Annotated in this window: 45 protein-coding genes and 1 other RNA gene (1 of these 46 only partly in view); 37 read left to right on the forward strand and 9 right to left on the reverse strand. The window is 36.8% G+C overall.

Annotation, left to right across the window (positions count from 1 at the left end; all coding sequences use genetic code 11):
• The 3 genes in view from B7695_RS08305 to B7695_RS11530 are tightly spaced (at most 22 nt apart) and all read left to right on the forward strand, a layout consistent with a single transcriptional unit that may run on beyond the window.
• A protein-coding gene (locus B7695_RS08305) for a DNA adenine methylase (protein ID WP_084891034.1) crosses the window boundary here: on the forward strand, nt 1-278 show its end. 730 nt of this gene lie to the left of the window's left edge; only the last 278 of its 1,008 coding nucleotides appear in the window; its start codon lies off the left edge, out of view; it ends in the stop codon at nt 276-278.
• A 10-nt stretch (nt 279-288) separates the two neighbouring features.
• Nucleotides 289-1,428 carry an HNH endonuclease signature motif containing protein gene (locus B7695_RS08310; RefSeq protein WP_084891036.1) on the forward strand — a complete coding sequence of 380 codons (1,140 nt, stop codon included), beginning with the start codon at nt 289-291 and terminating at the stop codon, nt 1,426-1,428.
• 22 nt (nt 1,429-1,450) lie between these two features.
• A complete protein-coding gene (locus B7695_RS11530; protein ID WP_084891038.1) occupies nt 1,451-1,684 on the forward strand; it encodes a DUF5960 family protein in 234 nt (77 codons plus the stop codon).
• A 142-nt stretch (nt 1,685-1,826) separates the two neighbouring features.
• Here the strand turns inward: B7695_RS11530 and B7695_RS08320 are convergent, their stop codons facing one another.
• Genes B7695_RS08320 through B7695_RS08340 form a run of 5 tightly spaced genes read right to left on the reverse strand, consistent with a single transcriptional unit; the run spans nt 1,827 to nt 3,994 of the window.
• Nucleotides 1,827-2,303 (reverse strand): glutathione peroxidase, encoded by a 477-nt coding sequence (locus B7695_RS08320; protein ID WP_084891040.1) that lies wholly within the window; start codon nt 2,301-2,303, stop codon nt 1,827-1,829.
• Nucleotides 2,300-2,878 (reverse strand): DUF3278 domain-containing protein, encoded by a 579-nt coding sequence (locus B7695_RS08325; RefSeq protein WP_084891042.1) that lies wholly within the window; start codon nt 2,876-2,878, stop codon nt 2,300-2,302. The genes B7695_RS08320 and B7695_RS08325 overlap by 4 nt, the downstream gene beginning before the upstream one ends.
• A gap of 26 nt (nt 2,879-2,904) precedes the next feature.
• Nucleotides 2,905-3,231, reverse strand: coding sequence for a hypothetical protein (locus tag B7695_RS08330; protein ID WP_084891044.1), 327 nt, complete (start codon nt 3,229-3,231; stop codon nt 2,905-2,907).
• Nucleotides 3,232-3,241: 10 nt separating this feature from the next.
• Nucleotides 3,242-3,784, reverse strand: a complete 543-nt coding sequence (locus B7695_RS08335) for a DUF3278 domain-containing protein (RefSeq protein ID WP_084891046.1) — start codon at nt 3,782-3,784, stop codon at nt 3,242-3,244.
• A 15-nt stretch (nt 3,785-3,799) separates the two neighbouring features.
• The gene (locus tag B7695_RS08340; RefSeq protein ID WP_001082471.1) at nt 3,800-3,994 is read right to left on the reverse strand and encodes a helix-turn-helix transcriptional regulator; all 195 of its coding nucleotides are present in this window, start codon (nt 3,992-3,994) and stop codon (nt 3,800-3,802) included.
• A 164-nt stretch (nt 3,995-4,158) separates the two neighbouring features.
• Here B7695_RS08340 and rsmH point away from each other — a divergent pair, with 164 nt between their 5' ends.
• The 5 genes from rsmH to B7695_RS08370 all read left to right on the forward strand — a co-directional run bounded on the left by rsmH (nt 4,159) and on the right by B7695_RS08370 (nt 11,258).
• Complete coding sequence (gene rsmH, locus B7695_RS08345; protein WP_084891048.1) at nt 4,159-5,109, forward strand: 16S rRNA (cytosine(1402)-N(4))-methyltransferase RsmH; 951 nt, start codon at nt 4,159-4,161, stop codon at nt 5,107-5,109.
• A 9-nt stretch (nt 5,110-5,118) separates the two neighbouring features.
• On the forward strand, nt 5,119-5,436 hold the full coding sequence (gene ftsL / locus B7695_RS08350) for a cell division protein FtsL (protein ID WP_000227825.1): 318 nt from the start codon (nt 5,119-5,121) through the stop codon (nt 5,434-5,436).
• Nucleotides 5,437-5,439: 3 nt separating this feature from the next.
• A complete protein-coding gene (gene pbp2x / locus B7695_RS08355) occupies nt 5,440-7,692 on the forward strand; it encodes a penicillin-binding protein PBP2X (RefSeq protein ID WP_084891050.1) in 2,253 nt (750 codons plus the stop codon).
• Nucleotide 7,693: 1 nt separating this feature from the next.
• Complete coding sequence (gene mraY / locus B7695_RS08360) at nt 7,694-8,674, forward strand: phospho-N-acetylmuramoyl-pentapeptide-transferase (RefSeq protein WP_050209108.1); 981 nt, start codon at nt 7,694-7,696, stop codon at nt 8,672-8,674.
• A gap of 478 nt (nt 8,675-9,152) precedes the next feature.
• Nucleotides 9,153-11,258: an ATP-dependent Clp protease ATP-binding subunit gene (locus tag B7695_RS08370; RefSeq protein ID WP_084891054.1), complete on the forward strand. Its 2,106-nt coding sequence runs from the start codon at nt 9,153-9,155 to the stop codon at nt 11,256-11,258.
• A 166-nt stretch (nt 11,259-11,424) separates the two neighbouring features.
• Here the strand turns inward: B7695_RS08370 and B7695_RS08375 are convergent, their stop codons facing one another.
• Both B7695_RS08375 and B7695_RS08380 read right to left on the reverse strand, forming a co-directional pair.
• Complete coding sequence (locus tag B7695_RS08375) at nt 11,425-11,907, reverse strand: S-ribosylhomocysteine lyase (RefSeq protein ID WP_000032547.1); 483 nt, start codon at nt 11,905-11,907, stop codon at nt 11,425-11,427.
• Nucleotides 11,908-12,001: 94 nt separating this feature from the next.
• Nucleotides 12,002-13,486 carry a DUF1846 domain-containing protein gene (locus B7695_RS08380; RefSeq protein WP_084891055.1) on the reverse strand — a complete coding sequence of 495 codons (1,485 nt, stop codon included), beginning with the start codon at nt 13,484-13,486 and terminating at the stop codon, nt 12,002-12,004.
• 152 nt (nt 13,487-13,638) lie between these two features.
• On the opposite strand from B7695_RS08380, the gene B7695_RS08385 reads away from it, so the two are divergent.
• From B7695_RS08385 to B7695_RS08485, 21 genes are all read left to right on the forward strand, one after another.
• Nucleotides 13,639-15,246, forward strand: a complete 1,608-nt coding sequence (locus B7695_RS08385; RefSeq protein ID WP_084891057.1) for a glycoside hydrolase family 13 protein — start codon at nt 13,639-13,641, stop codon at nt 15,244-15,246.
• Between the two features lie 195 nt (nt 15,247-15,441).
• Nucleotides 15,442-17,400 (forward strand): peptide ABC transporter substrate-binding protein, encoded by a 1,959-nt coding sequence (locus B7695_RS08390; protein ID WP_084891059.1) that lies wholly within the window; start codon nt 15,442-15,444, stop codon nt 17,398-17,400.
• Between the two features lie 190 nt (nt 17,401-17,590).
• Nucleotides 17,591-19,039 (forward strand): LCP family glycopolymer transferase CpsA, encoded by a 1,449-nt coding sequence (gene cpsA / locus B7695_RS08395; RefSeq protein ID WP_084891061.1) that lies wholly within the window; start codon nt 17,591-17,593, stop codon nt 19,037-19,039.
• 6 nt (nt 19,040-19,045) lie between these two features.
• Nucleotides 19,046-19,777, forward strand: coding sequence for a capsular polysaccharide biosynthesis protein Cps4B (cps4B, locus tag B7695_RS08400; protein ID WP_084891063.1), 732 nt, complete (start codon nt 19,046-19,048; stop codon nt 19,775-19,777).
• Nucleotides 19,778-19,785: 8 nt separating this feature from the next.
• On the forward strand, nt 19,786-20,478 hold the full coding sequence (locus tag B7695_RS08405) for a CspC family polysaccharide chain length determinant protein (RefSeq protein WP_084891065.1): 693 nt from the start codon (nt 19,786-19,788) through the stop codon (nt 20,476-20,478).
• 10 nt (nt 20,479-20,488) lie between these two features.
• On the forward strand, nt 20,489-21,190 hold the full coding sequence (locus B7695_RS08410) for a tyrosine-protein kinase (RefSeq protein WP_084891067.1): 702 nt from the start codon (nt 20,489-20,491) through the stop codon (nt 21,188-21,190).
• Between the two features lie 16 nt (nt 21,191-21,206).
• Entirely contained in the window at nt 21,207-21,833 is a 627-nt protein-coding gene (locus B7695_RS08415) for a sugar transferase (protein WP_158086402.1), read from the forward strand.
• A gap of 1 nt (nt 21,834) precedes the next feature.
• A complete protein-coding gene (locus tag B7695_RS08420; RefSeq protein WP_084891070.1) occupies nt 21,835-22,626 on the forward strand; it encodes a DUF4422 domain-containing protein in 792 nt (263 codons plus the stop codon).
• Nucleotides 22,627-22,677: 51 nt separating this feature from the next.
• Nucleotides 22,678-23,514, forward strand: coding sequence for a LicD family protein (locus tag B7695_RS08425; RefSeq protein WP_084891072.1), 837 nt, complete (start codon nt 22,678-22,680; stop codon nt 23,512-23,514).
• The gene (locus tag B7695_RS08430) at nt 23,507-24,478 is read left to right on the forward strand and encodes a capsular polysaccharide synthesis protein (RefSeq protein WP_084891074.1); all 972 of its coding nucleotides are present in this window, start codon (nt 23,507-23,509) and stop codon (nt 24,476-24,478) included. The genes B7695_RS08425 and B7695_RS08430 overlap by 8 nt, the downstream gene beginning before the upstream one ends.
• Before the next feature lie 24 nt (nt 24,479-24,502).
• The gene (locus B7695_RS08435) at nt 24,503-25,594 is read left to right on the forward strand and encodes a glycosyltransferase family 4 protein (protein WP_239822278.1); all 1,092 of its coding nucleotides are present in this window, start codon (nt 24,503-24,505) and stop codon (nt 25,592-25,594) included.
• Nucleotides 25,584-26,708, forward strand: coding sequence for a glycosyltransferase (locus B7695_RS08440; RefSeq protein ID WP_084891078.1), 1,125 nt, complete (start codon nt 25,584-25,586; stop codon nt 26,706-26,708). Before B7695_RS08435 ends, B7695_RS08440 begins: the two co-directional genes overlap by 11 nt.
• Nucleotides 26,686-27,783: a hypothetical protein gene (locus tag B7695_RS11280; RefSeq protein ID WP_084891080.1), complete on the forward strand. Its 1,098-nt coding sequence runs from the start codon at nt 26,686-26,688 to the stop codon at nt 27,781-27,783. Before B7695_RS08440 ends, B7695_RS11280 begins: the two co-directional genes overlap by 23 nt.
• On the forward strand, nt 27,776-28,654 hold the full coding sequence (locus tag B7695_RS08450; RefSeq protein WP_084891082.1) for a glycosyltransferase family 2 protein: 879 nt from the start codon (nt 27,776-27,778) through the stop codon (nt 28,652-28,654). The genes B7695_RS11280 and B7695_RS08450 overlap by 8 nt, the downstream gene beginning before the upstream one ends.
• Nucleotides 28,647-29,693: a glycosyltransferase gene (locus B7695_RS08455; RefSeq protein ID WP_084891084.1), complete on the forward strand. Its 1,047-nt coding sequence runs from the start codon at nt 28,647-28,649 to the stop codon at nt 29,691-29,693. Before B7695_RS08450 ends, B7695_RS08455 begins: the two co-directional genes overlap by 8 nt.
• 23 nt (nt 29,694-29,716) lie before the next feature.
• Nucleotides 29,717-30,772: an acyltransferase family protein gene (locus tag B7695_RS08460; protein ID WP_084891086.1), complete on the forward strand. Its 1,056-nt coding sequence runs from the start codon at nt 29,717-29,719 to the stop codon at nt 30,770-30,772.
• A 28-nt stretch (nt 30,773-30,800) separates the two neighbouring features.
• Nucleotides 30,801-31,766: a hypothetical protein gene (locus B7695_RS08465; RefSeq protein WP_084891088.1), complete on the forward strand. Its 966-nt coding sequence runs from the start codon at nt 30,801-30,803 to the stop codon at nt 31,764-31,766.
• 12 nt (nt 31,767-31,778) lie between these two features.
• Nucleotides 31,779-33,236, forward strand: coding sequence for a flippase (locus B7695_RS08470; protein WP_084891090.1), 1,458 nt, complete (start codon nt 31,779-31,781; stop codon nt 33,234-33,236).
• A gap of 39 nt (nt 33,237-33,275) precedes the next feature.
• On the forward strand, nt 33,276-34,382 hold the full coding sequence (gene glf, locus B7695_RS08475) for a UDP-galactopyranose mutase (RefSeq protein WP_084891093.1): 1,107 nt from the start codon (nt 33,276-33,278) through the stop codon (nt 34,380-34,382).
• On the forward strand, nt 34,375-35,400 hold the full coding sequence (locus B7695_RS08480) for an acyltransferase family protein (protein ID WP_084891095.1): 1,026 nt from the start codon (nt 34,375-34,377) through the stop codon (nt 35,398-35,400). Before glf ends, B7695_RS08480 begins: the two co-directional genes overlap by 8 nt.
• Before the next feature lie 156 nt (nt 35,401-35,556).
• Nucleotides 35,557-37,536 (forward strand): peptide ABC transporter substrate-binding protein, encoded by a 1,980-nt coding sequence (locus B7695_RS08485; protein ID WP_084891097.1) that lies wholly within the window; start codon nt 35,557-35,559, stop codon nt 37,534-37,536.
• A 141-nt stretch (nt 37,537-37,677) separates the two neighbouring features.
• On the opposite strand, the gene pbp1a is transcribed toward B7695_RS08485, so the two are convergent.
• Nucleotides 37,678-39,858, reverse strand: coding sequence for a penicillin-binding protein PBP1A (gene pbp1a / locus B7695_RS08490; RefSeq protein ID WP_084891099.1), 2,181 nt, complete (start codon nt 39,856-39,858; stop codon nt 37,678-37,680).
• Nucleotides 39,855-40,451 carry a Holliday junction resolvase RecU gene (gene recU / locus B7695_RS08495; protein ID WP_081529550.1) on the reverse strand — a complete coding sequence of 199 codons (597 nt, stop codon included), beginning with the start codon at nt 40,449-40,451 and terminating at the stop codon, nt 39,855-39,857. The genes pbp1a and recU overlap by 4 nt, the downstream gene beginning before the upstream one ends.
• A 66-nt stretch (nt 40,452-40,517) precedes the next feature.
• Between recU and B7695_RS08500 the strand changes: the two genes are divergently transcribed.
• The 8 genes from B7695_RS08500 to B7695_RS11675 form a co-directional block, all read left to right on the forward strand.
• Nucleotides 40,518-41,045 (forward strand): SLOG family protein, encoded by a 528-nt coding sequence (locus B7695_RS08500; RefSeq protein ID WP_084891101.1) that lies wholly within the window; start codon nt 40,518-40,520, stop codon nt 41,043-41,045.
• A gap of 69 nt (nt 41,046-41,114) precedes the next feature.
• A complete protein-coding gene (gpsB, locus tag B7695_RS08505) occupies nt 41,115-41,456 on the forward strand; it encodes a cell division regulator GpsB (protein WP_000094897.1) in 342 nt (113 codons plus the stop codon).
• Nucleotides 41,457-41,476: 20 nt separating this feature from the next.
• Nucleotides 41,477-41,857: RNase P RNA component class B (rnpB, locus tag B7695_RS08510), an RNA gene on the forward strand.
• 84 nt (nt 41,858-41,941) lie between these two features.
• Entirely contained in the window at nt 41,942-43,099 is a 1,158-nt protein-coding gene (locus B7695_RS08515) for a THUMP domain-containing class I SAM-dependent RNA methyltransferase (protein ID WP_084891103.1), read from the forward strand.
• 12 nt (nt 43,100-43,111) lie between these two features.
• Entirely contained in the window at nt 43,112-44,506 is a 1,395-nt protein-coding gene (gene mapZ / locus B7695_RS08520; RefSeq protein ID WP_084891105.1) for a cell division site-positioning protein MapZ, read from the forward strand.
• A gap of 75 nt (nt 44,507-44,581) precedes the next feature.
• Nucleotides 44,582-46,006, forward strand: a complete 1,425-nt coding sequence (gndA, locus tag B7695_RS08525; RefSeq protein WP_000158778.1) for an NADP-dependent phosphogluconate dehydrogenase — start codon at nt 44,582-44,584, stop codon at nt 46,004-46,006.
• A gap of 11 nt (nt 46,007-46,017) precedes the next feature.
• Nucleotides 46,018-46,707, forward strand: a complete 690-nt coding sequence (locus tag B7695_RS08530) for a response regulator transcription factor (protein ID WP_084891107.1) — start codon at nt 46,018-46,020, stop codon at nt 46,705-46,707.
• 577 nt (nt 46,708-47,284) lie between these two features.
• Nucleotides 47,285-51,235, forward strand: a 3,951-nt coding sequence (locus B7695_RS11675; RefSeq protein ID WP_275655694.1) for a Rib/alpha-like domain-containing protein, incomplete at its 3' end; no start/stop codon positions are given.

The raw sequence follows: 51,235 nt of genomic DNA on the forward strand, positions 1-51,235 counted from the left end.
GACTATTTGGTAAGGAAATTAGTTATATAGATTTAACTAAGAGAGAAACATTTTTAGAATCAATCCTAAAGATAGTCTCTTCTTTCAAAAATAAAACTAAATATTTAGTCCTGAGTCTCAATTCTAATTCTACACCTAGTATCTCTGAAATTTCTCAAGCTTTTAGTGATTTCGGAAACGTAGAAGTAATTGAAAGAAAACATAATTACCAGGTAAGTGGAAAGAAGAATAAAAACAATAACTTTGAACAGATGCTAATTTTAAAATTTGATAATTAGGAGATTGTATATGAAAATAGGTCATTCTAAGAAAGCGGCTCAAAATCAACAGTATGAAGATTATTGGAAGCTGACAGTTGAGTATAGTGATATAAATGGATCTCAATTTAAGGATACGCTAAGTATAATTATAAAATATATAGATTTACACCCAGAATTGCAAAATTCAGAATTAAGTAGTAAAGAAATATCTGCGAAATACAAAGAGCTTCAAAAGAGAATATACTCTGTATATCCTAAAAAAGATATGGCTTCAACAAGAAAATCAATTAACCAAATGGTTAAATTGGGTTTTGTAGAACCGTTTTTAAAAGGTTATCATCGACTAACTAAGAAATTTTTAAATGCTAATAATAACGATAAAAGAGCATTGATTTTTTCAGAGATATTTTATAAGTCAGCAAATTTTCAATCTTCAGTTACTAGAGATGAATCAGATGTAAGGCAGATAAATTTCTTCTTAATGACTTTGATGTACCATCCTGAAAAAAGATTCAATAGAGATGAGATAGTTGCTCTAATGAGCACCGATATCAAATCATACTCACGAGGTTATTTAACTTATGATGAATTGAAATCAAAAGTGACTTTTGCTAAGGTCATTGATTTTCAAGGTAGAAAATACAATCAGATTGCTTATTTCTTCAACTTTTTACAGTATGTACCAGGGATTTCAGTGAGTAAGAAAAAAGATTCTGTTGTATATACAGAAGATGCAACAATCCAACTTAAAGATTCAATAAGTCTACGAAGAGATCCTACATTATTTAGGATTATGCGTGAAAACATTAAGCAAGAAAGTATTGAAAAATATGGTAAGGTTGTATGCTATCTAACTAAACAGGAGCTAAAAGGTCTAGTTGTTTCCCATATTGTTAGGTCAGCAGATGCTCTCCGAAATATGGATGTTGAAACAGCATATGACTATGAGAATGCTCTGTTATTGGAACCAAACTCTGATGCATATTTTGATAAACATGATTTGACTTTTGTAGAAGAAGGAATACCAGTGTATGGTAATGATGTTTCAGAGGACTTTATTAAAGGTAAGCAAGGTATGAAGTTAGACGGCTTCATTTTGACAGAGAAGAGACTTGGATATCTTGTTGAGCATAGAAACAAATTTAATTCGAAAAACAACGTTCCTTAATAAGTGAGGTTCAGATGACTATATTCGTTTTGAAGAGGATTTTCAAAAATACTCTGCCATGAACGTACCCTTGACTTTCTTGATTGATGACATCCTACGAACCATGGCGATGAATCAGAAAAACTACTTTGTCTTAAACAAGGAAAATGCCAAGGATGGGCGGGAGCATAGCTTTTATTTTAAGGTGGTAACGGAAAAAGCGTGTCCCAGAAATAGGACCTATACATACTCAGGGGTCAAGAATAGCAGTCAGTAGTGCCTTGTCTGCTATGAATGTATCATTTTTACAACACTTCATGGCTCATATCATGGGGTGTTTTTCTATTTAAGTCAAAGCCCATCAAAAAATCTCACTATTCATTAGGCTAAAGGAAACCTAATCATAGTGAGATTGTGAATTATAGTAGATTTCGTATTGCCTCTTCAATTTGTTTTGGGTCTGTTTTTGAAGAAAAGCGCTCAAAGACCTGACCATCACGACCGATGAGAAACTTAGCGAAATTCCATTCGACTCGTTTTCCCAGTGGGCCAGATTTTTGTTCTTTCAACCAAACATAGAGGGGATCTGCTTCCTTACCGTTGACCTTGATCTTGGCAAAACGTGGGAAGCTGGTCTGGTAATGTAGGCTACAGAAGGCGTTGATTTCCTCTGCGCTACCTGGTGCTTGTCCCATAAACTGATTGCAAGGGAAGTCTAAAATCTCAAAACCTTGTTCTTGATAGCGATCATAGAGTTCTTGAAGTCCTTGGTACTGGGGCGTTAAACCACATCCGGTAGCAGTGTTGACAATCAAGAGTACCTTACCACGATAGGCATCTAGTGAGATTTCTTGATTGTCTTGGTTCAAGACTGAAAAATCGTAAAGTGAAGTCATTGATTGCTTTTCTCCTTCTGTTTGGTATTTTTAGGAGTTTTCTCCTCTTGTAGTGATAGAAATCCGTAGGTCAGGGTTCCGAAAATACTACCGATAATCAGGCCATACATCAGGAAAGGAACACTTTTATCGAATTGCATGAGCAACTTCCCAAAATCTGAAAAGGACATTTGCTGAACGAAGACTTTATGAAAGATGAGTAGGGTAAAGAGGCCAATCTGAATACCGATAAACACAATCCAGCTTCGGAATTTGATTTGGGCTTTGCTGTAGGTCTTGAGGATGATTTCTGACTTGTCATCTTTTTCCAGATGGAGTTCTTTGACGGCTCTTTGAGTTTTTAAAGTAATGAAAAAAATGAGTCCAGAGTAAACGTAGGGCATGGCATAGCGAACGATTTCTATGAAGCGTCCAAATAACAGATAAAACAAGAAGAGAAAGAAGGAAGAATAAACGATTTGGACCATGGAGCGGGCGCAAGCCTTGTAGATAATCTCTTGTCGGCATTCATCAAAAGAGCCTTGGATATGAAAGAGATTTCGAAGTAGGCGAGTGGTGAAGTCTTCTTTTTTCATACTAGTAACCTCCTAAATGAGCGGTTTTACTGATTTTCTTTTACGAATTGATAGAGATAATAAAGATAAGTGATAGAAGAAAGGCTAGCAATAGTCAGCAGTAAATAATATTTCCAACCGCTTGAGACGAGCATCAGTTGTGGAAAAGATAGAATTATAAAGTATAGTGCTAAGTTAAGTGTGCGCGTTTTTGGGGAGTCAATCTTTAGATAAGTCAGTCCTTTGTTAAGTGCTAGAATAAAGACTAGCACGAGGAATGTCTCGTCGATTGGCAAGTTCCCTGAAATGATAATGAAGATGAGCAGAGAACTGAACAAAAGATGATAGGTAAGTAAAGTTAGTAATGATTTCATAGGGCACCTCCTAATTCTCATCTTGATTTTTCTTGGCTTTTGCAATGCGACGGGAGATGAGGAACTGTATGCTTGCTCCGAAGAAGATAGAACCGAGAATGCTTGATACACCATTTCTTATAGTGAGAAGAGAATGAAAATAGTCCTGACCTTCACCTATGAGTATATCGAGAAGAGGAGTTATAAAAAATATCCATAGACCAAAGAACAAACCTGCTTTCAGACCTGGGTAGTGTAGTTGCTTGCTTTCTTTCTCATTTAGCATATCTGGGTCAATAGCTGTAATCCCTGTTTTTTTCATTTGGTAGGTAACATAGCCAGCAGCAATGAGGGCAATCACTAAAATCAGAGGAGGATAGATTAGAGCCACTTCTTGAGGGTATTTATAGGCCAGAAGGAGTGGAATAAGATTTCCGAAAATCATCAGATAAAAGAGGACGATAAAGACTTGGTTACCGATACGATCGGCCTCACGCCGTTTGTATTCGTCAAGGGGACCAGAAATACCGTATGTGCGTTTGATCAGTTTTTCAGTGAAGGTTTCTTTTTTCATGAGTTGGCTCCTTTTTTAAAAATTATCCTCCCAAAAGAGACTGTTGAGGTCAGTTTGGAGGCTACGAGCGAGATTGAGACAGAGTTCCAGAGTTGGATTGTACTTGTCGTTTTCAATCATATTGATGGTTTGTCTCGAGACACCGATATCCTTGGCGAGCTCGAGCTGGGAAATGCCCAGTTCCTTGCGAAATTCTTTCACACGATTCATCTGGTCTCCTTTCTGATTTATGTCGTATATATTTGACTATATTATAGTCTTTTAAACATAAAGTGTCAAGTATTTTTGACATATTCTTAAAGAAATCTTACTTTTTTTGCCCTATTTGTCTGACTAGTGCAAGCTAGTCGGATTTGTGGTAAAATAGATAGGATATGACAAAAGAATTTCATCATGTAACGGTCTTACTCTATGAAACGATTGATATGCTCGACGTAAAGCCTGACGGTATCTACGTTGATGCGACTTTGGGTGGAGCAGGCCATAGCGAATATTTATTAAGTAAATTAAGTGAAAAAGGCCATCTCTATGCCTTTGATCAGGACCAGAATGCCATTGACAATGCACAAGAACGCTTGGCACCTTACATTGAAAAGGGGATGGTGACTTTTATCAAGGATAACTTCCGTCATTTGCAGGCACGTTTGCGCGAAGCTGGTGTTCAGGAAATTGATGGAATTTGTTATGACTTGGGAGTGTCTAGTCCTCAGCTGGATCAGCGTGAGCGCGGTTTTTCTTATAAAAAGGATGCACCACTGGACATGCGGATGAATCAGGATGCGAGTCTGACAGCCTATGAAGTGGTGAATCACTATGACTATCATGACTTGGTTCGTATTTTCTTCAAGTATGGCGAGGACAAATTCTCTAAACAGATTGCGCGTAAGATTGAACAAGCACGGGAAGTGAAGTCAATTGAGACGACGACTGAGTTGGCAGAGATTATCAAGTCGGCTAAGCCTGCAAAAGAACTCAAGAAAAAGGGCCATCCTGCCAAGCAGATTTTCCAGGCTATTCGAATTGAAGTCAATGATGAACTGGGAGCGGCAGATGAGTCCATCCAGCAGGCTATGGAGATGTTGGCTATAGATGCTAGAATCTCAGTGATTACCTTCCATTCGCTAGAAGACCGCTTGACCAAGCAATTGTTCAAGGAAGCTTCAACAGTTGAAGTTCCCAAAGGTTTGCCTTTCATCCCGGATGATCTCAAGCCCAAGATGGAATTGGTATCCCGTAAGCCAATCTTGCCAAGTGCAGAAGAATTAGAAGCCAATAACCGCTCGCACTCAGCCAAGTTGCGCGTGGCAAGAAAAATTCACAAGTAAGAGGAAAAAATGGTAGATAAGAAAGAAACAACCAGTCAATTCTTGCAGAGTCGTATAAAAAAATTCTCCCGTGTGGAGAAGGCTTTTTATCTCTCCATTGCGTTTACAGCTCTCGTTTTGGCATTGAGTATTATCTTTATGCAGACTCGACTCCTACAAGTACAAAATGATCTGACAAAAATCAATGCGCAGATAGAGGAGAAGAAGACAGAATTGGATGATGCCAAACAAGAGGTAAATGAATTGTTGAGGGCAGAACGCTTGAAAGAAATCGCAAATTCTAAGGACTTAAAATTGAATAATGAGAATATTCGATCAGCGGAGTAAGATATGAAGTGGACAAAAAGAATAACCCGATTTGCGATTAGAAACCGTAAATCTCCAGCAGAAAACCGTAAAATAGTGGGGAAGTACATCAGCTTGTTAGCTGTCGTACTTTTCGCTGTCTTTTTGGTCAATTTTGCTGTTATTATCGGGAGTGGTAGTAAATTTGGAACGGATCTAGTAAAAGAGGCTAAGAAGGTTCACCAAATAACTCGTACAGTCCCTGCCAAACGTGGGACTATTTATGACCGCAATGGAGTCCCGATTGCTGAGGACGCAACCTCCTATAATGTCTATGCTGTTATTGATAAAAAATACAAATCAGCAACGGGTAAAATTCTTTATGTAGAAGATGCCCAGTTTAATAAGGTAGCAGAGGTTTTCCATAAGTATCTGGATATGGACGAGGCTTATGTTAAAGAACAATTGTCTCAACCGAATCTGACTCAAGTTTCTTTTGGTGCCAAAGGAAATGGAATTACCTATGCCAATATGATGGCTATTAAAAAGGATTTGAAAGACGCTAGTGTTGAAGGAATTGACTTCACAACTAGCCCTAATAGAAGCTATCCAAATGGACAATTCGCTTCTAGTTTTATTGGTTTGGCCCAACTCCATGAAAATGAGGATGGTAGCAAGAGTTTGCTGGGAACTTCTGGGATGGAGAGTTCCTTGAACAGTATTCTTGCAGGGAAAGACGGTATTATTACCTATGAAAAAGATCGTCTGGGTAATATTGTCCCTGGAACAGAACAAGTTTCCCAACAAACGGTAGATGGCAAGGATGTTTATACAACATTGTCTAGTCCGCTACAATCTTTCATGGAAACTCAGATGGATGCCTTTCTAGAAAAAGTAAAAGGTAAGTATATGACCGCGACCTTGGTCAGTGCAAAGACCGGTGAAATCCTCGCTACCACCCAACGACCTACCTTTAATGCAGATACTAAAGAAGGAATCACTGAGGACTTTGTTTGGCGTGATATTCTTTATCAAAGTAACTATGAACCAGGATCAGCCATGAAGGTTATGACGTTAGCTTCTTCTATTGATAATAATACCTTCCCAAGTGGAGAATACTTCAATAGCAGTGAATTTAAAATGGCGGATGTGACGACTCGAGATTGGGATGTTAATGGTGGTTTGACTACTGGTGGGATGATGACTTTCTTACAAGGTTTCGCTCACTCCAGTAATGTTGGAATGAGTCTACTTGAACAAAAAATGGGAGATGCTACTTGGTTGGATTATCTAAAACGCTTTAAATTTGGGGTTCCAACTCGCTTTGGCTTGACAGATGAATACGCTGGTCAACTTCCAGCTGATAATATTGTTAGTATTGCTCAAAGCTCATTTGGGCAAGGAATTTCAGTGACACAAACACAAATGCTTCGTGCCTTTACAGCTATTGCTAATGATGGAGTTATGCTGGAGCCAAAATTTATAAGTGCTATTTATGATACTAACAATCAGTCTGTACGAAAGTCTCAAAAAGAGATTGTAGGAAAACCTGTATCTGAAGATACAGCAAGCTTGACTCGTACTAACATGATATTAGTTGGGACGGACCCTCTATATGGAACTATGTATAATCACCAAACAGGAAAGCCAATTATAACAGTTCCTGGACAAAATGTAGCAGTTAAATCCGGTACGGCTCAAATCGCTGATGAGAAAAATGGAGGCTACTTGGTTGGTTCTACCAATTATATTTTCTCAGTTGTGACTATGAATCCTGCTGAAAATCCTGATTTTATTCTTTACGTAACAGTTCAACAGCCAGAACACCTTTCTACACCTTGGTTTGGAGAATTTGCTAATCCTATTCTTGAACGAGCTTCTGCCATGAAAGATTCCCTTAACCTCCAATCTACCGCTAAAACGTTAGATCAGGTAACCAATCAAAGCGCTTATGCCATGCCTAGCATCAAGGATATTTCACCTGGTGATTTGGCGGAAGCCTTACGTCGAAATATTGTGCAACCAATCGTTGTTGGTACTGGAACAAAGATTAAAGAGACTTCTGTAGAAGAAGGAAAAAATCTTGCACCAAACCAACAAGTTCTCCTTTTATCGGATAAGGTAGAAGAAATTCCAGACATGTATGGCTGGAAAAAAGAGACTGCCGAGACCTTTGCTAAATGGTTGGATATTGAACTGGAATTTGAAGGTTCAGGTTCCGTTGTTCAGAAGCAAGATGTTCGGACTAATACAGCTATCAAAAACATTAAAAAAATTAAATTAACTTTAGGAGACTAATATGTTTATTTCTATTAGTGCTGGAATTGTGACATTTTTACTAACTTTAGTAGGAATTCCGGCCTTTATCCAATTTTATAGAAAGGCGCAAATTACAGGCCAGCAGATGCATGAGGATGTTAAACAGCACCAGGCAAAAGCTGGGACTCCTACAATGGGGGGGCTTGTTTTCCTCATTGCTGCAGTTGTGGTGAGTTTCCTCGTCGCTCTTTTTTCGAAACAATTGACCAATAATGTTGGTATGATTTTGTTTATTTTGGTCTTGTATGGCTTGGTTGGTTTTTTAGATGACTTTCTCAAGGTCTTCCGAAAGATCAATGAGGGGCTAAACCCCAAACAGAAATTGGCTCTTCAGCTTCTAGGTGGTGTTATTTTCTACCTTTTCTATGAACGTGGGGGCGATATGCTCTCTGTCTTTGGCTACCAAGTGCATTTAGGGATTTTCTATATTGTTTTTGCTCTTTTCTGGCTAGTTGGTTTTTCAAATGCAGTCAACTTGACAGATGGTATTGACGGTCTAGCTAGTATTTCAGTTGTGATTAGCTTGTCTGCTTATGGAGTTATTGCCTATGTGCAAGGTCAGATGGATATCCTTCTAGTGATTCTTGCCATGATTGGTGGTTTGCTTGGTTTCTTCGTCTTTAACCATAAGCCTGCTAAAGTCTTTATGGGGGATGTGGGAAGTTTGGCCCTAGGTGGAATGTTGGCAGCTATCTCTATGGCCCTCCACCAAGAATGGACTCTCTTGATTATCGGAATTGTTTATGTCTTTGAAACAACTTCGGTCATGATGCAAGTCAGTTATTTTAAACTGACAGGTGGTAAACGTATTTTCCGTATGACGCCTGTGCATCATCATTTTGAGCTTGGAGGATTGTCTGGTAAGGGAAGTCCTTGGAGCGAGTGGAAGGTCGACTTCTTCTTTTGGGGAGTGGGGCTATTAGCAAGTCTCCTGACCCTAGCAATTTTGTATTTGATGTAAGAATGGCACCCTGATGTTTCAGGGTGTTTTTGCGTTAAATACACAATTAAAATCAAAGAGCAAACTAGGAAGTGCTCAAAACATAGCTTAGAGGTTGTGGATAAGACTGACGAAGTCAGCCCAAAACACGGTTTTGAGGTTGTAGATAAGACGAAGCTGACGTGTTTTGAAGAGTGTAAAAAAATATTGGTCAATTAAAGTCAAAATCCTTGACCTTTTCTGACTAATGTAGTATATTATAAACGTAAGGTAAATGAGAGCCTTACTAGAACACTTATTTAAAGTAAAGTAGAAAGAGGTGTGTCTATGTTTAATCTAGAAATCTTCAGAAGTAAAGATAGTCTACTCCTGCTTGAAAAAGAAAAACCAGAAATAGTACATAGAGTAGCGATTTAGCTAGTCTAAATTTTTTAAAACAAAGGTCAAAGATAGTCAATATCAGTAATAATAACGAAGTAAATAAAATGAGGTAAAGAATATGAACAACAACTTTAATAATTTTAACAACATGGATGATTTATTTAACCAATTGATGGGTGGTATGCGCGGATACAGTTCTGAAAACCGTCGCTACTTGATTAATGGACGTGAAGTAACACCTGAGGAATTTGCTCACTATCGTGCAACAGGTCAATTGCCAGGAAATGTAGAGGTTGATGGACAAATGCCACAACAGGCTTCAAGTATGAAACAAGACGGTGTCCTGGCTAAACTAGGTCGAAACTTGACTGCAGAAGCGCGTGAGGGTAAGCTGGATCCTGTTATCGGACGAAACAAGGAAATTCAAGAAACATCTGAAATCCTCTCACGCCGTACTAAGAACAATCCTGTTTTGGTCGGGGATGCAGGCGTTGGTAAGACAGCAGTTGTCGAAGGCCTAGCACAAGCTATTGTAAACGGTGATGTTCCAGCCGCTATTAAGAACAAGGAAATCATTTCCATTGATATCTCGGGTCTTGAGGCTGGTACTCAATACCGTGGTAGTTTTGAAGAAAATGTGCAAAATCTAGTAAATGAAGTAAAAGAAGCAGGAAATATTATCCTCTTCTTTGATGAAATTCACCAAATTCTCGGTGCTGGATCTACTGGTGGAGACAGTGGTTCTAAAGGGCTTGCGGACATTCTCAAGCCAGCCCTCTCTCGTGGAGAATTGACAGTGATTGGGGCAACAACTCAAGATGAATACCGTAACACCATCTTGAAGAATGCTGCTCTTGCTCGTCGTTTCAACGAAGTCAAGGTCAATGCTCCTTCAGCAGAGGATACTTTTAAAATCCTTCAAGGAATTCGTGAGCTCTATCAGCAACACCATAATGTCATCTTGCCAGACGAAGTTTTGAAAGCAGCGGTGGATTATTCTGTTCAGTATATTCCTCAACGTAGCTTGCCAGATAAGGCTATCGACCTTGTCGATGTAACGGCGGCTCACTTGGCGGCTCAACATCCAGTAACAGATGTTCATGCTGTTGAACGTGAAATTGAGGTAGAAAAAGACAAGCAAGAAAAAGCTGTTGAGGCAGAAGATTTTGAAGCAGCTCTAAACTATAAAACACGCATTGCAGAATTGGAAAAGAAAATCGAAAACCACACAGAAGATATGAAAGTGACTGCAAGTGTCAACGATGTGGCTGAATCTGTGGAACGAATAACAGGTATCCCAGTATCGCAAATGGGAGCATCTGATATCGAACGTTTGAAAGATATGGCTCATCGTCTGCAAGATAAGGTAATCGGTCAAGATAAGGCAGTTGAAGCTGTAGCCCGTGCCATCCGTCGTAACCGTGCTGGTTTTGATGAAGGTAATCGCCCAATCGGTAGCTTCCTCTTTGTAGGACCAACTGGGGTTGGTAAGACAGAACTTGCTAAGCAATTGGCGCTAGATATGTTTGGAACCAAGGATGCGATCATCCGTTTGGATATGTCTGAATACAGTGACCGCACAGCCGTTTCTAAGCTAATTGGTACAACAGCAGGCTATGTGGGTTATGATGACAATAGCAATACCTTAACAGAACGTGTTCGTCGCAATCCATACTCTATCATTCTCTTGGATGAGATTGAAAAGGCTGATCCTCAAGTGATTACTCTTCTCCTCCAAGTTCTAGATGATGGTCGTTTGACAGATGGTCAAGGAAACACAGTAAACTTCAAGAACACTGTCATTATCGCAACATCAAATGCTGGTTTTGGCTATGAAGCCAACTTGACAGAAGATGCGGACAAACCAGAATTGATGGACCGTTTGAAACCATTCTTCCGTCCAGAGTTCCTAAACCGCTTTAATGCAGTTATCGAGTTCTCGCACTTGACTAAGGAAGATCTTTCTAAGATTGTGGACTTAATGTTGGCTGAAGTCAACCAAACCTTGGCCAAGAAAGACATTGATTTAGCAGTTAGTCAAGCGGCTAAAGACTATATCACAGAAGAAGGTTATGACGAAGTCATGGGTGTTCGTCCTCTTCGTCGCGTGGTTGAACAAGAAATTCGGGATAAGGTGACAGACTTCCATTTGGATCACCTAGATGCCAAACACCTAGAAGCAGATATGGAAGATGGCGTTTTAGTCATTCGTGAAAAAGCCTAATACTCTTCGAAAATCAAATTCAAACCACGTCAGCTTCGCCTTGCCGTACTCAAGTACTGTCTGTGGCTGGCTTCCTAGTTTGCTTTTTGATTTTCATTGAGTATAAGCCAAGATTTTGAGAATAAAAAGAAGGAGCCAGCTGAAAAAACTGGTTCCTTTTTTACGTTTAAATCACATGACGCTCAAAGGCATCATCTGAAATCCCTTGTTCTAGAATAAGTTTTGCCCATTCTTTAGCAGAAAAGAGGCTGTGATCCTTGTAGTTACCGCAAGATTCGATGGTTGTTCCAGGGACATCTTCCCAAGTAGTAGTCTCAGCGATTTCCTTGAGCGAATCCTTGATAACAGCTGCGATTTCAGCACTGGTGTGGCGCCCCCACATAATCATATGGAAGCCTGTACGGCAACCAAATGGTGAACAGTCAATCATGCCGTCGATGCGGGTACGGATGAGTTTAGCCAATAGGTGCTCGATGGTGTGAAGGCCAGCAGTAGGGATCGAGTCTTCATTTGGTTGTACCAAGCGAATATCATAATTGGAGATAATGTCTCCTTTTGGCCCTGTTTCTTCCCCAATCAAGCGAACATAGGGGGCCTTAACAATGGTATGGTCAAGTTCAAAACTTTCAACAATAACTTCTTTTGACATGGTAAATCCTTTCAGTTTTCTTCTTTCATTATAACACAAAGCTGGCTCCTGAGACAGAGAGAAAACCTCTCCGAGAGTGGAGAGGTTGAAATCGTTACTTACGATACAAGCGGTCGTATTGGTAGTAAGGGTCAAAGGTTACATTGATACCTAGTTTGCGAAGGACATTCTTGTCTTCATCTGTCAAGATGATGGTTGAGTGGGCTTCGCTTCCTTTGAGGTTGCCAAGTTCTTCCATAGCACGAGCAGCATCAGGATTTTCTGTAGCTGTGATGGCAAGAGCAATCAGGATTTCATTTGAATGAAGGCGTGGATTGCGGCTACCGAGATGATCGATTTTAAGACCTTGGATTGGCTTAACAACTTCAGGCTCGATTAGTTTTACTTCTTTAGCGATGTCAGCTGATTTCTTGATGGCGTTGATAAGAGCAGCGGCTGTAGGACCAAAGAGTTCTGAGTTCTTACCTGTGACGATTTCTCCGCTTGGCAATTCAAGGGCTAGAGCTGGTCCGCCAGTTTCTTCTGCTTTTTGACGGGCAACGACAGCAACCTTACGGTCTGCTGGTGTGATACCGAGGTCGTTCATAAGCAACTCGATTTTCTTGACAGCAGCTTCGCCCACTTTTTCGGCTTTGAAATCAAGAACAGTCTGATAGTAGCGACGGATGATTTCTTGTTTAGAAGCTTCGACAGCAGCTTTATCATCTGTAATAGCGAAACCAACCATGTTGACACCCATATCTGTCGGAGAAGCGTATGGAGACTCTCCTAGGATACGTTCCAACATGCGCTTAAGCACTGGGAAAATCTCGATATCACGATTGTAGTTGACAGTGGTTTCTCCGTAGGTTTGGAGATGGAAGGGGTCAATCATGTTGACATCATCAAGGTCAGCTGTAGCAGCCTCATAGGCCAAGTTGACAGGATGATGAAGGGGTAGATTCCAAACTGGGAAGGTTTCAAACTTAGCGTAGCCAGACTTGATGCCATTGATTTGGTCGTGGTACATATTGGACATACAAGTTGCCAATTTTCCAGAACCAGGTCCAGGAGCGGTTACGACGATCAAGTTGCGATTGGTTTTGATGTAGTCATTTTTTCCCATGCCTTCTGGAGAAATAATGTGATCCATATCCGTTGGATATCCTTTGATTGGATAGTGAAGATAAGAATCAATTCCGTTTTTCTCAAGTTGGTTGCGGAAGGCATCTGCAGCTGGTTGACCAGCGTACTGTGTGATGACAACGGAGCCAACAAAAATTCCCAATTCATTGAATTTGTCAATCAGACGAAGTACTTCTTGGTCATAAGAAATGCCCAAGTCACCACGTGCTTTGGAATGCTCGATGTTACTTGCATTAATAGCAATCACAACCTCAACTTGCTCTTTCAACTCCTGCAAGAGCTTGATTTTATTGTCAGGCTCATAACCAGGAAGCACGCGAGCAGCGTGGAAATCTTCTAACATTTTGCCCCCAAACTCCAAGTAGAGTTTGCCGTCAAATTGGTTAATGCGCTCCAAAATATGGTCGCGCTGTAGATTCAAATATTGTTCAGAACTAAAAGCTTGTTTTTTCATTTTTTTACCTCTGACCTCTATTATAATAAAAAATTGGAAGTTAGGAAACTATGGAGTTAAAAAAGGAATCAAAAAGATTAGGCAAACGCTTGCATAAAATTTTGAAAAGCGCTATCATAGACTACAGATTATTAAAATAATGAGGTCAGAAGATGCAAGAAAAATGGTGGCACAATGCCGTAGTCTATCAAGTCTATCCTAAGAGTTTTATGGATAGCAACGGAGATGGAATTGGCGATTTGCCAGGTATTACCAGTAAGTTAGACTATCTAGCTAAGTTAGGAATCACAGCGATTTGGCTTTCTCCTGTTTATGACAGTCCGATGGATGATAATGGCTATGATATTGCTGATTATCAAGCGATTGCGGCTATTTTTGGGACTATGGAAGATATGGACCAACTGATCGCGGAAGCTAAGAAGCGTGATATCCGAATTATCATGGACTTGGTGGTCAATCATACCTCAGATGAACATGCTTGGTTTGTCGAGGCATGTGAAAATCCTGATAGCCCTGAGCGAGATTACTATATCTGGCGGAATGAACCCAACGACCTAGATTCTATCTTTAGCGGATCTGCTTGGGAATACGATGAAAAGTCGGGTCAGTACTATCTCCACTTTTTCAGTAAGAAACAGCCGGATCTCAACTGGGAAAATGAAAAACTTCGTCAGAAAATTTATGAGATGATGAACTTCTGGATTGATAAAGGCATTGGTGGTTTCCGTATGGATGTCATTGATATGATTGGGAAAATTCCTGACGAGAAAGTAGTCAATAACGGTCCTATGCTCCATCCCTATCTCAAGGAGATGAATCAAGCGACCTTTGGAGATAAAAATCTCTTGACGGTGGGAGAAACTTGGGGGGCAACGCCAGAAATTGCTAAGCTCTACTCGAATCCAAAGGGTCAAGAATTGTCTATGGTCTTCCAGTTCGAACACATCGGTCTTCAGTATCAGGAAGGTCAGCCTAAATGGCACTATCAAAAAGAGCTGAATATCGCTAAGTTAAAAGAAATCTTCAACAAATGGCAGACAGAGTTAGGAGTTGAGGACGGCTGGAATTCGCTTTTTTGGAACAATCATGACCTCCCTCGTATCGTCTCAATCTGGGGAAATGATCAAGAATACCGCGAAAAATCTGCCAAAGCCTTTGCAATCTTACTTCATCTCATGAGAGGAACTCCGTATATCTACCAAGGTGAGGAAATTGGCATGACCAACTATCCGTTTGAAACACTGGACCAAGTAGAAGATATTGAATCCCTCAACTATGCGCGTGAGGCTCTTGAAAAAGGTGTTCCGATGGAAGAAATCATGGACAGTATCCGTGTCATTGGTCGTGACAATGCCCGTACCCCTATGCAATGGGACGAGAGCAAAAACGCTGGTTTCTCAACAGGTCAACCTTGGTTGGCAGTGAATCCAAATTATGAAGCAATCAACGTTCAAGAAGCGCTGGCAAATCCAGATTCTATTTTCTATACTTATCAGAAGTTGGTCCAAATCCGTAAGGAGAACAGCTGGCTGATTCGAGCTGACTTTGAATTGCTTGATACGGCTGATAAGGTCTTCGCCTATATCCGTAAAGATGGCGACCGTCGTTTCCTAGTTGTGGCTAACTTGTCCAATGAAGAGCAAGACTTGACAGTAGAAGGAAACGTCAAATCGGTCTTGATTGAAAACACCCTAGCTCAAGAAGTCTTTGAAAAACAAATCTTAGCTCCATGGGATGCTTTCTGTGTGGAATTACTATAAATATTTTTTACAGAAAAATTTAAAATTGAAATCGCATAAAAACAAGGGAGGACTGTATGAAAAGCAGAAATCCTTTGTTTTTTTATAACCAAGGTTTATAAACTTTCATTCTCAAAATTCAATTAACTTTACAAATTCCCACTATTTTGGTAAAATAAATCTATGTTATAAAAACTAACATAAAGGAGAAAGAAGATGAAGACAAAAAAGCGTGTCCTTAGTGCAGGCCTGACTTTTACGGCTGCTTTGCTTTTAGTTGCTTGCGGTCAATCAGGTTCAGATACAAAAACTTACTCATCAACCTTTAGTGGAAATCCAACTACATTTAACTATTTATTAGACTACTACGCTGATAATACAGCCATTATTACTAACCTAGTTGATGGCTTGCTTGAAAATGATAACCATGGAAACCTAGTTCCATCTTTGGCAGAAGACTGGTCTGTTTCAAGCGACGGTCTGACTTATACCTATAAACTGAGAAAAGATGCCAAATGGTTCACGGCTGACGGTGAAGAGTACGCCCCAGTCAAGGCACAAGATTTTGTGACAGGTATCAAGTACGCAGTGGATAATAAATCCCAGGCCATTGACTTGATTCAAAACTCGATCAAGGGCTTGAATGATTATATTACAGGAGCGGATTCTGACTTTTCTAAGGTTGGGGTGAAGGCCATTGACGACCAGACGGTGGAGTATACTTTGGTACGCCCAGAGCCTTACTGGAATTCAAAAACAACCAATAGTATTCTTTTCCCAGTGAATGAAGAGTTTCTAAACTCAAAAGGGAAAGACTTTGGGACCCTATCTCCAAATAGCATTCTCTACAGCGGACCTTATTTGTTAAAAGACTTCACATCAAAATCATCTATCGAGTATGTGAAAAATCCGCATTACTACGATCATGACAAAGTATCAATTGAACACGTAAAATTGGCTTACTTTGATGGTTCAGACCAAGAATTGACCATCCGTAACTTTGAAAGTGGAGCTTATTCTATCGCTGGGGTTTATCCAAATAGTTCTAACTTTGCTAAGACCAAAGAGAAATATAAGGATAATATCGTCTATAGCTTGCAGGACAAGACTTCTTGGTATTTCAATTTCAACGTTAACCGTAAGGCCTACAACCATACGTCTAAAACGACAGATGAGCAGAAGAAGTCAACTGAGACAGCTGTTTTGAATAAAAACTTCCGTCAAGCAGTGAACTTTGCCTTGGACCGCACAGCCTATTCTGCCCAGTCAAATGGGGAAGAGGCGGCTAGCAAGACCCTTCGAAACACCTTAGTGCCTCCTACATTTGTCCAAGTTGGAGACAAGACCTTTGGAGAAGTAGTCGCTTCTAAATTGGTCAACTACGGCACAGAATGGTCAGGTATTAACTTGGCAGATGCTCAGGATGCCTATTTCAACAAAGAAAAAGCCCAAGCAAAATTTGCGGAAGCTAAAAAAGAATTGGCGAGTCAAGGTGTGACTTTCCCGATTCACTTGGATGTGGCAGTTGATCAGACAAGTAAAAATGCTGTGACAGGCATGAACTCAGTTAAACAGACCCTTGAGTCAATTTTGGGTGCCGATAACATTGTCATTGATGTTCAACAACTTTCAACAGATGATTTTAATAACGTAGCCTTCTTGGCACCGACACCAGCTGATCGAGATTATGATTTGAACTTTGATGGTTGGGTAGGTGACTACCAAGATCCGTCAACTTATCTTAATCCTTTCAATGCAGAGGATGGGTTCTACCTCAAGATTTTTGGTCTAGATGCTCAAGAAGATAAAGCTAAGATTGCTAGCTTGGGGCTTGATACTTACACCAAGATGCTCAAAGATGCAGATAGTGAAAATAAAGATGTAGCCAAACGCTATGAAAAATATGCTGAAGCACAGGCTTGGATGATTGACAATTCTCTGATTATGTCAGCTATGTCAAGTGGTGGTACAGCATCTGTGACCAAAGTGACGCCATTTACAAGAGGCTATTCACTGGTCGGTATCAAGGGTGATGGCAATAACTACAAGTACATGAAACTGCAAAAAGATACTGTGACAACCAAACAGTTTGAAGAAGCCAAGACTAAATGGGAGCAAGAAAGCAAAAAAGCAATCGAAAAAGCTCAAAAAGAAGCAGAAAATCATGTTAAATAATGAGGAGCGAGGTTTCGTAAGGAACCTCGTTTTAATATTTATATAGTAAATTTATCGATGTAATTATTTGCGAGTCAAAAAGAATGTTTCGGAAAGAACATGAAAACGCCTTACCCAAGTGGATTTACCCCACAAGTGTATTTTTTATGATATAATAAAATGAAATAAAAATTGATAATAGAGGTATATCGTGAGTAGATCTTCGAAGCGAGCTCGTCAGGGTAAAACAAAGATTATGATTAGTTGGGGGTTGCTAGCTATCTATGCTGTACTAGCGGTCTTTTTATTGTTTTTGATTTTCAAGTACAATATGCTAGCCTTCCGATATCTCAATATAGTGGTTGCTGTCTTAATTGTAGTCTTAGCCATCTTGTGCTTCTTTTTAATCTACTTTAAAAAAGTAAAAACTTTGACGATGATTTTGTTGTTATTAGGTATTCTGATTAACGGAACTTCTCTGTTTGTAGTGGGACAGTTCATTGGATTGACCAGTCATTTGAATACAACATCGAACTACTCAAATTATTCGATGAGTATTGCTGTATTATCAGATAGTCCAATTGATAATATTAGTCAAGTGACCAGTGTAACGGGGCCAACAGGTACGGATAATGAGAATATTCAAAAGCTAATCGCTGATATTAAGACGAGTCAAAATAAGGAATTGACAGTCGAAGAAAGTAGCTCCTATCTTGCGGCTTATAAGAGCTTGCTAGCCGGTGATACAAAGGCAATCATTCTAAACAGTGTCTTTGAAAACATTATCGAATCAGAATATCCTGACTATGCTTCAAAAATTAAGAAAATCTATACCAAAGAATTAACCAAGACGGTTGAAACGCCAAAAGATGTCAAAGGTGACAGTTTCAACGTTTATATCAGTGGAATTGATACTTATGGTCCAATCAGTTCGGTTTCTCGTTCGGATGTCAATATCATTATGACAGTTAATCGTGAAACTAAAAAGATTCTCTTGACAACAACACCTCGTGATTCGTATGTTCCAATTGCAGATGGTGGTAACAACCAAAAGGATAAGTTGACCCATGCGGGGATTTATGGGGTAGATGCTTCCATTCACACACTGGAAAATCTCTACGGTATTGACTTGAACTATTATGCTCGTTTGAATTTCACCTCTTTCTTGAAATTGATTGATCTCCTTGGTGGGGTGGATGTCTATAATGATCAAGAGTTTAATGCACATACAAATAATGGGCAAAATTATCCGGTAGGTACATTACATTTGGATTCAAAAGACGCTCTTGGATTTGTACGTGAGCGTTATTCTTTGGCAGATGGAGATCGAGATCGTGGTCGCAACCAGCAAAAGGTCATTGTTGCAATTCTGCAAAAGTTAACCTCGACAGAAGCTTTGAAAAATTATGACAGTATTATAAAGGGTCTACAAGATTCAATTCAAACCAATATGCCGCTTGAAACTATGATGAATTTAGTTAATGCCCAGCTAGAGAGTGGTGGAACTTATAAGATCAATTCGCAAGATCTTAAAGGAACAGGGCGTATGGATTTGCCATCCTATGCCATGCCTGACAGTAACCTCTACATGATGGAGATAAGTGATAGCAGTTTAGAGTCAGTCAAGGCTACAATCAATGATGTGATGGAAGGAAAATAAGACAAAATGATTGATATTCATTCGCATATTGTATTTGGTGTGGATGATGGTCCTAAAACGAAGCAAGAAAGCAAGGCGCTTCTGACAGAAGCCTATAGGCAAGGGGTAAGGACTATTGTATCGACATCACATAGACGAAAAGGAATGTTTGAAACTCCTGAGGAGACAATAGCAACAAATTTCCAAGAAGTTAAGGAGATAGCCAAGGAAGTGGCTCCGGACTTGACCATTCTCTATGGAGCAGAAATTTATTATACACATGATGTGCTTGAGAAGTTAGAAAAACAGGTGATCCCAAGTCTCAATGGAACGCGATACGCACTCATTGAGTTTAGTATGGCTACCCCATATCGGGAAATCCATACTGCTTTGAGTAATCTTCTCATGCTTGGGATAACGCCTGTAGTTGCCCACATTGAACGTTACCATGAATTAGAAAATAACGAAAAACGGGTAAAAGAATTGATTGATATGGGTTGCTACACTCAAATCAATAGTTCAAGCATTTTAAAACCAAAGTTATTTGGGGATAAATATAAATTTATGAAGAAACGAGCTCGCTATTTTCTAGAGCATGACTTGGTACATTTTGTTGCTAGTGATATGCACAATTTAGACCAAAGACCGCCTTATATGAAAGAAGCCTATGAGATCGTCTCAAAACAATACGGTGAAAGAAAGGCAAGAGAATTATTTATCGAAAATCCTCGCTTCATCTTAGCTGATCAAATTATTTAGGAGTTGACATGAAAGAAAATAAAGAAATCGCAATTGATGTTGTTCAATTATTTAAAGTTCTTTGGAAGAAAAAAATCGCTATTATCCTAACGGCGATTGTGGCGGCTTTAGTTGCTTTTGGTGTAAGTAGTTTTGTACTGACACCTGAGTATTCGAGTACGACACGGATTTATGTGGTCAATAGGAATCAATCAGAAAATGCAGGGTTGACCAACCAGGATTTGCAGGCTGGTACTTACCTAGTAAAAGACTATAAGGAAATTATCCTTTCGCAAGATGTACTGGAGAAAGTCATTTCAAATCTTAAATTAGAGCAATCAGGCAAAGGATTAAGCAAGAAGATTCAAGTAACAGTGCCTGTGGATACTCGTATTGTATCAATTGTTGTAAAGGATGATCAACCAGAAGAGGCCAGTCGTATCGCCAATGCTCTTCGTGAGGTGGCTGCTGAAAAAATTATTAAAGTTACTCGTGTATCAGATGTGACTACACTAGAGGAAGCGAGACCAGCCCTAACACCATCCTCACCTAATATTCGTCGAAATACCTTACTTGCTTTTCTAGCAGGTGGGGCAGTGATGGTTATTTTGATCTTATTACTTGAATTATTGGACGATCGTGTTAAACGACCAGAAGATGTGGAAGAAGTAATGCAGGTTGCACTTTTAGGAATTGTTCCAGATTTGAATAAGTTAAAATAAGGGAGAAAATATGCCAACATTAGAAATCGCACAAAAGCATTTGGTTTTTGCCAAAAAAGCTGAAGAACACTATAATGCTTTACGCACCAATATTCAATTAAGTGGTGATGATTTGAAAGTTCTTGCCATTTCATCTGTCAAACCTGGTGAAGGGAAGTCTACAACGTCAACTAATATCGCCTGGGCTCTTGCGCGTGCAGGCTATAAAACATTACTAGTAGATGCGGATATCCGTAACTCAGTTATGTCTGGTGTCTTCAAGTCAAGAGAAAAAATTACTGGATTGACTGACTTTTTGGCAGGGACCGCAGACCTCTCTCATGGACTTTGTGATACCAATGTTGAAAATTTATTTGTTATTCAGGCAGGTTCTGTATCACCTAATCCAACAGCCCTCCTGCAGAGTGAAAATTTCCATACCATGATTGATACCTTGCGTAAGTATTTTGACTATGTCATTGTCGATACGGCACCGATTGGGATGGTCATTGATGCTACCATCATTACGCAAAAATGTGATGCTTCTATCTTGGTAACGGCAGCTGGAGAGACGAAACGACGTGATGTCTTAAAGGCTAAAGAACAGTTAGAACAAACAGGAATTCCATGTTTAGGTGTAGTTCTAAATAAATTTAACACAGAAGTTGAAAAATATGGAGCTTATGGAGCTTATGGAGTCTATGGTTCCTATGGAGCTTATGGGAAGAAATAATTAGTTAAAAATGTATTTGATTTTAAAAGATACTTTAGATAGATTTTTGGCGTTTTTTCTATTTATTACCTTGATAATCATACCGATTATTCCTATAACGATTCTGGCTATTTGGATAGAAGATCCAGGAGATGTTTTCTATTTACAAGATAGAGTTGGTTTAAATGGAAAAAAATTCAAAGTAATAAAGTTTCGGAGCATGTATAAAGATGCTGATCAGAGAATAAAGGAAAGTATTAATAGTGGTAAAACTGATCGTCTAAATTTTAAAGAACATTCTCAAAGTATGGCTACAAAAGTCGGTAAAGTGATACGAAAACTTTCAATTGATGAATTACCTCAATTATTGAATATTATAAAAGGTGATATGGCTATAGTGGGACCTCGTCCATTACAACAATTTGAGATCACTCATCATATTCTTACCCATAAAGAAATGGGTAATGCTTTAAAGATGTCTAAAAGATTGTCTGTGAAACCTGGTTTGCTTTGTTATTGGCAAGTTACGCCAAATAAAAATGACATGCCTTTTGGTGATAGAATGGATCTAGATTTATTATATATTGAGAATGTATCTTTAAAGACTGATTTTTTGCTTATTTTGAAGGGATTTTATACAGTTTTAATGGGTAATAATAATTAATATGAAGAATATAAAAATATTAGTAGCTACACATAAGAAATATAAAATGCCCAGTGATACAAGTATGTATCTACCAATTCATGTAGGATGTGAAGGGAAGAAAAATTTAGGATTTCAAGGTGACAATTCAGGAGAAAATATTTCTAATTTAAACCCTTATTATTGTGAATTAACTGGCTTGTTTTGGGCTTGGAAAAACTTAGATTGTGATTATCTAGGTTTAGTACATTATCGTCGTTATTTTACTAAAATGACTAGAGGGTACAATGAATCAATAAATATTGATGATGTAATTTTAAATAGATTTGAAGTTGAGAAATTGTTAGAGAACGCAGATATCATTGTTCCTAAAAAAAGAAAATATTATATTGAAACTCTTTATTCTCATTACGATCATACTTTTGATGGTACTCATTTAGATTTAGCTAGAAAAATGATTGAAATGAAGAATCCAGAATATCTTTTTAGTTTTGATAAGGTAATGAAGCAAAGAAGCGGATACATGTTTAACATGTTCATTATGAAAAAAGAACTGGCAGACGATTATTTTTCTTGGCTATTTCCTATTTTGGATAGTATGTATGAAAGTATGGATTTATCAGATTTAACTGATTTTGAGGCTAGATTATTTGGAAGAGTTAGTGAACTACTATTTAATGTGTGGTTAGATAAAAACAATCTAAAGATTAAGGAAGTCCCTTTTATGTACATGGAAAAGGTTGACTTGTTTAAAAAAGGAATGTCATTTTTAATGGCGAAATTTTTTGGAAAGAAATATGGACAGAGTTTCTAATAATTATATAGACTATTTTACTAGAAAAGATTGAGAGAAATTGGTCAATAAATGAAATCAGAGATAGAAATTATTCAGAGTAAAATTATAGAGTTGTTAAAATTATTTATAGATATCTGTGAAAATAATGACCTGACATATTATGCCTTGGGTGGAACCTTGTTAGGTGCTGTGAGGCATAAGGGCTTTATACCTTGGGATGATGATATAGATTTAGGTATGCCAAGAGAGGATTATGAACGATTTAAACAAATTGCTACTGAACAAATTAATGGTAAGTATCAGTTTTTGAGTGAGGATACACCAGGATATAGAAAAGCATTTTCTGTAATTAGAGACACATCAACAAAAATCATGATGAATTATAGTAATGTCGAACAAGAAGAAAGTTTGTGGATTGATATATTTCCAATAGATGGCTTACCCAGCAAAGGCATAAAGAAAAAAATTCATGAAAAACGGTATTTATATAGACGAATGATGGTTCAATTATCTCAATTTAATAGTATTGTAAATCAGAATAAAGCTGATAGACCTTGGCATGAAAAATTGATAATCAAAATAGCAGATCGTTTAAAAATAGAAAATATTTTATCGTTTGAAAAACAACAACACAAATATATAAAAGCTATAAAGAAATATTCAGTGATGGAGGGTTATGCAGGTAATTTTACAGGGGCATATAAACTTCGTGAGTTAGTACCAAGTTGTTATTTTGGTGAACCTGTTAAATTAGATTTTGAAGGAATAAAACTGAACTGTCCAAATAAATATCAAGATTACCTCAAAGCAATATATGGTAATAATTATATGACATTACCTCCAATTGAACAAAGACTTCCTCATCAATATAGAGTTATAAGTTTAGGAGAGAGTATAGGTGAGTAAGATTAGAAAAGCACAAGCTTACTATTTAGATATTAAAAATAAGAAAAAATATTTTCCTTCAAATGTTTTAAATTGGCAACTTTTAGGAAAATTTTTGGGACAAGTACCAAACGTGATAGGTGAAAATCAAGCAAGATTTTTTTGCGAAAAACGTCACCAGAAAACAAAAGAATTTCTAAAACTACATTTTGATGAATTTGTAGAAAATTATAATTTTACTCAAGATAATCTCGAAAATAAAAAAATTATTTGGACATTGTGGTGGCAAGGTTATGATAATGCTCCTGAAATTGTAAAGTACTGTTTAGATAATATGAAAAAATTAGCTCATGAAAATGGTTTTGAATTTTATTGTTTAGACGAATCCACCTTTGAGCGCTATGTTAAAATTCCTGAATATCTAAAATTAAAAATTAAAAAAGGTTATATTTCAATTGCAAATATTTCAGATATGATACGTGTTTGTCTTCTTTCGCAGTATGGTGGAACTTGGATTGATTCAACAGTGTTCATTCATTCGTCTTTTAAATGGGATAACTTTTCTAAATCTTATTTTACAATAAAGACAGGTGAGATGACAGATTATTCTCCAAATGTTTCCAAGAATCGATGGAAGACTTTTTTATTATCAGGGAATAGTTCGTTATACGAATTTACTCGTGATTTTTTCTTTGAATATTTTAAAAAATTTGATTATGTCATTGATTATTTATTGATTGACTATATTTTTGATATAGCATTTGATACAAATACCGAGATAAAAAAACAAATGCTGGAATTAGAATCAACAAATCTGAATTTGTTTTGGCTTGAAAATCATTTTTCTGAAAAATTTGATAGGAACATATGGAAACATATTTCAGAAAATACGAAAATTTTTAAAACGACTTATAAATTAGATACAAAAATAAAATGTGATTCTGAGAATTATTACTCAGCCTTAATTAAAAGTAAATTGAAATGATGGTAAAAAATGAAGAAGATAGCTTTGGTTAAGTGGATTATAAATGGTACCGATGGTGGATTGAAGGTTGCTACAAACATTGCTAATGAATTATCAGAAGTATATGAAGTCCATTTAATTTCAGTCATTAGTACTGAAGAAATATTTTTTCCGCTAAGTAGTGTAGTTCGTTATAAAAATTTATCTTCACAAAAGATATCAATGAGTAAGCACTTTGTTAAGGCAGTGAAGTTATTAAGATCATATATTAAAGAAAAAAATATTGAAGTCCTTTTCGGAATAGGAATGACTATGAATATTGTGGGTGTAACAAGTACTATTGGTTTAAAAACAAGATTTATTTCTTGTGACCACACAAACTCAATAGTTGACATTGATACTAAAGTTAAGAAAATCCAAAGATATGTTGGAGCAAAGCTTGCAGATAAGATTATTACTCTCACACAAGAAGATCGTAGAAATTATATAAAAAAATATGGTATTTCTGAGGGAAAAATTGATTACATCTATAATTGGAAAGAAGATGGTCTTTCCAATGTATCTTATAATGATGAGTCAATGAAAATTGTTACAGTGGGTCGTTTCGATTATCAAAAGGGCTATGATTATCTTGTTCAAGTTGCTAAGAAAGTACTGAAAGAAAAGACTGACTGGACTTGGGAAATTTATGGTTCTGGTAATCAAGATGAGGTAGATAAAATCAAGGATTTAATCATCAAAAATGATTTGCAAGGTAAGTTAGTCATTAAAGGTCTTGAAAAAAATCAGGATATGATTTATGGAGATAAAGGAATTTATGTCATGACTTCTCGTTATGAAGGATTACCCTTGGTATTGTTAGAAGCTCAACAATACAATCTTCCTATTGTTAGCTTCAGGTGTCCAACGGGACCTAATGAGATTGTTGAAGATGGGGTCAATGGTTATCTAATAGATTGTTATGATACCGATAAGATGAGTGAGAGACTACTTGAATTGATGGAAGATTCGAACTTGCGAACTTCCTTCGCTAAACATGCCAAGGATAATATGGATAAATTTGATAAAGATAGAATAATTCAACAGTGGATTGATTTAATTGAGGAAATGACTGGAGGGAATAATTTTGAAACCTAAAATGTTAATTTGTATAACTAGTTTAACAGGTGGAGGAGCTGAAAAATCACTTGTTAACTTTGTTCAAGAATTTGAAAGTATGTTTGAAATTAGCATTCTAGTATATACGGAAAAAAATAATTTTTATGGCTCAAAATTAAGTCATTTAAGGATTGATTATTTTATTAGAAAGAATACACCAGTTATTATTGAAAAAATAGTAAATAAGCTTGTTAAGTTATTGCCACCGTCATTTGTGAATAGATGGATTATACAGAGAAGTATTTTTAAAAATGAAAAATTTGATTATGAATTTGCATATATAGAAGGAAAACCAACAAAAATCATAGCGGGATCATCGAATAAAGACAGCTTAAAACTGGCTTATATCCATTGCGATTTCTCAAAAAATTGGTATTCAAAACGATCGTTTAAAAATTATAAAGAAGAATTGACTTGTTATCAAAAGTTTAATTCAATCTTGGCTGTTTCTACTCCCCAAAAAGAATCCTTTGAGGAAAATTTTCCAAAGACAAGTTTAGAAGTAATTCCTAACTTACTTAACATTGATGAAATAAAAAATTTAAGTAACGAGGAAATAGAATTAGAGAATACTCCTTATTTTTGTGCGATAGGAAGATTGGAACTTGTTAAAAATTTTGAATTATTAATAAATGCTTTTCATCTATTCAGAAAAAAGTATTCACAATATCATTTAATTATTTTGGGAGATGGTAGTTTATATGATCATTTAAAGAATCAAATTAACAATCTAGGAGAGAGCCAATATATAAAATTATTAGGTTTTCAATCTAATCCATATAAATATATAAAGAATAGTGTGGGGTTAATTCAAAGTTCAGTATCAGAGTCTTTTAGTTATGTATTAGCAGAAGCAGCTGTTTTAGGCATTCCTAGTATTTCAACAAAAACTCAAGGTTCTGAGGTTATGGCAGAATATTTCGAAGTAATCCAGGTAGAGCATACGAGTAACGAATTAGCAAAAGGGCTAGAGAAAGTCATTGCGAATAACTTTGCTAATGTTCATTTTAATTTTAATGAAGAAGCTTATTACAAATTTTTAGAGATATTTAAGAAAGGAAGTGGAAGTTTTGAAATTCGAAGAAAAATATAACACATTGTTCAATATAATTTTTTCTCTGTTAACAATATTGTATCTACTGAAATTTGTAAATATTGACAGAATTGATGGAATTTCGATTGTAATCTTTATATGTATATTATTCCTGTTTATGATGCATAGTCTTAAGTATGGAATAAATGGATTAAAACTAACTTCCTTAATATTGTTTTTTTTAACATTTATTTTAAATCTTTTTAATGGTTTTACATTTCTAGAAATACCGTACTTCTTCTTATTATATACAATTATATTAAAAGATAATAAAAATTTTTTCAAAATACATTTCATTACACTTGCAGTATTCGTGTTAACAATTATATTATTGTCCCATTTTGGCTATATTAGTAATTTTGTAATATATAGATCAAATGGTGGTATTAGGAATAGTTTAGGTTTTGTACACCCGAATTCATTAGGGTTAATGATTTATTCATTAACGGTTTGTAGTTTAAATCTTTTTGAAATAAAACGATTTAAATCCTTCTTTTATTTATTTTTATTATTGATGAATTTATGGGTATTACAGTTAGCAGACTCTAGAACTTCAGGATATATAAGTATTTTAGTAATTCTCCTTTGTTACTTTTTTGATAAAATGGGTAAGTTAAATAGACCGTTAAATAGTTTTTTTATTAATTTAGCCATTACTATGTCTGTTTTGTTTATAACTCTAATGTCAATTAATTTTGAAGCCAATAGCATTTTTCAATTTTTAAATAAATTGTTCACTAATCGAATTTTTAGTAGTTATATATTTTTTAGAGAATATGGGATTAGTTTATTTGGCAAAAGAATTGATGCAATTGTCTCATTAGTTCAAGGAACAGTCATAATTGACAGTGGTTATATAGGATTGCTCTTACAAAAAGGAATTATTTTTTTTGTATTATTTTTGATATTTATTTTTTCTAGAATAAAAGAATACTCATTTACACTAAGAGAAAGTATTCTACTGATTAGTGTATTTATTTCTCTAATGTTTGAGAGCTATGGTTACACCGTATTTCTATTTCCAATATTATTTTTTGATTATTTAGGAAAAAGGAAGGAAAGTATTAATGAATAAAATTACCGTATTTACACCAACTTTTAATAGAGGGTATTTAATGAATAAGTTGTTTCATTCATTAAACAGTCAAACAAATAAACATTTTGAATGGCTTATTGTAGATGATGGTTCAATAGATCAGACAGGTGAGCTTGTTGAAACATTTAAGAAACAGGCAGATTTTGAAATACGATATTTTTATCAACAAAATGGGGGTAAGCACAGAGCAATTAATCATGGTTTGGATTTAGCTAAAGGGGAGCTATTCTTCATCGTTGATTCCGATGATTCATTGACAGATGATGCTATTGAGAAAATTTTCAATAACTATTCTGGAATTGCTTTTGATAACAGTTTTGCAGGTATAGCATTCAATAGAGGTTTCTCTAAAAAAAGAATAGTTGGAGAGACCTTTGAAGGTACATATATAGATTGTGACAATTTACATCGAGCTAAACATAATATTTTAGGAGATAAGGCAGAAGTATATCGAACAGATATTTTAAAGAGTATTAAGTTTCCAGTGGTAGATGGAGAAAACTTTATGAGTGAAGTTGTTTTATGGAATGAAGTTGCAAGAAGAGGATATAAATTACGTTGGTTTAATGACATAATTTATTTTTGTGACTATTTAGAGGACGGATTAACCAAAAATAGTGAAAAAATTTTATTTAATAACCCAGTTGCACATCAAATGATGACCAAGGAATTGTTACAAATTGATTTTACATTAAAGAGAAAATTTGGGATGATCTATAACTATCATAAAATTAGAAACCAAAGTATTAAGCAAACTGCTATTAATCTTGAACAGCCTCTAATTTTAGTATATATGGTAGTAATGATGGCTAGAATTAGAAAAATTGTTAAGAAGGTAAAAAATGAGTAACTTATATTATATTCATGAAGAGTTTGGTAGTGATTCAACAGCAGCCACAAAAGCTCCAAATGATTTACAGAAAATATTTCAAGACTATAAATTTAAACCGTTAGTAACATTAAAAAAAAATAGTAAGATAGTAAGAATATTTGATTATGCGTTTAAACTTCTGTTGTGTCTTATTAGAATTAGAAGTAATGATATTGTGATATTTCAATTTCCTTTTGCTACTCATGGGAAACTAAAAAATTTTTTAATGAAATTACTACAATATAAAAAAGCTAAAATGATCTTTTTAATGAACGATTTAGAGTCATTAAGGTATTCGGGAAATAAAAAAAATCTAATTTCTAAGGAACAGTATATTAAAAATGCTGATGTGATTATTTGTCATAACCAACGAATGAAGGAGTTTTTAATAGAAAATAAGATTGACAGTGAAAAAATAGTTGTACTCGGTGTTTTTGATTATTTACTGGATAATTTTAATAAAGAAAAAGCATCTTTTGATAAAACAGTTGTAATTGCAGGGAATCTTTCACCTCAAAAAAGTGGTTATTTAACTGAGTTATTAAAAAATGAAAATAGAATAAAATTTAATTTATATGGACCTAATTTTACTTCATCGACTAACAATAATGATTATGTATCATATAAAGGAAGTTTTTCGCCTGAAAAAATTCCTTTTATACTTGAAGGTGATTTTGGATTAGTTTGGGATGGCAATTCTATATTAACTTGTTCAGGGATCACTGGGGAGTATTTGAAATACAATAATCCTCATAAAGTGTCGTTATTTATAGCTTCAAAAATACCGGTTATTGTTTGGAAACAATCTGCCTTGAGTGATTTTGTTAAAAAAAATAATATTGGGATTGTAGTAGACGATTTAATAGAAATGCAAGAAATAATTAGTAATATGTCGGAAGAACAATATGTACTTTTAAAGGAAAATATTGAAAGATTATCTGAAAAAGTTAGAGAAGGATTTTACACAAGTAATGCTATCGATAAAAGTATAAAATTACTTAGAGAAGATAAGAATTAAATAACTATTGAAGGAAACTAAGATTGAAAAAAGAAGAATATAATTTTTTAAAAGTACTCACAATATTATTGGTAGTATTAGGACATAGTACATATTATGTTATCACAACAAATTTTGGTGGGATTAATTATCAGTACTATATAAATAACAATCATTCACTTATAGTAATAAGGGGTTTGAATGTATTAACAGAAATTATCTACTATTTCCATATGCCATTATTTATGGCTATATCTGGGGCATTTTTTAGAATTCAAGTTGAAAAAAATAAGTGGCAGAGTCTTTTCACTTTATTCAAAAATAAATATAGAAGACTACTAATCCCCTTTCTTGTTTTTACAATCTTATATACGCTTCCTGTAAAATATATTTCAAATTATTTTGAACAAACGAGTATTTTGAATGCCATTCTTGGTCAACTGTTTTTATTTGGAAATACTCATCTGTGGTATTTATTCGCATTGTTTATTATTTTTATGATTGCATACTTTGTCTTGAGAAGAGATACGGGAGTTGGAATGTTACTATTCCTATTTGTACTTCATTTAATCAGTTATAAAATTAATGTTCCTTTAATAAAAAGTTCGTTTCAATTTTTATTTTATTTTGCGATTGGCTTTAAATTTGAACAAAAAAGGGAAGTATACAACCATTTATTGAATCATACCAAGAAATTTGTATATTTCCTCTTAATCGGATTTGTTTTGTTCATTTTCATGAATTTGGGTATTAAGAGATACTCGATTATTCTTTCAAAGGTACTTGTAGAAATTTTAGCAGTGTATGGAAGTTTAGTAACTTATACCATTGCTTATTATTTAACAATAAACACAAAATGGATGAATACCAGAATATACCAGCTTATTTTAGTCAATGGTCTAGGAATTTATATTTTTTCGGACACTCTTAATTATTTGATATTAAAGTGGGGCTTTATTGTTGCTGAGGATTTAATGATTACACCTCATGGAATTATTTTAATGGTAATTTTTCGATTTTTGGTAACATTAATTTTAAGCTTGGTGATTACTTTAGCATTTAAAAAACTATTTCCGAAGTATAAATGGTTAGTGAATTAAAAAATTTATAGAAATTAAAGGAGAAAAAATGGATATTAAAAAGTTTCTTAAAAAGAGTCATCTTACTAAAGGAATTTATAAACAATTACAAGGGAAAAAGAATCAATATCGTTTAGAAAAAAAATTTAAATATACAGGGAAATTTATTGACCGTAAAAAAGATAGTAAAGATTTATGTATCATATTAGCGGGATATAAAGAATTTCTATATGACGATGTGCTAGGAAGAGTAAATGAATTTGCACCAGAATCAATGGATATTTGTGTTCTATCTTCTGGCATCTATTCAGAAAAATTAAACCAAATTTGTGAAGAAAATAATTGGTCGTATTTGAGTACGGAGCAGAACAATATATCTTTAATTCAAAACGTAGCTATTAATCTACATCCTCAAGCACAATATATTTATAAAATTGATGAAGATATTTTTATTACAGAACATTATTTTGAAAATTTAAAAGAAGCATATATTTTAGCACAAGAAGGGGATTATGCACCCGGGGTGGTAGCTCCTCTAATTCCTGTTAATGGATATGGTCATAAAAGAATCCTACAAAAATTAGGCTTGGAAGATGTTTATTATGAAAAATTTGGAGAAAAATCGAAATTTATAGCTGGACAGCCTCGTTTTATAGAGAGTAATCCAGAAGTAGCGAAGTTTTTCTGGGGCGATGGAGAAGTAATTCCTACCATAGATACATTGAATGCACAATTTTCAAAAGAAGAGAAAAAAGTAAATCCGTGTGCAATTCGTTTCAGTATCGGTGCAATTTTATTTGAGAGAAGCTTATGGGAATTGATGGATCATTTTAATGTTGAGTTTGAGGGAGTTGGGCTTGGAGTGGATGAAGTCCAAATTTGTAATTTTTGTATCTTGAATTCAAAGCCATTGATGGTTAGTGAAAATGTGGTTGTGGGACATTTATCGTTTGGTCCTCAGAATAAGGCTATGTTCGAGTATTATAAAGAACATCCAGAAAAATTTTCTATTTAGATGAGGGATAATATGACAAGTTATAAAGTTAAATCCATCAGATATAATTTTATAATGAATTTTATTTTGACTGTTTCAAATTTCATCTTTCCGTTGTTAACTTTTCCCTATGTTTCTAGAGTACTTCAAGTTGAGGCGAATGGTACTGTAGCATATGTATCATCTATTGTATCTTATTTTATGATGATTGCTTCACTTGGTATTCCAACGTATGGCATACGTGCTGCAGCAAAAGTACGTGATGATAAAAGAAAATTATCTACCATTGTCCAAGAACTATTGATTATTAATGTAATTCTTGTATTTTTAGTACTCATTGCATATTTTATAATGTTGTTTACTTTACCGTCAATGTACGTCTATAAAGAATTATTTTATATCAATGCAATAGGAATACTATTAAATGTTATAGGAGTTGGTTGGTTTTTTCAAGCAATTGAACAATATGATTATATTACTATTAGATCGATTTTCTTCAGACTTTTATCATTAGCTATGATTTTCTTACTTATCCATAGTCCTGAGGATTATATTATGTATGCAGGAGTTTCTGTTTTTGCTAGTGTGGGATCAAATATTTTAAATTTTAAACGATTATTTAAATATATATCATTTAAAAAGACAGAAATTTATCATTTTAAACCACATATAAAGCCGATTTTGATTTTATTTGCTCAGACATTGGTAGTGTCGATTTATACGAATCTTGATACCGTTATGCTAGGAAGTATGAAAGGAACATATGATGTGGGATTATATACTGCAGCAACAAAACTAAAGGGGATTCTCTTGAGTGTTGTTACTTCATTAGGAAATGTTTTGCTCCCAAGAATGTCCTACTATGCTAATAATCAAATGAAGGATCGTTTTTTGGAAATCATGACAAAAGCTTTGAACTTTACGTTATTCTTATCGCTTCCATTGTCAGTATTCTTTATTTCAGTATCAAAGGAAAGTATTTTGCTACTTGCTGGGGAGGGATATTTGGGTGCTGTTATAGGAATGCAATTTTTAATGTTTGCAGTTATTCCTAATGCACTTACGGGTGTATTAGGTATTCAAGTATTAACACCTTTAGAAAAAGAAAAGTACGTATTACTTTCAGTGACTTCAGGAGCGTTAATAGATTTACTACTAAACTTCATTTTAATTCCATCTTATGGTGTAAGTGGAGCAGCGTTTGCCACTATGATTGCTGAATTCGTTGTTTTATGTGTTCAGATTTACTATACGAGAGATTTACTCTTTAAAATAATACATCAAATAGTTGGGATACGCTATCTATTTACTGTAGGTATAAGTACTTTAGGAATGATTCTTGCAAAGAACTTACAACTAAGTTATTTTTGGTTATTATGTGTGGAAGGAATTATTTTCTTCGGAAGTTATGCTGTGATTCTAGTATTATTAAAGGATGATTTCATTATTAATTTTCTTGAAAATTTTTATAAAAAATTAAAAAAAATTTAACTAAATATTTTTGAAAATGTAATTTTAAAGGAGAATAAAATGTACGATTATTTAATCGTTGGTGCTGGATTGTCAGGTGCAATCTTTGCTTATGAAGCAACCAAGTGGGGAAAAAAAGTAAAAGTTATTGATAAACGTGACCACATTGGTGGGAACATCTATTGTGAGAACGTTGAAGGAATCAATGTTCACAAATACGGTGCGCATATCTTCCATACTTCTAACAAGAAAGTCTGGGATTATGTTAATCAATTTGCTGAATTTAACAACTACATCAACTCGCCTGTAGCTAATTACAAGGGTAGCCTTTATAATCTACCTTTCAATATGAATACTTTCTATGCTATGTGGGGTACAAAAACTCCTCAAGAGGTCAAAGATAAGATTGCTGAGCAAACGGCTCACATGAAAGACGTTGAACCTAAAAACTTGGAAGAACAGGCTATCAAGTTGATCGGTCCAGATATTTATGAAAAGTTGATTAAAGGATATACTGAAAAGCAATGGGGACGTTCTGCTACTGACCTTCCACCCTTTATCATCAAACGTCTACCAGTTCGTTTGACTTTTGATAATAACTACTTCAATGATCGTTACCAAGGAATTCCAATCGGTGGCTATAATGTCATTATCGAAAATATGCTGAAGGATGTGGAAGTAGAACTTGGAGTTGACTTTTTTGCTAATCGTCAAGAATTAGAAGATTCTGCTGAAAAAGTTGTCTTTACAGGGATGATTGACCAATACTTCGATTATAAACATGGTGAGTTAGAATACCGTAGCCTTCGTTTTGAGCATGAAGTTCTTGATGAAGAGAACTATCAAGGAAATGCAGTTGTAAACTATACAGAACGTGAAATTCCATATACACGCATTATTGAGCATAAACATTTTGAGTATGGTACACAAGATAAAACGGTTATTACTCGTGAATACCCAGCTGATTGGAAACGTGGAGATGAACCTTATTATCCAATCAATGATGAGAGAAACAATGCCATATTTGCTAAATATCAAGAAGAAGCAGCAACAAATGACAAGGTTATCTTCTGTGGTCGTCTTGCAGATTATAAATATTATGATATGCACGTAGTAATCGAAAGAGCTCTTAATGTAGTAAGAGAGGAATTAGGTAATAATGACTAAAAATAGAATAAACTGGATAGATTTTGGGAAAGGGTTCGCAATATTTCTAGTAGTCATAGGTCATGTGTTTACTGGTTTATTTGATTCTGGGAAATTTACAAGTGATGCCAAATGGTTATCCATAGTTATTGCATTTATATATACTTTCCATATTCCAGTATTCTTTGCTTTATCAGGATATTTTTTCAAATCTGTAGAGAATTTTAAAGAGTATTATTATTATATGAAGAAGAAAACGATAGTATTAGGATTACCGTATATATTTTATTCTATAATTCATTATGTATTACAGAAAATAGCGGGAGGATCGGTACGTGTTCCCACTACATTGTTTAATTTGATAAATATTTATAAAGAACCATTAGGAGTTGTATGGTATTTGTATACATTATGGGCACTATATTTAGTATACGGATTTTTATCAATATTTATAAAGAACAAAAACTATCTTTTTATGATTAGTATAGTCGGATATATAATTACATTAGTATATATGTCAGAAATATTTTTTATAAAAAAAGTTCTAGCATGGGGAGTAATTTTCATGTTGGGGTCTGTATTAAAAACAGTTAAATTTAATGATATTAGATTTAGGAACATAATTCTACTAGGAATCATATTTAATATCGTATATATTTATACAATGTATATTTCATTTAATGTAGATGGTAAAATAATAACGGACTATAACTATCCTAGATGGTGGATTATTGGATACACAGGTAATGTTATCTTATCATTTATAATTTTTCCAAAAATAGAAAAAATATCCCAAAATATTTTTAGGTATTTTAGTAAATATGGGAAAATTAGTATAGGGATTCTAATTTTCCATTCACCAATTTGTAGTATGATTCGGATTCTAATGTTAAAAATGGGAATTGGTTCTGTTTTTCTTCATATTGTTATTGGTATTGTCTTGGGCTGGTATTTATCAATACTTGCAACCAATGTATTGAAGAAAATTCCATTATTGAATATTGTTTTAATACCACAGAGATATATTAAACTAAAATAAACATTCCTTGACTACCTAATGTAGTTGAGGTTTTTTGATGTTATTCATATTTTTGCAAACCTAATGTTTAAAAAATAATTTTCAAAAATTCTGAAAATTGTATTGACAGGACTTGAAAAAGGGTCTATAATGAATAAAAAAACAAAGGAGAAGACTATGAAAACAAGAAAAGTATTGGCTCTTGCGGGAGTGACTTTATTAGCAGCGGGTGTTTTAGCTGCTTGTTCAGGGGGCTCAGGTGCTAAAGGTGAGCAGACCTTCGCCTTTACCTACGAGACACATCCAGATAATCTCAACTATTTGACAACTGGTAAGGCAGCAACTGCTGACATTACTAGTAACGTGATTGATGGATTGCTTGAAAATGATAAATACGGGAACCTTATTCCCTCAATGGCAGAGGACTGGTCAGTTTCTAAAGATGGCTTGACTTATACTTATAAGATTCGTCAGGACGCCAAGTGGTATACATCTGAGGGAGAAGAGTATGCTCCTGTTAAGGCTCAAGACTTTGTGACAGGTCTTAAATATGCAACAGATAAGAAAGCAGAAGCCCTTTACTTGGTACAGGATTCAATCAAAGGACTAGATGCCTATGCTAAAGGGGAAATCAAAGATTTTTCTCAAGTCGGGATTAAAGCCCTTGATGATCAAACAGTCCAATACACGTTGAACAAACCGGAAAGTTTTTGGAACTCAAAAACAACCATGGGTGTGCTTGCGCCAGTCAATGAAGAGTTTTTGAACTCAAAAGGGGATGATTTTGCCAAAGCTACGGATCCAAGTAGTATCTTGTACAATGGTCCTTATTTGTTGAAATCTATTGTGACCAAATCCTCTGTTGAATTTGCGAAAAATCCGAACTACTGGGATAAGGACAATGTTCATGTTGATAAGATAAAATTGTCATTCTGGGATGGTCAAGATACTAGCAAACCAGCAGAAAACTTTAAAGATGGTAGCCTTACAGCAGCTCGTCTCTATCCAACAAGTGCAAGTTTTGCAGAACTTGAAAAAGAGCTGAAAGACAATATTGTCTATACTCAACAAGACTCTGTTACGTATCTAGTTGGTACAAATATTGACCGCCAATCTTATAAATACACATCTAAGACCAGCGAAGAACAAAAGACATCTACTAAAAAAGCTCTCTTAAACAAGGATTTCCGTCAGGCTATTGCTTTCGGATTTGACCGTACAGCCTATGCCTCTCAGTTGAATGGAGAAACTGGAGCAAGCAAAATCTTACGTAATCTCTTTGTTCCACCAACATTTGTTCAAGCAGATGGTAAAAACTTTGGCGATATGGTTAAAGAAAAATTAGTAACCTATGGGGATGAATGGAAGGATGTTAATCTTGCAGATTCTCAGGATGGCCTTTACAATCCAGAGAAAGCCAAGTCTGAATTTGCTAAAGCTAAATCAGCCTTACAAGCAGAAGGAGTCCAATTCCCAATTCACCTAGATATGCCTGTTGACCAAACAGCAACTACAAAAGTTCAGCGCGTGCAATCTATGAAACAATCCTTGGAAGCGACTTTAGGAACTGATAATGTCATTATTGATATTCAACAACTGCAAAAAGATGAAGTAAACAATATTACATATTTTGCTGAAAATGCTGCTGGCGAAGACTGGGATTTATCAGATAATGTCGGTTGGGGTCCAGACTTTGCCGATCCATCAACTTACCTTGATATCATCAAACCATCTGTAGGAGAAAGTACTAAAACATATTTAGGGTTTGACTCAGGGAAAGATAATGTAGCTGCTAAAAAAGTAGGTCTATATGACTACGAAAAATTGGTTACAGAAGCTGGTGATGAGGCTACAGATGTTTCTAAACGATATGATAAATACGCTGCGGCCCAAGCTTGGTTGACAGATAGTGCTTTGATTATTCCAACTACATCTCGTACAGGGCGTCCAATCTTGTCTAAGATGGTACCATTTACAATACCATTTGCATTGTCAGGAAACAAAGGGACAAGTGAGCCACTCTTGTACAAATACTTGGAACTTCAAGATAAGGCAGTCACTGTAGATGAATACCAAAAAGCTCAAGATAAATGGATGAAAGAAAAAGCAGAATCCAATAAAAAAGCGCAAGAAGAACTTGCAAAACATGTGAAATAAGATAAAAAGAAGTTAGTTGTTCGCTAACTTCTTTTGGTTTATCGAAAATGAATTGGTGCCGGTCACCGCTTTTAGATATGACAGATCCTATTTTGTTGAAGAAAAAATCCTGAGTTTTTATTCTCAGGATTTTCTTTCATCTCACTGTTGTGGTTGTTGAACTTGTGGATTTTGTGGCGTTGGTTGTACTGGTTGTGTCGGTTGAACAGCCTGGCCAGCTTGTCCTTGATTAGGATCAGTTGCTGGAGCATTATTGGGTTGTTGACCAACCGTCGTACTTGCCTGTGTAGTTGAACTTTCAGCTGTTGTGCTTGGAGTTTCTACCGTTTGTGTTTGTTGTGTTGCTGAATTATTCCATGTGTTCTTCGCGTTGTTCTGGAAGACGAATTCTCCATTTCGGAACAGGCCGTCTGGCATCGTCCAATCTCCAGGTTGGTCATCTTCTGATAGATACGATATCATTGAGCGATAAACCTTAGCAGCAACTAGGAAACCATCTCCAACGATTGGAGTTAGACGATTTGAGTAACCAGTCCATACAGCCATAGAATACTTACGAGTATAACCTACAAAACTTTCATCTGGAGCTACGTAGCCAGTGTTCTTGATATACTTTTCAATTTCGTCATCAGTATAGTTAGAAGTACCTGTCTTACCTGCTTGTGGAAGCCATGGTAGGTAAGCACCACGTCCGATTCCGTAAGCTAAAACAGTTTTCATCATTTCGGTCATCATATAGGCAGTAGTTTCTTTCATAGCTCGTGTACCAGCATCAGAAAATTCTTTTTCACTACCATCACTGAAGACGATTTTATTGATATACATTGGTTTGTGGTAAATACCACCATTAGCAAAGGCGGCGTAGGCAGTAGCCATTTTTTCACTACTTGCTCCGTACTGTTTGTTGGATTCAGTTGTGTTACTTGAAATGGCGTTTGCATAATGCATGCTTGGATAGTCGATACCAAGACCATTAAGAAAGGTTTTAGCTCTATCTAGACCGACCTTATTCAAAGTCTCAACGGCTGTGACATTACGTGACTGTTGAAGTGCATACTGGATTGTAATATTTCCAAAGTAGACTTTATCCCAGTTGTAGAGGGGAGTATCAGTACCTGGATAGTTATAAGGAACATCATGTACTATAGTTGCAGTAGAGTCATAGACTCCATATTCTAAAGCGGGAGCATAGTCAGTGATTGGTTTCATAGTAGAACCCCAGTCACGGTTGGTTTCAACGGCTTGGTTGGTACCAAATGAAACGTTACTTGCTTGGTGACGAGCTCCAAGTTGGGCGATGACTTTACCATTGGAAACATCTACGACCGTAGATGCGACTTGCAAATCATCGTCAGGGTAAGAGACGTATTGCTCGGAGTTGTAGATATCCCACAGACGTTTTTGAGCCTCTTGGTCTACATTTGTGTAAACATCCATCCCAGTAGTTAGAAGGTTATAGCCAGTTTCTCGTTCTACTTGGTCGATAACCTCTTTGAGATAATTGTCCATATAGGCTGGGTAGCTATTGACTGATTTCAAACTTTGGAGTCCATCAGTAATAGGAGTATTGATAGCCTTCTCATACTGTTCGGCAGAAATGTAGCCTTGACCTTTCATCTCTGAAAGTACCAAGTTACGACGGTCAAGGGCAGCTTCTGGATGAGAATAGGGATCATATTGGTTTGGTGCCTGAGGCATTCCAGCTAGTAGGGCAAGTTGAGGTAGTGATAGTTCTCGCAAATCTTTGCCGTAATAGTTTTGGGCAGCCGTCTGCATTCCATAGTTTCCGTTAGACATGTAAACTTTATTCACATAGTAGGTCAGAATTTCTTGTTTTGTTGCTTTTTGTTCTAATTGAACAGCCAACCAAGCTTCCTGGGCTTTACGTGAAATGGTCTGATCAGAAGTGGAAGTTGAGAAATAGGTCAACTTAATTAATTGTTGGGTAAGGGTAGATCCTCCCTGGAGGGAGTTGTTTTGTAAGTTACGTAAAAAGGCCCCTATAATTCGGATGGTATCGACACCGCGATGATCGAAAAAACGATGGTCTTCAATCGATACGATAGCCTTGACCAAATCAGTAGGAATTTCGTTGGCCTGAGCGTTTACTCGGCGTTCAGAGCCCAGATCGGCAATCAGTTCGTTTTTACTATCGAAAATCTTACTAGACGTGGTTGCGACTAATTTGCTCTCAGATAGGGCTGGGGCTTTGCTGACGTAATAGAGAAATATGCCTCCTCCCAGCATAACTGCTGTGATAAATAAAGTTAAGAAGCAGATACTCACATACTTAGCTATTCGCAGGATAGTTTGTTTGTTCATCTTGTTTTACCACCTAATAAATGTTCTTTGATAACATTGAGATAGGGAATTTGAGGGAAGGCACCAGCCTTGATTTCATATCCATATTCTCGAATATATCCAAGTGGCATTGATTTTTGTCCCTTATCTTGATGATAGAAGCGAATCAAATCGAATGCCGGCAATAAGTAGGTTTCTTGCAGAGAAGAAAAGTGAAGAAGGACAAAGCAGATTCCTTGTTGGGCAAGGACTTGTTCCATATGCTGAATCTGATGTGGATGGAAATTTTTCATCGGAATCGCACGTTTTTGTTTTGTTTCCTTGGCTTCAAAGTCGATGTAATATCCATTATAAACGCCAGAATAGTCTGTCGTTGAAGCTTGTCGAAAATAGGCTTCAACAATCTTGGCACGACTTCGTTGTGGATAGTCCACTCGTACGATTTGAATAGGGGTTGGTTTCTTGTGTATAACTGCCAATCCCTGAGACAAATAGTAGTCGTTGGTAGCATTGATCATCTTTTCAAAAGACATTCCTCGATTTGCGAAATTTTTGGGTTGAGAAAGAGATGTTTGTCTTTTTTGTGATGAAATTTTATGAGGATAGTTGACCATAATTCTCCTTATTGGTACAATAACATCACTCTATTATATCATAAATTTGCACAGGAAGGGTTAAAAATGACTACAGCTTTGGTTTTAGGATATTCTGCTTTTGATTTGGGTTTGTTTTCTGACAAGGATCCTCGGCTTAAATTGATTAAAAAAGCGATACGTAAAGATTTAGAAGCTATGGCAGCAGATGGGGTGACTTGGCTTGTATTTACAGGGACTTTGGGCTTTGAATATTGGGTTTTAGAGGTTGCTCAGGAAATGAAGACCGAATACGGTTTCCAGTTGGCTACCATTTTTGCTTTTGAAACCCATGGGGAAAATTGGAATGAAGACAATCAGATGAAACTGAGTCGTTTTAAGCAAGTAGATTTTGTCAAATATGCCTATCCTCGCTATGAACACAAGGGGCAGTTAAGAGATTACCAGCAGTTTTTACTGGAAAATACGAATAGTTCCTATCTTTTTTATGATGAAGAAAATGAAACGAAATTAGCTTATTTTTACCAAAAGATGAAAAATCAAGAGGACTATTTTATAAAGAGATTAACATTTGATCGGCTAAATGAACTTGCTGAAAATTTTTCCGAAAATTGAAGCTTTGACCTTGATTTTTGTTTGGCTTTTTTTATATAATAATACTAGCAAGCGAGAATGGAGAGAGACATGTCAAGTATTATTTTTTCAGCGAAAGATATTTTTGAACAAGAGTTTGGGCGTGAAGTCCGAGGGTATAGTAAGGTAGAAGTTGACGAGTTTTTAGACGATGTCATTAAGGACTATGAAACCTATGCTGCCTTGGTCAAGTCACTTCGTCAGGAAATTGCAGATTTGAAGGAAGAATTAGCCCGTAAACCGCAAGTGAGTTCAGCCCCAAGTCCTAGTCACCCAGATCCAATTGATGTGGCAGCTTCATCTTCTATGACGAATTTTGATATTTTGAAACGCTTGAATCGTCTTGAAAAAGAAGTATTCGGCAAACAAATTTTAGACAATCCTGATTTGTAATTCAGGTCTTGTCACATGCAATTTTTGGATAATCGCGTGAGGAGAGTTGCTTCTCATGAGGAAAGTCCATGCTAGCACAGGCTGTGATGCCTGTAGTGTTTGTGCTAGGCGAAACCATAAGCCTAGGGACGAGTAATCGTTACGGCAGTTGAAATGGCTAAGTCCTCGGATAGGTCAGAGTAGGCTTGAAAGTGCCACAGTGACGGAGTCTTTCTGGAAACGGAGAGAGTGGAACGCGGTAAACCCCTCAAGCTAGCAACCCAAATTTTGGTCGGGGCATGGAGTACGCGGAAACGAACGTAGTATTCTGACTGCTATCAGCTAGAGCTGTTAGTGGTAGACAGATGATTATCGAAGGAAGTGGTCCTAGTCACTTCTGGAACAAAACATGGCTTATAGAAAATTGCATATAGGTTGGGGCTGAGAAATTTTCTCAACCTCATTTTTTAAAGTGGACATATAGAAAGGTCTTGCAAGACTGTAACATGAAAAAAGAATTTAATTTAATTGCAACTGTGGCAGCAGGACTTGAAGCTGTTGTGGGACGAGAAGTGCGAGAGTTGGGCTACGATTGTCAGGTTGAAAATGGACGTGTTCGTTTTCAAGGAGACGTGAGAGCGATTATTGAAACCAACCTCTGGCTTCGGGCAGCAGATCGTATCAAGATCATCGTAGGAACTTTCCCAGCTAAGACTTTTGAGGAGCTCTTTCAGGGAGTTTTTGCTTTAGATTGGGAAAATTATTTACCACTCGGAGCTCGGTTCCCGATTTCCAAGGCCAAATGTGTTAAATCTAAACTTCACAATGAGCCGAGTGTTCAGGCTATTTCTAAGAAAGCTGTTGTCAAGAAAATGCAGAAACACTATGCTCGTCCAGAAGGTGTTCCTCTGATGGAGAATGGCCCAGAGTTTAAGATTGAGGTCTCTATTCTAAAAGATGTGGCAACTGTCATGATTGATACGACAGGGTCTAGCCTCTTTAAACGTGGTTATCGTACGGAAAAGGGTGGCGCTCCTATCAAGGAAAACATGGCGGCAGCCATTTTGCAACTTTCTAACTGGTATCCAGACAAGCCTTTGATTGATCCGACCTGTGGTTCGGGGACTTTCTGTATTGAGGCAGTCATGATTGCTAGAAAGATGGCGCCTGGTCTTCGTCGTTCCTTTGCATTTGAGGAATGGAACTGGGTCAGTGATCGTTTGATCCAAGAAGTGCGCACAGAAGCGGCCCAAAAAGTGGATCGTGAACTGGAACTGGATATCATGGGTTGTGATATTGATGCTCGCATGGTGGAGATTGCTAAGGCTAATGCTCAGGAAGCTGGTGTTGCAGGAGACATTACTTTTAAGCAGATGCGCGTGCAGGATTTGCGTTCCGATAAAATCAATGGAGTGATTATCTCTAATCCGCCTTATGGAGAACGTTTGTCAGATGATGAAGGTGTTACCAAGTTATATGCTGAAATGGGCCAGGTATTTGAACCGCTGAAAACGTGGAGCAAATTTATCCTAACTAGTGATGAATCATTTGAAAGTAAGTATGGTAGTCAGGCGGATAAGAAACGTAAGTTATACAACGGAACCTTGAAAGTGGATCTGTATCAATATTTTGGTCAGCGTGTTAAACGCCAAGAGGTAGAATAGAAAGGGATACTCATGAGTAAGAAAAGACGGAATCGTCATAAAAAAGAAGGCCAAGAACCGCGATTTGATTTTGATGAAGCAAAAGAGTTAACAGTTGGTCAAGCTATTCGTAAAAATGAAGAAGTGGAAGCAGGAGTCTTGCCTGAAGATTCCATTTTGGACAAGTATGTCAAGCAACACAAAGATGAAATCGAAGCAGATAAGTTTGCGACTCGCCAATACAAAAAAGAGGAGTTAGTTGGAAAAGAAGAAGCTGTTACCTCGACTCTTGATGACTTGCTTCAAGAGATTCGTGAGGAGACAGAAGTTGAGTCCTCAGTACAAGAAGATGACTTGAATCAGTTTGATGATTTAGAATTTACACGTGTTTCAGAAGCTCCCCCTGTCGAAGAATTTGAGCCTGAAGAAGTACAATTGTTTGAAGGAGAAGAGGTTCCAATACTTTCTCGAGTTACGGATAGTGAAGATGGAGAAAGTAAGAAGAAATGGTTGATTTACGGGATTCTAGCAGCGCTAGTGGTTCTTATCCTTGGAACTGCTTACTATGTTTACCGTCAAGTGAATCGCTCGACCAAGGAAATTCAGACTTCTCAATCAACCAAAAACTCGCAGGCAGAAGCGGAAGAATTTAATAATTTATATGATGCCTTCTACACAGATAGCAACAAAACGGCTTTAAAAAATAGCCAGTTTGATAAACTGACTCAACTTAAAACCTTGCTTGATAAGCTGGAAGGTAGTCGTGAACATACGCTTGCCAAATCTAAGTATGATAGTCTAGCAACGCAAATCAAGGCCATTCAAGATGTCAATGCACAATTTGAGAAACCAGCTATTGTTGATGGTGTTTTGGATACCAATGCCAAAGTCAAATCGGATGCTAAATTTACGGATATTAAAACTGGCAATACTGAGATTGATAAAGTGCTAGATAAGGCTATTAGCCTTGGTAAGAGCCAGCAAACAAGTACTTCGAGCTCAAGTTCAAGTGAAACTAGTAACTCAAGCTCTAGTCAAGCAAGTTCAAATACGACTAGTGAGACAAAACCAAGTAGTTCAAATGAAACTAGAAGTTCTCGCAGTGAAGTCAATATGGGTCTCTCGAGTGCAGGGGTTGCTGTTCAAAGAAGTGCCAGTCGTGTTCCCTATAATCAGTCTGCTATTGATGATAGTAACAACTCTGCCTGGGATTTTGCGGATGGTGTCTTGGAACAAATTCTCGCGACTTCACGTTCACGTGGCTACATAACTGGCAACCAATATATCCTCGAACGTGTTAATATCGTTAATGGCAATGGTTATTACAATCTCTATAAGCCAGACGGAACCTATCTATTTACCCTTAACTGTAAGACAGGATACTTTGTTGGAAATGGTTCTGGACATGCGGATGACTTGGACTACTAAGCAGTCGTTACAAAATTCTTTCTTTTCAAAAGTAAAAATGATAAAATAAAACAAATTAAACAAGAGGAGTGTCACATGACAAAAGCTAACTTTGGTGTCGTAGGTATGGCCGTAATGGGTCGTAACCTTGCCCTTAATATTGAATCTCGTGGTTACACAGTTGCTATTTACAACCGTAGTAAAGAAAAAACTGAAGATGTGATTGCTTGCCATCCTGAAAAGAACTTTGTACCAAGCTATGACGTTGAAAGTTTTGTAAACTCAATCGAAAAACCTCGTCGTATCATGCTGATGGTTCAAGCTGGACCTGGTACAGATGCTACAATTCAAGCCCTTCTTCCACACCTTGACAAGGGTGATATCTTGATTGACGGAGGAAACACTTTCTACAAAGATACAATCCGTCGTAATGAAGAATTGGCAAACTCAGGTATCAACTTTATCGGTACTGGGGTTTCTGGTGGTGAAAAAGGTGCCCTTGAAGGTCCTTCTATCATGCCTGGTGGACAAAAAGAGGCCTACGAATTGGTTGCGGATGTTCTTGAAGAAATCTCAGCTAAAGCACCAGAAGATGGTAAACCATGTGTGACTTACATCGGTCCTGATGGAGCTGGTCACTATGTGAAAATGGTTCACAATGGTATCGAGTATGGTGATATGCAATTGATCGCAGAAAGTTATGACTTGATGCAACACTTGTTAGGTCTTTCAGCAGAAGATATGGCTGAAATCTTTACTGAGTGGAACAAGGGTGAATTGGACAGCTACTTGATCGAAATCACAGCTGATATCTTGAGCCGTAAAGACGATGAAGGCCAAGATGGACCAATCGTAGACTACATCCTTGATGCTGCAGGTAACAAGGGAACTGGTAAATGGACTAGCCAATCATCACTTGACCTTGGTGTGCCATTGTCATTAATTACTGAGTCAGTATTTGCACGTTACATCTCTACTTATAAAGAAGAACGTGTGCATGCTAGCAAGGTCCTTCCAAAACCAGCTGCCTTCAAATTTGAAGGAGACAAGGCTGAGTTGATTGAAAAAATCCGTCAAGCCCTTTACTTCTCAAAAATCATTTCATACGCACAAGGTTTTGCCCAATTGCGTGTAGCTTCTAAAGAAAACAACTGGAACTTGCCATTTGCAGACATCGCATCTATCTGGCGTGATGGCTGTATCATTCGTTCTCGTTTCTTGCAAAAGATTACAGATGCTTACAACCGTGATGCAGACCTTGCGAACCTTCTTTTGGATGAATACTTCTTGGATGTTACTGCTAAGTATCAACAAGCAGTGCGTGATATCGTAGCTCTTGCGGTTCAAGCTGGTGTACCAGTGCCAACTTTCTCAGCAGCCATTACTTACTTTGATAGCTACCGTTCAGCTGACCTTCCAGCTAACTTGATCCAAGCGCAACGTGACTACTTTGGTGCCCACACTTACCAACGTAAAGACAAAGAAGGAACATTCCACTACTCTTGGTATGACGAAAAATAAGTAGGTCTACCATGGGGAAACGGATTTTATTACTTGAGAAAGAACGAAATCTAGCTCATTTTTTAAGTTTGGAACTCCAAAAAGAGCAATACCGAGTTGATCAGGTTGAGGAGGGGCAAAAAGCCCTCTCCATGGCTCTTCAGACAGACTATGACTTGATTTTATTGAATGCTCGTCTGGGGGATATGACGGCCCAGGATTTTGCAGACAAGCTGAGTCGGACTAAGCCAGCCTCAGTGATCATGGTCTTGGACCATCGCGAAGACTTGCAAGATCAGATTGAGACAATCCAACGCTTTGCTGTTTCTTATATCTATAAGCCAGTTATTATTGAGAATCTGGTGGCTCGTATTTCAGCGATTTTCCGAGGTCGGGACTTCATCGACCAACACTGTAGTCAGATGAAGGTTCCAACGTCTTACCGCAATCTGCGTATGGATGTAGAGCATCATACCGTTTATCGTGGCGAAGAGATGATTGCTCTGACCCGTCGTGAGTATGACCTTTTGGCTACTCTTATGGGAAGCAAGAAAGTTCTGACTCGTGAGCAGTTGTTGGAAAGTGTCTGGAAGTATGAAAGTGCGACCGAAACGAATATCGTGGATGTCTATATCCGTTATCTACGTAGCAAGCTTGATGTAAAAGGTCAAAAAAGCTACATTAAAACCGTTCGTGGTATCGGTTACACCATGCAAGAATAGAAAAGCAGTCACCCTTGTGTAACTGTTGTTTGAGCTCTATACTATCTGTAGCAGGAATTCCTGAACTCCAGATAGTATAGAGCTTTTTTTGAAGAATAACAAATGCAGGTCCTTATACTCAATGAAAATCAAAAAGCAAACTAGGAAGCTAGCCGTAAGCTGTACTTGAGTACGGTAAGGCGACGCTGACGTGATGTGAAGAGATTTTCGAAGAGTATTGGTATCTGATAAGCTTTACTTTCATAGTTCTCTACTTTTTGACACTCAAAAGGGATGAGCTAGCTGTAGGTGAAATCAATATATTCTTTATAAGTATTCAAAAAATGGCATTTATCATAGTTTTGAAGAAAATAGGGATTTTATTTTTAGTGCAACATTATAATATAACGAATGATTCAAATCCTGAAATATTCTGAAAAAATAAAAAACAATTAATATAATTGACAAATCTGCTTATATAAATTATAATGTTGAATGTATGTGTATGTGTATGTGTATGTGTATGTGTATGTGTATGTGTATGTGTATGTGTATGTGTACTACATGCTATTTTTAGAAATTAAAAGGAGAAAATATAGTGTATTTTAATCGTAAAAATGCAGAGCAAAAGAACTGGAGAATGATCAAAAAAGGAAAGCATTTCCTATTCGGTTGTTCTCTTGTTTTTGCGGTCGGAGCTAGCTTAGCTACTCAAGTGGTCTATGCAGACACGGCAGAAGCTACTGTAACAAGCAACTCGACAACTGGGGATGTTAACCCTACACAGAACGGAGATGGCAAGACTTATGAGGCACCTGCTGCTCTAGCAGAAATCAAGCCAGAAGCTGCTGGAACACCAGCTGTAGCAGCAAAACTTGATGGAGAAACTGCAAAAGAAGTTAAAGCTTTAGATAAAACAAAACTTGAAAGCTACATTTCAGAAATTGAGACAAAACTTTCTAACGGTTCTTACGCTAATAAAACTGAAGAAAGTGTTGCAGTCTTAAAAGCTGACTTAGAAGCTGCAAAAGCTACATTAGCGAATGCAACTACTCAAGCTGAACTAAAAAAAGCTTACAGTAAACTTGTCACTACAGTGAACTCTAAATTAAAAAACAAACCTGTAGAGAAAAAAGAAACTCCAACAGTAGATACTACTAACGGAAAAGAAACTGTAGGTAAACAAGCAGAAAACACTGAACCTAAATCAGAATCTAACTCAATCGAAAACACAGGATCTAACGATCCACGTAATAATCAAAGAATCCCAGCAGGAATTCAATTTAGGGCGGAAGTTGCTTATGCGGAAGATGCAAATGCGGAAGCAAATGGTCATAGTGATACCTATATCCTTAATGATGTTAATCGTAACACGAGTGCGAAAGCTGCTAATGAGATAGTTTCTCGGGTAACAAATTATAAAGTTAGATACCACAAAGATGAGAACGGGAAGATTACTTCATTAGATTGGCTTGTCTATTTTAACGATCATTCAGAGAATTTATCGAATACGTACCATACTGACGGTGGAGAGGTTTACCGTAACTATGTCCAGATTCCTAAAGAAGTGAATATGCCGGATACGATTACGCGTGCGCAGTATGCGAAGCCAACAAATCCTAAATGGGATCCTGTTGCTAAAAAATTCAAACGTCCCGACCCGAATGGTGAACCGGTTAGCGCTTCTTCAACGTTTGACAATCCAACGCCAGACAGTGCTTCAGGTCTACCAAGAGCAGGTCTTGATACCTTTAATCTAAAAGATTGGCCTAGTAAGCTTAGAGGGCGTTCTGTAGAAAATCTTGCTACTCAACTTCCTAGATATTTTAAGGATGCAGCTTCAGATAATTCTCCGACGACTCGAGATATGCTAAGGGGGGCAGCTATAAATGAAGACCGATTGATTGTAGACCGTTCAACTACAGGTGGTGATGAATTTAATAGCTATGTATGGAGCTTTACAACAACAGTTCCTAATGACACAACTAATGAACAACTGAAAGATATGAAGGTTGTGTTTGGGATGATGCGTAGTGCCACTGCAGGTGCTAATGCAGCTTTTGCCAACATTGCAGCTAACCCTGTGAAAATGTGGCAGTCTGATGTTTCCCCTGAACCAACAGCGAAAGATCAAACTGTAAAAGTTGGTCAAAAACCAGATGCGAAAAAATCAATTGGAAACTTTGACACTCTTCCACAAGGAACAACAGTTGCGTACAAGGAAGCAGTAGATACACAAAACCCAGGTGAAAAACCAGCAATAGCGGTTGTAACTTACCCAGACACATCTACAAAAGAAGTTCCAGTAAAAGTAATTGTTGAAAAAGAAGCAGTAGCACCAGCTAAGCCAGTTATCACGACAAGTCTAACAGGTAAAGCTAACACTAAAACTCCGGTTGAAGTGAAAGCAGAAGCGGGGTCTACAGTTTCCTTGTTCGCCCATGATGGCACTAAACTTGGTTCAGCCGTTGCGAACGACCAAGGTGTAGCAAGCATCACTCCAACAGTAAACATTCCAACCGGTATTGTAGCAGCGACAGCTACCAAAAATGGTAAAACATCAGAAGTAAGTGATGCTGTAGAAGCAACTCCAGCGGCAGTTACTCCACAACCAGAAACACCAAAAGAAGAGACTCCAGCGGCAGTTACTCCACAACCAGAAACACCAACAACTAGTGGTCCAGAAATTGTCAATGATTTGGCAGGTAAAGCAAGTACTCCAGCTGATGTGACAGTTAAAGCACCAGCAGGTTCAACTGTTAAACTTTACAATAAAGATGGCGTTGTGATCGGTGAAGCGGTAGCTAACGACCAAGGTGTAGCAACTGTTCACCCTACAAACAGTCTTCCAGCAGGAGAGATTACAGCGACTTCAACACCAGCAAGTGGTAAAGAGTCAGCTAAGAGTACACCGATTACGGTTACAGCATCACCGTTGACTGTTAAGGATGGTGGTGTGACTGGTAATAATGATACTAGACTATTGGTAAGTAGATCAGAGATTACAGTATATCCTGGTGATAAAATTGATGTTGATGTTGTAGCTCAAGCTACAGCTTTAGGGAAATTTTCAGTTGAAAAAAATCCACTAGCTATAAAAGGAGTAGAGCCAACGGGAGGATATCTAGATGACCCACGTGGAAGTACGATTAGACAACGTGATGCTAAATATAGTGGAACTGTTGCAATGGACCAGCCAGCAGGAAGTACAAGTGTTATTTTCCATGCGAAGAATCGAGATAAACCAACAACGATATACAGAGAACTTATAGTAAATGTTCTTGAGACTGCTAAGAAATATGAACCAGTTGCAGGTACAAAATTAGATGTTGCAAATTCTAATAATCTTAGTGAAGATGACAAGAACAAGGTTATCGCCTCTGTTAAAGCTGCTAACCCAAGTCTTCCAGCAGATTCACAATACAGTGTGGATGAAAAAGGGAACCTTACTATCACTTATCCTGATGGATCAAAAGATAAGATTGCAGCAGCATATCTAGTAAATCCAGCACCAACAGATGCAGATAAGAACACACCAACAGGTAAACCACAAACTGTAGACAAAGGAACAATACCAAAAGCAGAAGATTCAATTGGAAATGTAAAAGATCTTCCTAAGGGTACAAAAGTAGCCTTCAAAGATCCAGTAGACACAGCAACACCAGGTGAAAAAGATGCGGCAGTAGTTGTAACATACCCAGATGGATCTAAAGAAGAAGTTCCAGTTAAAGTAACGGTTAAAGACCCAAGTTCAGCACCAACAGATGCAGATAAGAACACACCAACAGGTAAACCACAAACTGTAGACAAAGGAACAACACCAAAAGCAGAAGATTCAATTGGAAATGTAAAAGATCTTCCTAAGGGTACAAAAGTAGCCTTCAAAGATCCAGTAGACACAGCGACACCAGGTGAAAAAGATGCGACAGTAGTTGTAACATACCCAGATGGATCTAAAGAAGAAGTTCCAGTTAAAGTAACGGTTAAAGACCCAAGTTTACCTGAAGATCCAACAACTAAGGATACAGATGACGATGGCTTGACTGATAAAGAGGAAGCAGACAAAGGAACAGATCCTAAGAAAGCTGATACAGATGGCGATGGCTTGACTGATAAAGAAGAAGCAGACAAAGGAACAGATCCTAAGAAAGCTGATACAGACGGCGATGGCTTGACTGATAAGGAAGAAGCAGACAAAGGAACAGATCCTAAGAAAGCTGATACAGACGGCGATGGCTTGACTGATAAGGAAGAAGCAGATAAAGGAACAGATCCTAAGAAAGCTGATACAGATGGTGATGGCTTCACAGATAAAGAAGAAGTCGCTAAGGGAACAGATCCAAAAGATCCTAACTCTAAACCGGAATCTAAACCAGAAGATCCAGCAACACCAGATACAAAAGCTCCAGCTAAACCAGAAATCAAAACAGATCTAACAGATAAAGCAGGAACTAAGACACCAGTTGAAGTGACAGCAGAACCAGGATCTAAGGTTGAGTTGTTCGACAAAGACGGTAACAAGCTTGGTGAAGGCGTAGCGGACGAAAAC

The organism is Streptococcus mitis, from assembly GCF_002096845.1.
Taxonomy (GTDB): domain Bacteria; phylum Bacillota; class Bacilli; order Lactobacillales; family Streptococcaceae; genus Streptococcus; species Streptococcus mitis_A.

Excerpts from the sequence above, each read along its gene's own strand:
- recU (WP_081529550.1), bottom strand. The coding sequence starts at position 40,451 with ATGGTCAACTATCCTCATAAAATTTCATCACAAAAAAGACAAACATCT.
- B7695_RS08530 (WP_084891107.1), top strand. The coding sequence starts at position 46,018 with ATGGGGAAACGGATTTTATTACTTGAGAAAGAACGAAATCTAGCTCAT.
- B7695_RS08405 (WP_084891065.1), top strand. The coding sequence starts at position 19,786 with ATGAAAGAAAATAAAGAAATCGCAATTGATGTTGTTCAATTATTTAAA.
- B7695_RS08425 (WP_084891072.1), top strand. The coding sequence starts at position 22,678 with ATGAAATCAGAGATAGAAATTATTCAGAGTAAAATTATAGAGTTGTTA.
- ftsL (WP_000227825.1), top strand. The coding sequence starts at position 5,119 with ATGGTAGATAAGAAAGAAACAACCAGTCAATTCTTGCAGAGTCGTATA.
- B7695_RS08380 (WP_084891055.1), bottom strand. The coding sequence starts at position 13,486 with ATGAAAAAACAAGCTTTTAGTTCTGAACAATATTTGAATCTACAGCGC.
- B7695_RS08410 (WP_084891067.1), top strand. The coding sequence starts at position 20,489 with ATGCCAACATTAGAAATCGCACAAAAGCATTTGGTTTTTGCCAAAAAA.
- B7695_RS08340 (WP_001082471.1), bottom strand. The coding sequence starts at position 3,994 with ATGAATCGTGTGAAAGAATTTCGCAAGGAACTGGGCATTTCCCAGCTC.
- B7695_RS08420 (WP_084891070.1), top strand. The coding sequence starts at position 21,835 with ATGAAGAATATAAAAATATTAGTAGCTACACATAAGAAATATAAAATG.
- B7695_RS08470 (WP_084891090.1), top strand. The coding sequence starts at position 31,779 with ATGACAAGTTATAAAGTTAAATCCATCAGATATAATTTTATAATGAAT.
- B7695_RS08485 (WP_084891097.1), top strand. The coding sequence starts at position 35,557 with ATGAAAACAAGAAAAGTATTGGCTCTTGCGGGAGTGACTTTATTAGCA.
- gndA (WP_000158778.1), top strand. The coding sequence starts at position 44,582 with ATGACAAAAGCTAACTTTGGTGTCGTAGGTATGGCCGTAATGGGTCGT.
- B7695_RS08480 (WP_084891095.1), top strand. The coding sequence starts at position 34,375 with ATGACTAAAAATAGAATAAACTGGATAGATTTTGGGAAAGGGTTCGCA.
- mapZ (WP_084891105.1), top strand. The coding sequence starts at position 43,112 with ATGAGTAAGAAAAGACGGAATCGTCATAAAAAAGAAGGCCAAGAACCG.
- gpsB (WP_000094897.1), top strand. The coding sequence starts at position 41,115 with ATGTCAAGTATTATTTTTTCAGCGAAAGATATTTTTGAACAAGAGTTT.
- cps4B (WP_084891063.1), top strand. The coding sequence starts at position 19,046 with ATGATTGATATTCATTCGCATATTGTATTTGGTGTGGATGATGGTCCT.
- pbp2x (WP_084891050.1), top strand. The coding sequence starts at position 5,440 with ATGAAGTGGACAAAAAGAATAACCCGATTTGCGATTAGAAACCGTAAA.
- B7695_RS08330 (WP_084891044.1), bottom strand. The coding sequence starts at position 3,231 with ATGAAATCATTACTAACTTTACTTACCTATCATCTTTTGTTCAGTTCT.
- B7695_RS08465 (WP_084891088.1), top strand. The coding sequence starts at position 30,801 with ATGGATATTAAAAAGTTTCTTAAAAAGAGTCATCTTACTAAAGGAATT.
- B7695_RS08310 (WP_084891036.1), top strand. The coding sequence starts at position 289 with ATGAAAATAGGTCATTCTAAGAAAGCGGCTCAAAATCAACAGTATGAA.
- pbp1a (WP_084891099.1), bottom strand. The coding sequence starts at position 39,858 with ATGAACAAACAAACTATCCTGCGAATAGCTAAGTATGTGAGTATCTGC.
- glf (WP_084891093.1), top strand. The coding sequence starts at position 33,276 with ATGTACGATTATTTAATCGTTGGTGCTGGATTGTCAGGTGCAATCTTT.
- B7695_RS08500 (WP_084891101.1), top strand. The coding sequence starts at position 40,518 with ATGACTACAGCTTTGGTTTTAGGATATTCTGCTTTTGATTTGGGTTTG.
- B7695_RS08455 (WP_084891084.1), top strand. The coding sequence starts at position 28,647 with ATGAGTAACTTATATTATATTCATGAAGAGTTTGGTAGTGATTCAACA.
- rsmH (WP_084891048.1), top strand. The coding sequence starts at position 4,159 with ATGACAAAAGAATTTCATCATGTAACGGTCTTACTCTATGAAACGATT.
- B7695_RS08515 (WP_084891103.1), top strand. The coding sequence starts at position 41,942 with ATGAAAAAAGAATTTAATTTAATTGCAACTGTGGCAGCAGGACTTGAA.
- B7695_RS08325 (WP_084891042.1), bottom strand. The coding sequence starts at position 2,878 with ATGAAAAAAGAAGACTTCACCACTCGCCTACTTCGAAATCTCTTTCAT.
- B7695_RS08320 (WP_084891040.1), bottom strand. The coding sequence starts at position 2,303 with ATGACTTCACTTTACGATTTTTCAGTCTTGAACCAAGACAATCAAGAA.
- B7695_RS08335 (WP_084891046.1), bottom strand. The coding sequence starts at position 3,784 with ATGAAAAAAGAAACCTTCACTGAAAAACTGATCAAACGCACATACGGT.
- B7695_RS08390 (WP_084891059.1), top strand. The coding sequence starts at position 15,442 with ATGAAGACAAAAAAGCGTGTCCTTAGTGCAGGCCTGACTTTTACGGCT.
- B7695_RS08375 (WP_000032547.1), bottom strand. The coding sequence starts at position 11,907 with ATGTCAAAAGAAGTTATTGTTGAAAGTTTTGAACTTGACCATACCATT.
- B7695_RS08370 (WP_084891054.1), top strand. The coding sequence starts at position 9,153 with ATGAACAACAACTTTAATAATTTTAACAACATGGATGATTTATTTAAC.
- mraY (WP_050209108.1), top strand. The coding sequence starts at position 7,694 with ATGTTTATTTCTATTAGTGCTGGAATTGTGACATTTTTACTAACTTTA.
- B7695_RS08450 (WP_084891082.1), top strand. The coding sequence starts at position 27,776 with ATGAATAAAATTACCGTATTTACACCAACTTTTAATAGAGGGTATTTA.
- B7695_RS08385 (WP_084891057.1), top strand. The coding sequence starts at position 13,639 with ATGCAAGAAAAATGGTGGCACAATGCCGTAGTCTATCAAGTCTATCCT.